Below are 53,825 nucleotides of genomic sequence, written 5' to 3' on the forward strand. Positions count from 1 at the left end.
TGGCGATGAGGGTTTTTCGGCGGTCGTCTTCGGAACGGCCAATGCCGATGCCGATCATACGCGCTATGTCGAAGCCGGTCTTTCGGCCGGCGAAATGCTGAGCTTCTCGCGCGCCTTTACCGACGCAAACGGCAAAAGCGACATGGCTTCCTTCAAGCTGGCATTCGTATCCGACAAGGAGGCCGACGAGGCCTTCCTCTTCGCCTGCCAGCGCATCAACGCGCCCAAGATCGATCGCACGGCGCTGCAGGCCCACGCCAATGGCGTGACGGGTATTCTCGAAATTATAGCGGTCAGCGACAGGCCTGCCGGCCAGATCGGATTGATCGCGACCGCCGCCGAAGCTGGTGTGAGCGACGGCGATGCCGTGCGGCTGCCGAATGCGGTCCTTAGCGTTTTCTCGTCCGAAGATTATGGCTCGCGCTTCGGCCTGACGGTCGCGCCATCGCCGAACCTGCGCTTCACGGCCATCGTTTTCTCGGTTGGCGACACGGCCGCCGCCAGGCGGCTGCTTGCGGAAAACGCAGTCCGACACAACATGAGCGGCAATGATATCGTCGTTCCGCCGGCGCCCGGGCAGGGCGCCGCCTTCATCTTCCGGGAGACCCCATGAGCAAACCCCTGGCGCCCAATTCATCGGTAACCGTCGGCAAGGTCGTCTTCGCCAACAATGCGCCGCTGTCGCTGATCGCCGGCCCGTGCCAGCTTGAATCGCGCCAGCACGCCTTCGACATGGCCGGTGCGCTGAAGGAACTGACGGACCGGCTGGGCATCAGCCTCGTCTACAAGACCAGCTACGACAAGGCCAACCGCACCTCGCTTTCGGCGACGCGCGGTGCCGGCCTCGACGCGGCGATGCCGATTTTCGACGATCTGCGCAAGGAGTTTGGACTCCCGGTGCTGACCGACGTCCACACCGAGGAACAATGCGCGATCGTGGCGCCGCATGTCGATGTCCTGCAGATCCCGGCCTTCCTGTCGCGCCAAACCGACATGCTGGTCGCCGCGGCAAAGACCGGCAAGGTCATCAATGTGAAGAAGGGCCAGTTCCTCGCGCCCTTGGACATGAAGAACGTCGTCGCCAAGATCACCGGTTCCGGCAATGCGAACGTGCTCACCACCGAGCGCGGCGTCTCCTTCGGCTACAACACGCTGGTCTCGGACATGCGCGCGTTGCCGATCATGGCCGAGATCGGCGCCCCGGTGATCTTCGACGCCACCCATTCCGTGCAGCAGCCGGGCGGGCAGGGCGGTTCGTCGGGCGGTGAACGGCGCTTCGTCGCGACGCTGGCGCGCGCGGCCGTTGCCGTCGGCGTCGCCGGCGTCTTCATCGAGACCCACCAGGACCCGGACAACTCGACATCCTCCGACGGCCCCAACATGGTGCCGCTCAAGGACATGCCGGCGCTGCTGGAAAAGCTCATGGCCTTCGACCGCATCGCCAAGGGGCACTAAAGCGCGTCGCGCTGAACCGGATTCAGGCGACGCGCTTTAAGTCTTTGTTTTGATGCATTGTCGTTCTCCCAGAACCGCTGCACACTTCTGGGCGACGTGCATTAAGTCTCGGGCAGCTCATTGGCCGTGGCTCGGGCCGCCCATCTCAATTGCGAAGACAGCGTAGTAGTTCAGTCCCCGCATCGGAGCGCTGACGGTCAGTATCCATCGAACATTGCCGTGGACCCGTTCGTAGATCGGTGGGCCTCTCGAGGGTAGCGCGTCCGGTGGAATCTGGAAGGCGAAGGGAATACCGGCGCTCGAGCGGACCGATGTACTCGGCACGACGATCGTTTCGCGCCATTTGAGCTCGTCCTTGTAGGTCGATTTTTGCGTTCCGCTGGTATTCACGACCGGTCCACCGACCCGATAAGTGCGGATGCATTTCAATTGCACGGTGTAGTCGCCGTTGGGAGTCAGATCGCGGCTCGAACGCACCGCGCCTTCGAAGCGCCCGCCGGGCACTGCGGTTCCAGCTATCAGTGTCGTCGTACCGAACTTGCGAACCCGCAAGGTGTCGCGGATCGCCTTCAGCAACGCGTAGAACGCGATGACGAGAAAGACGACGGGGATGAAGATGAGCGGATTGAATTCGCGATCCGTGACGTCGAAGTTGAGCGGGAACTCGAAATACCAGGGGATCAATATGCCGATCAGGCCCATGCCGCCGGCAAGGAAGTATCCGCTGGACGCATTGGCGGCATTGGCGTCGACCACCGGTGCCGGCGCCTGCATGGTTGTCCGCCGATTGCGCGTGCGGCCCATCGCCACTCCCTCGCGTGACAATGCCATGCAGTGCGCCTCTGTGACAATGGCGAGGCCGCACCCGCCAAGCTTGTCGTGAAAGGGGGCCGGTTATACGCTTGGCCCCGTAACTGAGCGTCTTGGCAGGAGGAAGCCATGTCCGTTGCCCGCGTCACCGAAATCACGTCGTCGTCCAAGGTGAGCTTTCAGGATGCCATTGAGAAGGGCATCGCGCGCGCCGCAAAGACCCTGAAGAACGTCGAAGGCGCCTGGATCCAGGACCAGAAGATCGTCGTCGAGAACGGCAAGATCGCTGCCTACCGGGTCAACATGAAAGTTACCTTCATCCTCACCGACAGCTGAGCAAGGTTGTCGGGAACCTTAGCGCGCTCCTCTCATTGTCAATGCAGGCATTCAATCGAGAGGAGCACCACCATGACCACCCCGTCCGGGCACACCGAAGCCATTGCCGCCTCGCGCGTCATCGGCACGTCTGTCTACAACACCGAAGGCAAGAGCATCGGCAGCATCGAGGACGTGATGCTCGACAAGATGTCGAACGGCATCATGTTCGCCGTGATCGGCTTCGGCGGCTTCCTCGGCATGGGCGAAAAGTACCACGCCATTCCGTGGGCGACGCTCGACTATGACGAGGACAAAGGCGGCTACGTCGTGCCGTTCACCAAGGAGCAACTGCAGGCCGCGCCCGCATACTCGATCGACGAACTGACCGGCGCCGACGGCGAAGCCGCCCGCGATGCCTCGTTCCAGTATTACCACGTGAAGCCCTATTGGCATTGACCGCCTGATAGGCACCTAAAAACCAAAGGCCCCCGGGCAAAACTCGAGGGCCTTTGGCGTTTTGAACTACTGCGCCGGTTGGAGCGTCGATAATTCCACCGAGCTCTGCTGCGGCTTCTGATCGTCGCATGACGTCAGGAACGCCGCCGCGATCAGGAACAAACTCACGATACCGCTCAACTGGGACATGGCGAAACTCCTCCTGTTTCGCCCCGCGCGAACGCGACCATAGATGAGAAGGCCGCGCGACGCGCATGACTTATGATGACAGAAATTTGCGCTTCGTGAATCCGGCCCGCGGCAATAATTGCGGCGCCGCCGATTGCCTTTTGCGCCGCTTTGGCTAAGAGGGGCGCGACGCTTCAATCGATCAATCGGGGACATCGCAAATGACCGCCATCATCGACATTGTCGGGCGTGAAATCCTGGACAGCCGTGGCAATCCGACCGTCGAGGTCGACGTGGTGCTGGAGGACGGCTCGATGGGCCGCGCCGCGGTGCCGTCCGGCGCATCGACCGGCGCGCATGAGGCTGTCGAACTGCGTGACGGCGGGCCGCGTTATCTCGGCAAGGGCGTCCAGCGCGCTGTCGAGGCCGTGAACGGCGAGCTGTTCGAGGCGATCGGCGGCATGGAAGCCGAGAACCAGATCCATATCGACCAGACGATGATCGAGCTCGACGGCACGCCGAACAAGAGCCGCCTCGGCGCCAACGCCATCCTCGGCGTGTCGCTTGCAGTCGCCAAGGCCGCAGCCGAGGCCGCCGGCCTGCCGCTCTACCGCTATGTCGGCGGCGCCAAGGCGCATATCCTGCCGGTGCCGATGATGAACATCATCAATGGCGGCGCCCATGCCGACAACCCGATCGACTTCCAGGAGTTCATGATCCTGCCGGTCGGCGCGCCGACGCTGCGCGACGGCGTGCGCTGGGGCTCTGAGATTTTCCACACGCTGCGCAAGAAGCTGAAGGATGCCGGCCACAACACCAATGTCGGCGACGAGGGCGGCTTCGCCCCCAACCTGAAGAGCGCGCCGTCGGCTCTCGATTTCATCATGGAATCGATCGAGAAGGCCGGCTTCAAGCCGGGCGAGGACGTGGCGCTCGGCCTCGACTGCGCGGCGACCGAGTTCTTCAAGGACGGCAACTACGTCTATGAGGGCGAGAAGAAGACGCGCGATCCGAAGGCGCAGGCCAAGTACCTTGCCAAGCTTGCTGCCGACTATCCGATCATCACCATCGAGGACGGCCTCGCCGAGGACGACTGGGAAGGCTGGAAGATCCTGACCGACCTGATCGGCAAGAAGACCCAGCTTGTCGGCGATGACCTCTTCGTCACCAACACGGCGCGGCTGCGCGACGGCATCCGCATGGGCGTCGCCAATTCGATCCTGGTCAAGGTCAACCAGATCGGCTCGCTGACCGAAACGCTCGACGCGGTCGAGACCGCGCACAAGGCCGGCTACACCGCCGTCATGTCGCACCGCTCGGGCGAGACCGAGGATTCGACCATTGCCGACCTCGCGGTCGCCACCAATTGCGGACAGATCAAGACCGGCTCGCTGTCGCGTTCGGACCGCATGGCCAAATACAATCAGCTCATCCGCATCGAGGAAGAGCTGGGCAAGCAGGCGCGTTACGCCGGCAAGTCGGTGGTCAAGGGCTGATCCAGCCTGTTTGGAACAGTTCGAAAAGGGCGGGGCATCCCGCCCTTTTTCATTTCCGGGTACTCCGGACGAGGTCGCCCGTAACCGTCCATTAAGCACAATCGGGCGAAATACGACTCATGGCCGCTTGCGTTCGCGGCCGCGAGGGTTCGGGTTATGTGGACACGTCAGCACAAGCAGAGAAACACCGGCAGGCTGATCATCCCTTCGCTTTGCGTGCTCTTCCTGGCCTATTTCGGCTTCCATGCCTATCACGGCGAGTTCGGCATTTATTCCAAGTATCGGCTCGAGGCCCGGGCGGTCGAACTGCAGGCCCAGCTTGATGCCGTGAAGGCGCGCCGGATCGACTTCGAGCGCCGCGTCCAGCTGATGCATGAAGGCACGCTGGAGAAGGATATGCTTGACGAGCAGGCCCGAAAGGCGCTCAATCTATCCCAACCCGACGAAATCACCATCATGTTGCCCGCCGCGACGAAATAACCGAATTCCGGTTAATCGCTCTTATTTGCAATGATTCTAATCGCTTAGATGCATGCCAGCCATGCATTTTTCAGCATGGCGCAATGCATCCTTGCATGTTAGCTTCTCACAAATCGGTGGGGAGGCGATCGATCTCCCTGAATGTCCGCAAAGAGACGCCAACAGGGAGTGACGCATGGCCACCGCCGCCAAAAAAGCGCCCGCCAAATCCAGATCCGACAAACAGCATAATCTGTCAGCGCCCAAGCCGGCCGATTTCACCAAGGAAGACGAGCTCTCCGCCTATAGGCACATGCTCTTGATCCGCCGCTTCGAGGAGAAGGCCGGCCAGCTTTACGGCATGGGCTTCATCGGCGGCTTCTGCCACCTCTATATCGGCCAGGAGGCCGTCGTCACCGGCATGAAGATGGCGCTGGTCGAAGGCGACCAGATGATCACCGCCTATCGCGACCATGGCCATATGCTGGCGATGGAGCTGTCGCCACGTGGCGTCATGGCCGAGCTCACCGGGCGCCGCGGCGGCCTGTCGAAGGGCAAGGGCGGCTCCATGCACATGTTCTCCAAGGAGAAGCATTTCTATGGCGGCCACGGCATCGTCGGCGCCCAGGTGTCGCTCGGCACCGGTCTCGCCTTCGCCAACCGCTACCGCGACAACAAGAACGTCTCGCTGACCTATTTCGGCGACGGCGCCGCCAACCAGGGCCAGGTCTATGAAAGCTTCAACATGGCCTCGCTGTGGAAGCTGCCGGTGATCTACATCATCGAAAACAACCGCTACGCCATGGGCACGTCCGTGTCGCGCTCGTCGGCTGAGACCGACTTCTCGCATCGCGGCGCCTCCTTCAGGATCCCGGGCATCCAGGTCGATGGCATGGACGTCCGCGCCGTGAAGTCGGCGGCCGATCTCGCCACCGAATGGTGCCGCGCCGGCAACGGCCCGCTCATCCTCGAGATGCAGACCTACCGCTACCGCGGCCATTCGATGTCCGACCCGGCAAAGTACCGCTCCAAGGAGGAGGTGCAGAAGATGCGCTCCGAGCACGACCCGATCGAGCAGGTCCGGGCGCGATTGCTCGACAAGAAGTGGGCCAGCGAGGACGAGCTCAAGGCCATCGACAAGGAGGTCCGCGACATCGTCGCCGACGCCGCCGAATTTGCCCAGCACGACGCCGAGCCGGATCCGTCCGAGCTCTGGACCGACATCGTACTCTAAGGGGAGGGCAAGGACATGCCGATCGAAATTCTCATGCCCGCGCTCTCGCCGACGATGGAAGAGGGCAATCTTTCCAAATGGTTGAAGAACGAAGGAGACAAGGTCGTCGCCGGTGACGTCATCGCCGAGATCGAGACCGACAAGGCGACGATGGAGGTCGAAGCCGTCGACGAAGGCACGCTGGCCAAGATCGTCGTTCCGGCCGGCACCGAAGGCGTCAAGGTCAATGCGGTGATCGCCGTGCTCGCGGTCGACGGCGAAGACGTCGACAAGGCCGGCGAAGGCATCGGCGAGGAAGAGCCCAAGTCTGAAGCGGCAGCACCGGCGCCGGCCCCCGCCGCGGCTAAGAGCGAGGCTTCGGCCCCTGTCGCCGCCGCGCCGAAGACGGAAGTCGCGGCCGACCCGGACATTCCCGCCGGCACCGAAATGGTCTCGACCACCGTGCGCGAGGCGCTCCGCGATGCCATGGCCGAGGAAATGCACCGCGACGGCGACGTCTTCGTCATGGGCGAGGAAGTCGCGGAGTACCAAGGCGCCTACAAGATCACGCAAGGCCTGCTGCAGGAATTCGGCCCGCGCCGCGTCGTCGATACCCCGATCACCGAGCACGGCTTTGCCGGCGTTGGCGTGGGTGCCGCGATGGCCGGGCTGAAGCCGATCGTCGAGTTCATGACCTTCAATTTCGCCATGCAGGCGATCGACCAGATCATCAACTCGGCCGCCAAGACGCTCTATATGTCCGGCGGCCAGATGGGCGCGCCGATCGTGTTCCGTGGCCCGAACGGCGCGGCGGCCCGCGTCGCCGCGCAGCACTCGCAGTGCTACGCCGCCTGGTACAGCCATATCCCTGGTCTCAAGGTGGTGATGCCTTACACGGCCGCCGACGCCAAGGGTCTGCTCAAGGCGGCAATCCGGGACCCGAACCCGGTGATCTTCCTCGAGAACGAGATCCTCTACGGCCATTCCTTCGAGGTGCCGAAGCTCGACGATTTCGTGCTGCCGATCGGCAAGGCTCGCATCCACAAGCAGGGCAAGGACGTCACCATCGTCTCCTTCGGCATCGGCATGACCTATGCGGTCAAGGCCGAGGCAGAACTGCGTGGCATGGGCATTGACGCCGAGATCATCGATTTGAGGACGGTCCGGCCGCTCGATTTCGATACGATCATCGCCTCGGTGAAGAAGACCAACCGTCTCGTGGTGGTGGAAGAAGGTTTCCCGCAGAGCTCGGTCGGCGACCACATCGCCAACCAGGTCTCGCAGCGCGCCTTCGACTTCCTCGATGCGCCGGTGATCACCATCGCCGGCAAGGATGTGCCGATGCCTTACGCGGCGAACCTCGAAAAGCTGGCCCTGCCCAACATCGGCGAGGTCGTCGAGGCGGTCAAAGCCGTGACGTACCGGGGTTAATGAGATGTCGCGCGAACTCGAAGTTCCCGCGATGGTCGTCGAGAGTAGCGAATTCGAAGAAATACTCCGCGTCTGGATTGGTTCGGACGCGGTCGTCACGATGCAAGACCTCTTCGGGCCAAACGCTCACAACTGGGGCATGGTGCTGGCCGATGTCGGCATGCACATAGCCAGGATGAGATTGGAACAGGACGGCATCCCTGAAATCGAGACGCTTCAGGCCTTGGAAGACGGATATCGCGGCAGAATGTCGGAGCAGTTCAATATCCAGCACCGTTCGCTGACCGGGCGGAACTGAGGAGGAAAAATGCCAATCAACATCACCATGCCGGCGCTCTCGCCCACGATGGAAGAGGGCAATCTTTCCAAGTGGCTGGTCAAGGAAGGCGATAAGGTCTCGCCCGGTGACGTGATCGCCGAGATCGAGACCGACAAGGCGACGATGGAAGTCGAAGCCGTCGATGAAGGCACGGTCGCCAAGCTGGTGGTTCCGGCCGGCACCGAAGGCGTCAAGGTCAACGCGCTGATCGCCATTCTGGCCGGCGAAGGCGAGGATGCCGGCGCTGCGGCCAAGGCTGGCGGCGATGCCGCGCCAAAGCCCGAAGCGCCGAAAGCGGATGCTCCGAAGGCCGGAGCCCCCAAGGAAGCAGCCAAGCCGGCAGCAGCAGCGGCGCCCGCGCCGGCGAAGGCCGAGCCTGCTCCCGTCGCCAACGGCCACGCCGCCGGCGATCGCGTCTTCGCATCGCCGCTGGCCCGCCGCATCGCCAAGGATGCCGGCGTCGACGTGACGGCGCTGGCGGGTTCCGGTCCGCATGGCCGCGTGGTGAAGGTCGACGTCGAGGCGGCGATCGCTTCCGGCGGCGCGAAAGCTGCTCCGGCTGGGAAGGCGCCCGCCGGCGCTCCCGGCGCGACTCCGGCACCCGCGCCGAAGCCGATGTCGGACGACCAGGTGCTGAAGCTGTTCGCCGAGGGCTCTTACGAGCTGGTGCCGCATGACAACATGCGCAAGACCATCGCGCGCCGCCTGGTCGAGGCGAAATCCACCATCCCGCATTTCTATCTGACGCTCGACTGCGAGCTCGACGCGCTGCTGGCGCTGCGCACGCAGCTCAATGCCGCGGCCCCGATGAGGAAGACCGAGAAGGGCGAGGTTCCCGCCTACAAGCTCTCGGTCAACGACATGGTGATCAAGGCGATGGCGATGGCACTGATGGCGGTACCGGATGCCAACGCCTCCTGGACCGAGAATGCCATGGTCAAGCACAAGCATGCCGATGTCGGCGTCGCGGTGTCGATCCCCGGCGGTCTGATCACGCCGATCATCCGGCATGCGGATGAAAAGACGCTGTCGGTGATCTCCAACGAGATGAAGGACCTGGCCAGCCGCGCCAGGAGCCGCAAGCTGAAGCCGGAAGAGTATCAGGGCGGCACGACGGCGGTGTCCAACCTCGGCATGTTCGGCATCAAGGACTTCGCCGCCGTCATCAACCCGCCGCATGCGACGATCCTGGCGGTCGGCGCCGGCGAGGAGCGGGCGGTGGTGAAGAAGGGCGAGATCAAGATAGCCACCGTGATGTCGGTGACCTTGTCCACCGATCATCGTGCCGTCGACGGCGCGCTCGGCGCCGAATTGCTGGGCGCCTTCAAGCGCATGATCGAAAATCCGATGGGCATGCTGGTATAGGACGGGAAAAGGCCGTGCGGAAATTCTTCACCGGCCTTTTCGCCTTGTTCTTTCCGTCGGGCGGATCGCGCGCTGGCGGCCTGGTCGACCGGTGACGGCAGGGGTGTGGCAAAAGCATGAAGACGATTCTCTGCTACGGCGACTCTCTCACCTGGGGCTACGACGCCGCCAGCCTCGGCCGCCATGCGCTGGAAGACCGCTGGCCGAGCGTGCTCGGGGCTGAGCTTGGCGGCGACGTCGCGGTCATCGCCGAAGGATTGAACGGGCGCACCACGGCCTTCGACGATCATCTGGCCGGCGCCGACCGCAACGGCGCCCGCATCCTGCCGACGATCCTGACAAGCCACGCGCCGCTTGATCTCGTCATCATCATGCTCGGCGCCAACGACATGAAGCCGTGGATCCACGGCAATCCGGTCGCTGCCAAGCAGGGCATGCAGCGTCTGATCGATATCGTGCGTGGCCACGACTATCCGTTCGACTGGGACGCGCCGCAGATCCTCATCGTCGCGCCACCTGTCGTGACGCGGACCGACAATGCCGAGTTCAAGGAAATGTTCGCCGGCGGCGACGACGCTTCGAAGCGGCTGGCACCGCAATATTCGCTGCTTGCTGACGAGGCCGGCTGCGGCTTCTTCGACGCCGGCACGGTGGCCGTCACCACGCCGCTCGACGGCGTCCATCTCGATGCCGAGAACACACGGCGCATCGGCCAGGCCCTGGCGCCGCTGGTACGCGTCATGCTCTCACTCTAACCTTCAGAAAGATCAGGGAGAAAAACCCGTGGCTGAATCCTACGACGTCATCATCATCGGCTCAGGCCCCGGCGGCTATGTCACGGCGGTGCGCTCCGCCCAGCTCGGCTTCAAGACGGCGATCGTCGAGCGCGAGCATCTTGGCGGCATCTGCCTGAACTGGGGCTGCATACCGACCAAGGCGCTGCTGCGCTCGGCCGAGATCATGCATTATTCGGATCACCTCAAGGACTACGGCCTGAAGCTCGAAGGCGGCAAGGTCAGTCCCGACACGGCGGCCGTCGTCGACCGTTCGCGAAAAGTGTCGCTGCGGCTCAACAACGGCGTCGGCTTCCTGATGAAGAAGAACAAGGTCGACGTCATCTGGGGCGAAGCGAAGCTGTCGAAGCCCGGTGAGGTCGTCATTTCGAAGACCGCGAAGAAGCCGATGGAGCCGCAGCCGCCGGTGCCGAAAGGCGTCAAGGGCGAGGGCACCTACACCGCCAAGCACATTATTCTCGCGACCGGCGCCCGGCCGCGCGCGCTGCCCGGCATCGAGCCGGACGGCAAGCTGATCTGGACCTATTTCGAGGCTATGGTGCCGAAGGAAATGCCGAAATCGCTGCTGGTGATGGGTTCCGGCGCCATCGGCATCGAGTTCGCTTCCTTCTACCGCACCATGGGCGCGGACGTGACGGTGGTCGAGCTGCTGCCGGCGGTGATGCCGGTAGAGGACGCCGAGGTCTCGAAATTCGCGCAGAAACAGTTCGAGAAGCAGGGAATGAAGATCATCCTCGAGGCCAAGGTGACCAAGGTCGAAAAGGGCGCCAATTCGGTCACCGCGCATGTCGAGATGAAGGACGGCAAGGTCGAGAAGATCACCGCCGACCGCATGATCTCGGCCGTCGGCGTGCAGGGCAATATCGAGAATCTTGGCCTCGAAGCGCTCGGCGTGAAGACGGACCGCGGCTGCATTGTCGTCGACGGCTACGGCAAGACCAATGTGCCGGGCGTCTACGCCATCGGCGACGTTGCCGGCCCGCCGATGCTGGCCCACAAGGCCGAGCATGAGGGCGTCGTCTGCATCGAAAAAATCGCCAATTTCCCGGGCGTGCATGCCATCGACAAATTGAAGATCCCCGGCTGCACCTATTGCAGCCCGCAGGTCGCATCCGTCGGCCTTACCGAAGCCAGGGCCAAGGCGGAGGGCAAGGACATTCGCGTCGGGCGCTTCCCCTTCAGCGCCAACGGCAAGGCCATCGCGCTCGGCGAGGACCAGGGCTTCGTCAAGACCATCTTCGACAAGAAGACCGGGCAGCTGCTCGGCGCGCATATGGTGGGCGCCGAGGTGACCGAGCTCATCCAGGGTTTTGTCGTGGCGATGAACCTGGAGACCACCGAGGAAGAGCTGATGCACACGATCTTCCCGCACCCGACGCTTTCGGAGATGATGAAAGAGAGCGTGCTCGACGCCTATGGCCGCGCTTTGAACGCATGACAGGTCATCAACCGATGAAAGGTCACCAATCGGTGATAGGCCGCCAATCGGTGATAGATGGCCAATCCGTGCTAAATTGGTCGGGTGAGACTCACACGCGGCAGCCGGAGAAAGCTGACGGCAAGGCAGTTCGTATCCGGATGCATTTTCACCTGATCGAGGAGGAATTGGCACATGCATATGAATGGCGTCGGCTGGATCACGGCCATCATCGTCGGCGGTCTGGCGGGCTGGTTCGCCGAAATGGTCATGAAGAGCAACACCGGCATCTTCATGAACATCATCATGGGCATCGTCGGCGCCGTGGTGCTGAACGCGATCCTGCAGGCTCTCAACATTCAGTCGTTCGGCGTCGGCTGGGTGGCCTATCTGATCACCGGCTTCATCGGCGCCTGCCTGCTGATCTTCGTGGGGCGGCTTGTTCGCCGCTGAACGGAAGCCGCTATGCGAAAACGGCCGTGGCGGCATGCGCCGGCGCGGCCTTTTTCTTTGCGTTGAAAAGTCCTAGATGACGAAGATTGGCGGCTGAAAGCCGCGAAGGGTTTGAGATGGTCACAGTCGTAGACACGATCGCCAACCGGCCGCGCCCGCGGCATCCCGAGAAGGCGCATCGGCCCGACCAGGAGGTGCTGCGCAAGCCCAACTGGATCCGCGTCAAGGCGCCGGTTTCCAAGGGCTATGCCGAAACGCGCGAGATCGTGAAGTCGCACAAGCTTGTGACGGTGTGCGAGGAGGCCGGCTGCCCGAACATCGGCGAGTGCTGGGACAAGAAGCACGCCACGTTCATGATCATGGGCGAGATCTGCACGCGCGCCTGTGCCTTCTGCAATGTCGCGACCGGCATCCCGACCGCGCTCGATCCGGACGAGCCCGCACGCGTGGCGCATGCCGTCAAGCAGATGGGGCTGAGCCACGTCGTCATCACGTCGGTCGACCGTGACGACCTTGCAGATGGCGGCGCGCAGCATTTCGCCGACGTCATCCGCGCCATCCGCGCGGCGACGCCCTCGACGACAATCGAGATCCTGACGCCCGACTTCCTGCGCAAGGACGGCGCGCTGGAAATTGTCGTCGCGGCCAAGCCCGACGTCTTCAACCACAATCTCGAAACCGTGCCGTCGAACTACCTGACGGTCCGGCCCGGCGCTCGCTATTTCCATTCGATCCGGCTCTTGCAGCGCGTGAAGGAACTCGATCCGTCGATCTTCACCAAATCCGGCATCATGGTCGGCCTCGGCGAGGAGCGGAACGAAGTGCTGCAATTGATGGACGATCTGCGTTCGGCCAATGTCGACTTCATGACCATCGGCCAGTACTTGCAGCCGTCGAAGAAGCACCATCCGGTGATCCGCTTCATCCCGCCGGACGAGTTCAAGTCCTACGAGACCATCGGCAAGACCAAGGGTTTCCTGCTCATGGCATCGAGCCCGCTGACGCGCTCCTCGCACCACGCCGGCGAGGATTTCGCCAGGCTGCGCGCGGCGCGCGAGGCGCAGCTCGCGAAGGCCAGCTGACCTTCAATGCCGAAATTCGAGGCGACACGCCGCGTCGCGCATACACCGCAAGAGATGTTCGCGCTGGTGGCCGACATCGAGGCCTACCCGCAATTCCTGCCGCTCTGTGAATCGCTCACCGTGCGCTCGCGCAAGGAGCGCGACGGCCGCACCATCCTGGTCGCCGACATGAGCATCGGCTACAAGGCGATCCGCGAGACATTCACGACGCAGGTGCTGCTGAAGCCCGACGAGAATGCCATCGACGTCAAATACATCGACGGCCCGTTCAAATATCTCAGCAACATCTGGCGCTTCGATCCCGCCGAAGGCGGCTGCGAGGTGCATTTCTTCATCGACTACGAATTCAAGAGCCGCATTCTCGGCGCGCTGATGGGCACGATGTTCGACCGCGCCTTCCGCATGTTCTCGGAAGCCTTCGAGAAGCGCGCCGACGTCATCTATGCGGCAAAGTCGACCTAACGCTCTCCAAGCGCCCGTAGCCCAAGTTGCAGCGCGTGCCGCACCGTCTCATGCCGGATGAATTCGCGGCCCTTTTGACCGAACAATTGCTGTTCGGCGACGACTGGCTGCCCGGCCAATGCAATCCCGAACCAGACAAGGCCGACCGGCTTGTCCGCCGAGCCGCCGCTCGGACCGGCGATGCCGGTGACGGCGAGCGACAGGCTTGCTTGCGAATGCGCAAGCGCGCCCGCGGCCATCTCCAGCACCGTTTCGCGCGAGACCGCGCCATGCGCGTCGAGCGTGGCCGCGGAGACGCCGAGCATCTCCATCTTGGCTTCGTTGGAATAGGTGATGAAGCCGCGATCGACCACGGCGGAAGAGCCGGCAATGTCGGTCAGCGCGGCAATGATCAGGCCGCCGGTGCAGCTTTCGGCGGTCGCCAGCATGATGCCGCGCTGCTGGCAGGCCTGGAGCAGGGCGTTTGCAAGCTCAGCGTTGCTCATGCCGGCACTTCTCCCGGATAGACGACGCTGGCGGTGGCGATCGCGGCAATGCCTTCGCCGCGCCCGACAAAGCCGAGCTTCTCATTGGTCGTCGCCTTGATCGAAATACGCTCGGGCGCGATGCCGAGCATGGCCGAAAGCGCCTCGGTCATCGCCGCGCGATGTGGCCCGACGCGCGGCGCCTCGCAGATCAGCGTGATGTCGGCATTGGCGATGCGGCCGCCGCGCTCGCGCACCAGCTTGGCCGCGTGCTCGACGAAGATTTTTGAGGCCGCACCCTCCCATTGCGGGTCCGACGGCGGGAAATGCGTGCCGATGTCGCCGGCGCCGCAGGTGGCAAGCAGCGCGTCGGTCAGCGCGTGAAGCCCGACATCGGCGTCCGAATGCCCGGAGAGTTTTCGCTCATAGGGAATGGCGACGCCACACAAGGTGACGTGGTCGCCAGGCTCGAACGCATGCACGTCGTAGCCATTGCCGGTGCGAATATCCGGGAAGCGCTGCTGCGCGCTGGAGAGCCGCTGGTCGGCCAATGCGATGTCCCTTGCCCAGGTGAGTTTGACGTTGTCCGGCGATCCCGGAACGATCTTGACCGGTATCTGTGCCCATTCGGCAATCGCCGCGTCGTCGGTGAATTCCGCCTTGCCCAGATGATACGCCTTCTCATGCGCGGCAAGCAGCGGCCAGTACGGAAAACCCTGCGGCGTCTGCGCGGCATGAAGGCCTGACCTCGACACCGTCTCGTCGATCATGCCGGTCGCTGATTCCCGCTTCAGCGTGTCGGCGACGGGCAGCGCCGGCAGCGCACCCTGGCGTTCGCCGATGGCTTCGATGGTGCGGTCGATCAGCCCGGCGTCGACGAACGGGCGTACGGCATCATGCACAAGCACTTTCGCGGGTGCCTGATCCCGCAACGCCAGGAGGCCGAGCCGGACGGAGGCCTGGCGCGATGAACCGCCGATAACGGTAATGAGGCGCTCGGCGTGCGCTCCCGCCGAGCGCTGCAGAAGCTCGGCATCGTCGGCGTGGATGGCGACAACAACCGGGCCGATCAACGGATGGGAGAGAAAGATATCCAGAGTATGGGCGATAACGGCACGGCCGCCGATGCGCTGATATTGCTTCGGACCTTCGGCCTGACCGGCGCGCGCGCCTCGGCCGGCGGCAACGATTACCACCCCGATCCCGCCGCCTGGGGACGCCGCTTGCTTTTCGCTTGCCTCACTCATTCCGATCGGTCCTAGTCGGGGTGATGGCCGAAGGCCAGCATTTTCCAAAATGCGCCTTAATGTGACGTCATTGCGCGTTGCACAACGCCGCACTTCTGGCTAGAGAATGTGCAACGATCGAACATGCTTGGTTTTTGTGCATGGCTGGACTGACCATATTGGCATCGCCACTCGATATCGGCGGCGTGAAAATCCGCAATCGCGTTTTCCTCGCGCCGATGTCGGGCATCACCGACGAGCCGTTCCGGCACCGCGCCCACGCGCATGGCGCGGGGCCGGTCGTGTCGGAAATGGTGGCGAGCGGCGAACTGGCCAAGGGCAGGGCCGGCTGCGACCTGCGCATCCGCCATTCCGGCCTGCCGGTGCATATGGTGCAGCTTGCCGGCCGCGAGGCTGTGCACATGGCCGAAGGCGCGCGAATCGCGGCGGGCGAGGGCGCCGATATCATCGACATCAACATGGGCTGCCCGGCAAAGAAGGTGACCGGCGGCTATGCCGGTTCGGCGCTGATGCGCGACCTCGACCACGCGCTGTCGCTGATCGACGCGGTGGTCGGCGCCGTGTCGGTGCCGGTGACGGTCAAGATGCGGCTCGGCTGGGACGAAAGCGCGCTCAATGCGCCGATGCTGGCGCGTCGCGCGGAGCAGGCCGGCGTCAGGATGGTGACCGTTCATGGCCGCACGCGCTGCCAGTTCTATCAAGGCAAGGCCGACTGGCGCGCCATCGCGCGCGTCAAGCAAGCCGTCTCGATCCCGGTGGTGGCCAATGGCGATGTCGGCTCGCCTGAGGAAGCAGCGGCGATCCTCGAACTTTCCGGCGCCGACGCGGTGATGGTCGGCCGCGCGCATTATGGCGCGCCATGGGTCGCGGGCAGCATTGCGACGGCCGCGGCCGGTGCAAACACACTGGGTATTCCATTCACGCCTCAAGAGTTAACCGATTACGTCGCCTCGCATTACGAGGACATGCTTTCGCTCTACGGCATCGAAAGCGGGCTGCGCCAGGCGCGCAAGCATCTCGGCTGGTATCTCGACCGCCACGGTCCCGATGTTTCTGCCGAACTACGCAAACGCATTCTCACATCCTTCGAGCCGGGCGAAGTCGTTGCCGAATTGCGCCGCGCGTTTATCGACGGCGCGCAGTCGACCGGCCTGCGGAGCGCGGCATGAAGGCGGATGTCCCACAGCCGACTGGCATGGCGGACGCCGCCAACATCGTGCTCAACACCATCCGCCGCCCGGTGATCATGGTCGATCCCGACGGCTTCATCACTTTCGCCAACGCGGATGCCGAGGACTTCTTCCGCTCCAGCGCGACCATGCTCGCCCGCAACACGCTCTCCAAGCTGGTGCCGTTCGGCAGCCCGCTGCTGACGCTCGTCGACCAGGTGCGCGAGCGCCGCGCGCCGGTTAACGAATACCGCGTCGACGTGTCGTCGCCGCGCCTCGGCATCGAGAAGATGGTCGATCTCTATGTCGCGCCGGTGCCCGAGTTTCCGGGTTCCGTCGTCGTCATGTTCCAGGAACGGTCGATGGCCGACAAGATCGACCGCCAGATGACGCATCGGGGTGCTGCGCGCTCCGTCACCGGCCTGGCCGCCATGCTGGCGCATGAGATCAAGAACCCGCTCTCGGGCATCAGGGGCGCGGCGCAGTTGCTCGAACTGTCGGCCTCGGACGAGGATCGGGCGCTCACCCGCCTGATCACCGACGAAACCGACCGCATCGTCTCGCTGGTCGACCGCATGGAGGTGTTTTCCGACGAGCGGCCGATCGAGCGTTTTCCAGTCAACATCCATGTCGTGCTCGATCATGTGAAGGCGATTGCCAAGAACGGTTTTGCTAGACGGATCAAGATCTTGGAGGAATATGATCCATCATTGCCTCCGGTCTTCGCCAACCGTGACCAACTGATCCAGGTCTTCCTCAACCTGGTCAAGAATGCCGCCGAGGCGATCGGATCGGATCCGCAGGGTGAGATCGTGCTGTCGACGGCCTTTCGTCCCGGCATCCGCGTTTCCGTACCTGGAACGCAGGACCGTGTCTCGCTGCCGCTGGAATTCTGCGTGCATGACAATGGCCCCGGCGTATCGGAAGACATCCTGCCGATCCTGTTCGATCCGTTCATCACCACCAAGCCGAATGGTTCCGGCCTCGGGCTGGCGCTGGTCGCCAAGATCGTCGGCGAGCATGGCGGCATCATCGAATGCGATTCGACTGCCCGCGGCACCACTTTCCGCGTCCTGATGCCGGCCTGGAAGGAGACTTCGCCCGGCTTAGGCGATGAAGCTGAAGGAGACCGCAAATGAGCGTTCGCGGCAATATTCTGGTCGCCGACGACGATGCGGCCATCCGCACCGTGCTCAACCAGGCGCTGTCGCGCGTCGGCCACGAGGTGCGTGTCACCTCGAACGCCTCGACCCTGTGGCGCTGGGTCGCGGCGGGGGAAGGCGATCTCGTCATTACCGATGTGGTGATGCCGGACGAAAACGCATTCGACATGCTGCCGCGCATCAAGAAGGCGCGGCCCGAGCTGCCGGTCATCGTCATGAGCGCCCAGAACACGTTCATGACCGCCATCCGCGCGTCCGAGACCGGCGCCTACGAATATCTGCCGAAGCCGTTCGACCTCACCGAACTGCTCAACATCGTCAACCGGGCGCTGTCCGAGCCGAAGCGGCCGAAGCTCGACGCCCGCGCCGAAGACCAGCCGGAAACGATGCCGCTGGTCGGCCGCTCCGCCGCCATGCAGGACATTTACCGCATGCTGGCGCGCATGATGCAGACCGATCTCACGGTCATGATCAGCGGCGAGTCCGGCACCGGCAAGGAGTTGGTGGCACGCGCGCTGCACGAATATGGCCGACGCCGCGGCGGCCCATTCGTGGCCATCAACATGGCGGCGATCCCGCGCGATCTCATCGAATCGGAACTGTTCGGCCACGAGAAGGGCGCCTTTACCGGCGCGCAGAACCGTTCGAGCGGCCGCTTCGAACAGGCGGAGGGCGGCACGCTGTTCCTCGACGAGATCGGCGACATGCCCATGGAAGCGCAGACCCGGCTGCTGCGCGTCCTGCAGCAGGGTGAATACACGACGGTCGGCGGCCGCACACCGATCAAGACCGACGTGCGCATCGTCGCGGCCACCAACAAGGACCTGCGCACGCTGATCAATCAGGGCCTGTTTCGCGAAGACCTGTTCTACCGCCTCAATGTCGTGCCGCTCAGGCTGCCGGCGCTGCGCGAGCGTTCGGAGGACATTCCCGACCTGGTGCGGCACTTCTTCAAGCTGGGCGCCAGCGAGGGCCTGCAGACCAAGCGCATTTCGTCCGGCGGCATCGAGCTCATGAAGCGCTATCCCTGGCCGGGCAATGTGCGCGAGCTGGAAAACCTGGTGCGCCGGCTGGCCGCCCTCTACTCGCAGGACGAGATTTCGTCGGAGATCATCGAGTCCGAGCTCAAGACCGGCGAGAGGCCGGTCGTGCCGGACGGCGGCGCGCTCATTCCCGATGATCTGTCGATCGGCCAGGCGGTCGAGCATTTCCTGCAGCGCTATTTCGCCTCCTTCGCCGGCGAATTGCCCCCGTCGGGGCTTTACCAGCGTATTCTCGCCGAGGTCGAATATCCGCTGGTGCTGGCCTCGATGACGGCGACGCGCGGCAACCAGATCAAGGCTGCGGAGCTTTTGGGGCTCAACCGCAACACGCTGCGCAAGAAGATCCGCGAGCTTGGCGTCAATGTCTACAAGTCGTCCAGGCAGCCATAGCGCCGCCTCGTGCTTGCGATAATTGGCGAATTGACGGGGGAAAGATTTCCTCCTCGGCCACACTTGTTGCATAATCGCCACAATGCGTTGCATACATCCGACGCAATGACCGACTCTGTACCGCGACATGGCAGCTGAGGCTCCGACCCTGAACCAACCGCTTTTCAGTCAGGCCGGCACGCGTGACGGCCGCCGACTGCTGGCGCTGCCCGGCGTGGTCGCCATCGTCGGCGCCGTGATCACGGCGGCGATCTCGTTTGCCATCCTGGTCGGTGCGACGCCGATCGCGCCGACCGCCGACACGACCTGGGCCCTCGTCGCGGCCAACGCCGTCTTTGTTCTGTTCCTGATCGCGCTGATCGCCCGCGAGGTGCGCCGCATCGTCCTGGCGCGGCGCCACGGCAGGGCCGCCTCGCGGCTGCATGTGCGCATCGTCGCGATGTTCGCGCTCGTTGCCGCAATCCCGGCCATCATGGTGGCGATCATCGCCTCGATCACGCTCGACATCGGCCTCGACCGCTGGTTCGAGATCCGCACCAAGACGATCGTCAACTCATCGCTCTCGATCGCCGACGCCTATGTGCAGGAGAACGCGCGCAATCTGCAGGGCACGACATTGTCGATGGCATACGATCTCGATGCCTCGCGCACGCTCTACGGCCTCGACCGTAGTGGTTTCCTCGATCTGTTGAACAAGGAAGCCGTTGGCCGCGGACTGGCGCACGCCGCCCTGATCAAGCCTGACGGCTCGTTCGTCATGAAAGCCAAGACCGACGCCGACTTCGCCATGCCTGAGCCGCCGGCGGGCGCCGTCGACACCGCGGCCGCCGGCAAGCCGGTGCTGATCGAGCCGCGCACCCGCAACATCATGGGCGCCATCATCAAGCTGCGCGAGATCGAAGGGCTCTACCTCTACACGATCCGGCTGGTCGATCCTGACGTCATCAAGGCGCGCCAGATCGTCAGCTCCAACACCAACGAATACCGCAACCTCGAGGATAACCGCCGCACCTCGCAGGTCGCCTTTGCATTGCCTTACCTGTCGCTCACGCTGATCATTATCCTGTCGGCGATCTGGACCGGCATCGCCGTTGCCGACCGGATCGTGCGGCCGATCCGTCAGCTGATCGGCGCCGCCGACGAGGTGGCCACCGGCAATCTCGACGTCGCCGTGCCCGTGCGCCAGTCCGACGGCGATGTCGCCTCGCTCGGCGATACCTTCAACAACATGATCCTCGAGCTCAAATCGCAGCGCAACGAGCTCCTTTCGGCCAAGGATCTGATCGACGAGCGCCGGCGTTTCTCCGAGGCGGTGCTCGCCGGCGTCACCGCCGGCGTCATCGGCGTCGATCCCTACGGCATCATCACCATCGTCAATCGCTCGGCCGAAACCATGCTGGCCATTTCGGCAAGTGCGACGCTCGGCCAGAACCTTTCGGCGGTCCTGCCCCTTGTCGGCCGCGTCTTCGAGATCGGACGCCAGTCGGGCAAGCCGGTCTATCGCGAGCAGGTGACCTTCTTCCGCACCGGTCTGGAGCGCACGTTCAACGTCCAGGTCACCGTCGAGTCTGGCGACGACGGCGAGGAGGAGAAATCCTACGTGGTCACGGTCGACGACATCACCGATCTCGTCCAGGCGCAGCGTTCTTCGGCCTGGGCGGATGTGGCGCGGCGCATCGCGCATGAGATCAAGAACCCGTTGACGCCGATCCAGCTCTCGGCCGAGCGCATCAGGCGCCGCTACGGCAAGGTCATCACCGAGGATCGCGAGGTCTTCGACCAGTGCACCGATACCATCATCCGCCAGGTCGAGGACATCGGTCGCATGGTCGACGAATTCTCGGCCTTCGCCCGCATGCCGAAGCCGGAAATGAAGGCGATCGACCTGCGTGAGTCGCTGCGCGAGGCCTCTTTCCTGGTCGAGGTCAGCCGCCCCGACATCGCTTTCCAGCGCGATTTCGGCAGCGAGCCGTTGAAGGGCACCTTCGACAGCCGCCTGATGGCGCAGGCCTTCGGCAACGTCATCAAGAACGCCGCCGAGGCGATCGACGGACTTGATCCGGAGGATCGCTCGGACGGCACAATCCGGATTCAAGCGGGGCGCCAAGATGGTGCCATACGAATCGACGTTATCGACAACGGCAAGGGGCTGCCGCGCGAGAATCGCCAAAGGCTTCTCGAGCCCTATATGACGACGCGCGAGAAGGGCACCGGACTTGGCCTCGCTATCGTCAAGAAGATCGTGGAAGACCATGGCGGCCGTCTCGAATTGCACGACGCGCCAGTGGATTTCCATGGTGGCCGGGGCGCGATGATCTCGATCATCCTGCCGCCGGCGACGGTCGTAGCCGCGCCGCCACGCGGTGAAGGTCGAAACGAACACGAACGAGAAACTGAAAAGGTCGGTAATGGCGTCTGACATTCTCATCGTCGATGACGAGGAAGACATCCGTGAACTTGTCGCCGGTATCCTGAGCGACGAGGGTCACGAAACCCGCACGGCACATGATGCCGACAGCGCGCTTGCGGCAATCGCCGATCGCGCGCCGCGGCTGATTTTCCTCGACATCTGGCTGCAGGGCTCGCGCCTCGACGGCCTGGCGCTGCTCGACGAGATCAAGACCATGCATCCGAACATGCCGGTGGTGATGATCTCCGGACACGGCAACATCGAAACGGCGGTCTCGGCCATCCGGCGCGGCGCCTATGACTTCATCGAGAAACCGTTCAAGGCCGATCGCCTGATCCTGATCGCCGAGCGAGCGCTCGAAACGTCCAAGTTGCGGCGCGAGGTTTCCGACCTCAAGCAGCGCAGCGGCGAGACCTTCGACCTGATCGGCATGTCGTCGGCCATGAGCCAGCTGCGCCAGACCATCGAGCGCGTCGCGCCCACCAACAGCCGCGTCATGATCGTCGGCCCGTCCGGCTCCGGCAAGGAACTGACGGCGCGCGCCATCCACGCGCTGTCGTCGCGCAAGGCTGGCCCGTTCGTGACGCTGAGCGCCGCCACCATCACGCCCGAGCGCATGGAGATCGAGCTGTTCGGCACCGAATCGAACGGCACCGAGCGCAAGGTCGGCGCGCTGGAGGAGGCGCATCGCGGCATCCTCTACATCGACGAAGTTGCCGACATGCCGCGCGAGACGCAAAACAAGATCCTGCGCGTGCTGGTCGAACAGCAGTTCGAGCGGGTAGGCGGCACCAAGCGCGTCAAGGTCGATGTCCGCATCATCTCGTCCACCTCGCAAAACCTCGAGGCTATGATCGCCGACGGCCGCTTCCGCGAGGACCTCTACCACCGCCTGGCCGTGGTTCCGGTCATGGTGCCGGGGCTCGCCGAGCGGCGCGAGGACATTCCCTATCTCGTCGACAATTTCATGAAGCAGATCGCGCGCCAGGCCGGCATCAAGCCGCGCCGCATAGGCGACGATGCGCTGGCCGTGCTGCAGGCCCACAACTGGCCCGGCAATGTTCGCCAGCTGCGCAACAATGTCGAACGCCTGATGATCCTGGCGCGAGGGGAAAACCCCGACGCCCCGATCACCGCCGACCTTTTGCCCTCCGAGATCGGCGACGTGATGCCACGCACGCCCAATCAGTCGGACCAGCACATCATGGCGCTGCCGCTGCGCGAGGCACGCGAGCAGTTCGAGAAGGACTATCTGATCGCCCAGATCAACCGCTTCGGCGGCAACATCTCGAAGACGGCCGAATTCATCGGCATGGAGCGATCCGCGTTGCACCGCAAGCTGAAGTCGCTGGGTGTGTAGGACCGGCGTGGCTTAGCCGATTGTCTGGTACGGCAACGGCGGAATCGCCTAAGAAAGCCGGACGTTTTTTCCCTGAGGATGCCCATGCCGCGCATTGCCTATGTCAACGGGCGCTATGTCGTCCATGCCCAAGCCAGCGTCCACATCGAGGACCGCGGCTATCAGTTCGCCGACGGCGTCTATGAGGTCTGCGAGGTGGCGCGCGGCCATATCGTCGACGTGCCGCGCCACCTGGCCCGGCTTAAGCGCTCGCTGAAGGAACTGTCGATCGCCTGGCCGGTATCGGAAGGCGTGTTGCCGATGCTGCTGCGCGAGGTGGTCAATCGCAACGGCGTGGTGAACGGCCTTGTCTATGTGCAGGTGACACGCGGCGTCGCCAGCCGCGAGTTCGTTTTTCCGCCGGCGGGGACGAAATCTTCCCTGGTCATAACCGCCAGAAAGGCCGATCCGGCCGCGGCGGCGAAACGGGTGGAGACCGGCATCAAGGTCATCACCGTGCCTGAGAATCGCTGGGACCGCGTCGACATCAAGAGCACGGGCCTGTTGCCCAATGTGCTCGCCAAGCAGAAGGCCAAGGAAGCCGGCGCCCAGGAAGCCTGGTTCGTCGACGCCGATGGCAACGTCAAGGAAGGCGGCTCGTCGAACGCCTGGATCGTAACCCGGGACGGCGTCCTGGTGACCCGGCCGGCCGAGCACGGCATCCTGCGCGGCATCACCCGCACAACGCTTTTCGATGTCGCCGCCAAGCTCGGCCTCAAGATCGAGGAGCGCGGTTTTTCGATCACTGAGGCCAAGGCAGCCAGGGAAGCGTTCATCAGTTCGGCGACCACAATCGCCATGCCGGTGATCGAAATCGACGGCGCGCCGATCGCAAATGGCCATCCCGGCTCTATGACACTTTCGTTGCGGCAGGCCTTTTTTGACGTTGCGGAAAAAAGTCCAGCCTGATACCGCACAACTGGAATGAACCTCAACTATCTCGTTCTGCTTGCCTTTGTATCGGCAAGAGGGGGTTTGTGCGCTTGACAGGTGCCGCGTAATTTGGCGCACTGGCCGCAAACCGAAGGGGATCGGCGAAAGACAAGAAAAATGGCGGAACGATCGCAAAACCTTCAGGACCTGTTCCTGAATTCAGTTCGCAAGAGCAAAAATCCACTTACCATCTTCCTCATCAACGGCGTGAAGCTGACCGGCGTCGTCACTTCGTTCGACAATTTTTGTGTGTTGTTGCGGCGTGACGGGCACTCCCAGCTCGTCTACAAGCACGCCATTTCCACGATCATGCCGAGCCAGCCGGTTCAGATGTTCGATGGCGAGGAAAGCCAGGGCGCCTGATTGGCACGTGATAAGGACGCGGACCGCAGCGTTCGCGGAAAACAAGGACATCAACTCGGGCCGGAAGCCAAGGATCCGACCCGGGCTGTCGTCATTGTGCCGGTGCTTACCCGCCAGCCACGCGGCGACGAGGAAACCAGCCGTCCGCGTCTGACCCGCTCGGCGGATGCCCGCCATGACGAGGCGGTCGGGCTTGCCAGCGCCATCGACCTCGATCCGGTCTACACCGCGGTGGTGACGGTCGCCGACCCGCGGCCGGCAACGCTGCTCGGCAGCGGCAAGGTGGCCGAGTTCGCCGACATCGTGAAAGAACGCAAGGCGGAGCTGGTCATTGTCGACCATCCGCTGACGCCGGTTCAGCAGCGCAATCTCGAAAAGGAACTGAACGCCAAGGTGCTCGACCGCACCGGGCTCATTCTCGAAATCTTCGGCGAGCGGGCGCGCACCAAGGAAGGCACGCTGCAGGTCGAGCTTGCGCATCTCAACTACCAGAAGGGCCGGCTGGTGCGCAGTTGGACCCACCTCGAGCGGCAGCGCGGCGGCGCCGGCTTCCTCGGCGGCCCCGGCGAAACCCAGATCGAATCCGACCGCCGCATCCTGCAGGACAAGATCACCAAGCTGAAGCACGAGCTGGAAACGGTGCGGCGCACGCGCGACCTGCACCGCGCCAAGCGCAAGAAGGTGCCTTTTCCGGTGGTGGCGATCGTCGGCTACACCAATGCCGGCAAGTCAACGCTGTTCAACCGACTGACCGGGGCAGGGGTGCTGGCCGAGGACATGCTGTTCGCGACGCTCGACCCGACGCTGCGGCGCGTGCGGCTACCGCACGGCACGCCGATCATCCTGTCGGATACGGTCGGCTTCATCTCCGACCTGCCGACTCATCTGGTGGCCGCTTTTCGGGCGACACTGGAAGAGGTCGTCGAAGCCGATCTGGTGCTGCATCTGCGCGACATCTCCGATCCGGACACGGCGGCCCAGGCTGAGGATGTCGAACGCATCCTTGCCGATCTCGGCGTCGACGCCGCCGACACGAACCGCGTGATCGAGGTCTGGAACAAGATCGATCTGCTCGACGAGGGCAATCGCGAGCGGCTGCTTGCGGAGGGCGCGAGCGGCAAGTCGCCGCCGATCGCCATTTCGGCGGTGACCGGCGAGGGACTGGACACGCTGAAAGCGCTCATGGAGACACGGGTGTCGGGCGAGCTGGAAACGATGACGGTGACGTTGAGCCCGGCCCAGCTCGGCCAGGTCGACTGGCTCTACCGCAACGGCGATGTCGTTTCGCGCACCGACAATGAAGATGGCAGCGTCACTCTCTCGCTTACGGCCACGCACAGCGCCCGGCAGGAGATCGAGAGCCGCCTGCATCGCAAGAACGGCAGCTAACCGGCTGATTACTTGGCGCTTTTGGCCTGCTGCCAGAGCGCTTCCATCTCGTCGAGCGTGGCCTTCTCCAGGGAACCGCCCGAAGCCGCCAGGGCTTGCTCGACATAGTGGAAGCGCGAACGGAACTTTTCATTGGTGCCGCTGAGCGCCGCTTCCGAATCGAGCTTGAGGTGGCGGCCGAGATTGACGACGGCAAACAGCATGTCGCCGAACTCGTCCTTGATCGGAGCGGCGTCGCCGGTGGCAAGCGCTTCGCGTAATTCGCCGATTTCCTCCTCGATCTTGTCCAGGATGGGGGCTGCCTCGCTCCAGTCGAAGCCGACGCGCGCTGCTTTCTCCTGCAGCTTGAGCGCGCGTGTCAGGGCAGGGAGCGCCACCGGCACGCTGTCGAGAAAACCCTTGCCGTGATCTTCCGGATCGAGCCCGCGCGCGATGCGGGCGTCGCGCTTCTCGGCTTTTTCGGCGGCCTTGATCTTCTCCCACATGCCCTTGGCCATTCCGGCGCTGCGCGCCTTCTCGTCGCCGAAGACATGAGGGTGGCGGCGGATCATCTTGGTGGTGATGGCCTCGACGACATCGCCGAAAGCGAACTCGCCGATCTCCTCGGCCATCTGCGCGTGATAGACGACCTGTAGCAAGAGGTCGCCCAGTTCCTCGCGAAGATCGTCGAAGTCGCCGCGCGCGATCGCATCGGCCACCTCATAGGCCTCTTCGATCGTATAGGGCGCGATGGTCGAGAAATTCTGCTCGATATCCCAGGGGCAGCCCGTCTTCGGCGCCCTGAGCGCGGCCATGATCTCGATAAGCCGGGAAATGTCTTTGGATGGCTTCATACGGATAAGCCTACCTTGCGAGCCGCGAGCCGACCAATTCGGACCGCGCGCCGGCGCGACTTGTCCACAGTTGCGCTGGCCTTCAGTCGAGCACCGAGACGATCGCCTTGGCGAGATCGTCCATGCCGTCTTCCGGCAGGCCGGCGACGTTGATGCGGCTGTCGCCGACCATATAGACGGCGTGCTCGGTGCGCAGGCGTTCGACCTGTGCCTCGGTCAGCCCAAGCCTGGAAAACATGCCGCGATGGCTGGCGACGAAATCGAAGCGGTCGGAGTTGGACTGCCGGCGCAGCGCCTCTGCGAAGGCGACGCGGAGTCTCAGCATGCGCAGCCGCATCTCCTCGAGCTCCGTCTCCCAGTCTTTCCTCAGACCGGCGTCTTCAAGCACCATGCGCACGGCCGCTGCGCCATGATCCGGCGGCATCGAATAGAGCGCCCGCGCGGCCGCCAGCATCTGGCTCATCGCCACATCGGCCTGGGCGCCGTCTTTGGCCAGGATCATCGCAGCACCTACGCGATCGCGATAAACGGCGAAGTTCTTCGAGCAGCTCGAGGCGACCACCATTTCCGGCACCCGCTCGGCCAGCAGCCGCAAGCCGGCGGCATCGGCGTCCAGGCCCTCGCCGAAGCCTTGATAAGCGATATCGACGAAAGGCAGCAGGCCGCGCTCCAGGAGAACGTCGGCGACCTTGGCCCACTGATCGAGATCGAGATTGGCGCCGGTGGGGTTGTGGCAGCAGCCATGCAGGAGCACGACGTCGCCGCTGTTGCCCGTCTTGAGCGCCGCCAGCATCTCGTCGAAGCGGACGGCACCGGAAGCGGCATCGAAATAGGGATAGTCGCGAACCTGCAGACCGGCGGCGCGCATCACGGGCGGATGGTTCGGCCATGTCGGATCGGAAAGCCAGACCGTCGCGCCGGTGCGCGTGCGCTGCAGAAGCTCTGCCACCAGCCTGAGCGCGCCGGAGCCGCCCGGCGCCTGTGCCGCGCGGATGCGCGAATGGTCGGCCTTGTCGCCGAAGGCGAGCTTGATCATGGCGGCGTTGAAGCCGGTGTCGCCGGCAAGGCCGAGATAGGTCTTGGTGTCCTGGCTCGCCAGCAGCCGCTTCTCGGCCTCGCGCACGGCGCGCATCACCGGCGTCTTGCCGTCGATGTCCTTGTAGACACCGACACCGAGGTCGACTTTGCCCGGACGTGGATCGTTGCGATAGAGGCCGATCAGGGCAAGGATCTTGTCGGCGGGCGCGGGCTGCAGGGTCTCGAACATCGAAAAGGACTCCAATGGCGGCGGAGTGATACGCAAATCGCCCCCGCCGCGCCAGCGGTTTCCTCACAGACGGCGACACGAAAAGAAACGCCGGGCAGGGGATTAAATTCCCTACATGCTCCGTAAACAGGGCATGAAACGGTCGATGGCACGCTTCGATATTGTCGGACAGTTGGGGTCGCTGCGGCGCTACGCGCGCTCGCTGACGCGCGACGGCGCCGATGCCGAGGATCTCGTCCATGACGCGCTGGTGCGCGCCTATGAGCGGCGTGCGACCTTTCGCTCGGGCGGCAATCTGCGCGCCTGGCTCTTGGCGATCGTGCACAACATCTTCATCGACCGCATGCGCTCGCGACGCTCCGAGGCGGCGCGCATCGAACAGGCCGGTCTCGTCGCCGACCGAAGCGTGCCGGCGTCGCAGGACCATTCGGTGCGCCTGTCGCAGGTCAGGGAGGCGTTTCTTTCGCTCCCCGGGGAACAGCGCTCCGCGCTGCATCTCGTCGCCATCGAAGGGCTTTCCTATCAGCAGGCGGCCGAGGTCATCGGCGTGCCGCTCGGAACGCTGATGTCGCGCATCGGCCGCGCGCGTGCCGCGCTGCGCGAGATGGAGGAGAGCGGGCCACAGAAAGCCAGGCCGCATCTCAGGATCGTGGGAGACGATCAATGACCGCCATTGTCGACCCCGTAACCGATGCCGATCTCGACGCCTATGTAGACGACCAGCTGGATGTCGCCCGCCGCATCGAAGTCGAGGCGCATCTCGCCGCGCGCCCGGAAGCGGCGGCGCGCGTGATGTCGGACCTGAGGACGCGCGACGAACTTCGCGTCGCGCTTGCCGGACCCGTCGGCATGGCACGTCCGGCCACGACAGAAGCGGCGCGACGGCTGGAGCGGGCGCTAGCGAGGGGGCGTGTGCTTGCCGTGCTGCAGCGCGCCGCGGCCGCGGCCGTGCTGGTCGCGGCGGGCTGGCTGGCCAACGGCATTTTCGGACCGATCGCGGTGACTAAGGTGGTCGCCTCGACGCAGCCGCCGGCCTACGTCGAGGATGCGGTGAGAGCGCATCGGACGACCTTGATGCGCGAGACGATGCCGTCGCAGAAAGAGGCGCCGGGTTACGATGCCGACGAGATCCGCGCCGCCACCGCAATCGTCATGCCGTCGCTGCCCGAGGACTGGAAGATCCGCGACGTCCAGGTCTACCCCTCGCAATTCGGGCCGAGCGTCGAGGTGGCGGTCGAGACCAGGGACCTGGGCCTCGTCTCGCTGTTCGCCATCAGACCCGGCACGTTCGACGTGGTGAAGCCGACGGTCGCGCCCGCCGACGACATCTCGACCGCCTATTTCCAGATCGGTGAGGTTGCCTATGCGGTGGTCGGGCGCGGCGACGCTGGCAGCCTCGACCGTGCCGCCGAGAAACTCGCCAGAACTCTCTACTGAAAACCGACGCTTTGCAGAGAACCAAGGAGAACCAAATGAACAGCCCCAATCTGGGATACCGAATGGGCACCGGCGTCCAGGCCGGAGCCGTCTATGACGAGGGCCTGCGCAAGCACATGCTGCGCGTCTACAACTATATGGGCCTCGGTCTCGTCGTCACCGGCCTCGTCGCCTTCTTCGTGGCCTCGACGCCGGCGCTCTACGTGCCGATCTTCTCCAGCCCGCTGAAATGGGTGGTGATGCTGGCGCCGCTCGCCTTCGTCATGATCTTCTCGTTCAAGATGCAGACCATGTCGGCGGCGAGCGCACAGGCGATGTTCTGGGCCTTCTGCGCCGTCATGGGCCTGTCGCTCGCCTCGGTGTTCCTGGTCTTCACCTCGACCAGCATCGCGCGCACCTTCTTCATCGCCGCCACAATGTTCGGCGCCACCAGCCTCTACGGCTACACGACCAGGCGCGACCTGACGCAGTTCTCGTCCTTCCTGATCATGGGCCTGATCGGTGTGGTGATCGCGAGCCTGGTCAACCTGTTCCTCGGCTCGACCGCGCTGCAATTCGCCATTTCGGTGATCGGTATTGCCGTCTTCGTCGGCCTCACTGCCTGGGACACGCAGACGATCAAGGAGCAGTATGCAGAGAATTTCGACGCGGAATCGCTGCAGAAGCTCGCCGTCTTCGGCGCCTTCTCGCTCTATCTGAACTTCATCAACATCTTCCAGCTGCTGCTAAATTTCACCGGCGAGCGCGAATAGCTGGACCGTAGCAGGCAGCATTGCTGACCTCGGCTGGCCGGAGGGAAACCTCCGGCCATTTTTTGTCCTATCGCCGTGCACCGCCGTGTGAGGTGCCGCATGCCTGCCGCGCTTGAGTTCACGCGCGGCCTTTTGCTAGCCTGCCGGCCAGATCAGCCAGCCGCGAGGATGCAATGGAACAGGTGACGCTTCACGCTGACGGGATCTCGGCGACCATCGTCCGGCAGGGGGCTGAACTGGTCTCGCTACGCGATGGCGACGGCACCGAGCTTCTGTGGCAGGCGGGGCCGGCCTGGCGCCGCCATTCGCCGGTCCTGTTCCCGATCGTCGGCCGACTCAAGGGCGATCAGCTGCGCCATCGCGGCCAAACCTATCCGATGACGCAGCATGGCTTTGCGCGCGACCGGCGCTTTGCCTGGGCGGAGCAGGGGCCTACCTCCTGCACATTGGTCCTATCGGATGACGCCGAGACCAGGGCGCGCTACCCCTTTGCCTTTCGCCTGGCCATTGGCTACGACCTGAAACCCCGGCAGCTCGGCGTGACCTTCGAGATCACCAATACCGGCGACGAGCCGCTGCCGGCCTCGATCGGTGCGCATCCGGCGTTCAATTGGCCGCTGCTGCCGGAACTGCCCAAGGAAGCCTATCGGCTGACCTTCGCCGACGATGAACCTGCGCCGGTCCGCCGCCTGAAGGACGGTCTGCTGCTGCCGGACCCCCAAACGACGCCCATTGAGGGAAAGACGCTGCCCCTTTCCGAAAAATTGTTCGTCGACGACGCCGTCATCCTCGACAGGCCGGCCAGCACCAGCGTGCGCTACACCGCCGGCCGCGGCCCGGCGATCGAGATGTCGTGGCAGGGATTCAACGAGCTCGGCATCTGGTCCAAGCCCGGCGGCGCGCCTTTCCTGTGCATCGAGCCCTGGCACGGCATCGCCAGTCCCATCGATTTCGACGGCGAGTTCGCCGACAAGCCTGGTGCCATGCTGATCGAGCCGGGCGGCCGGCGCGTTCTGAGCTACCGGGTCGGCCTCAGCCGGGAACCGTAGAGCATGGCATACGTCATCAAGGCCGAGATCGAGGACCCGCGGGCGGAGACATTCGTCTTCGCCGCCCAGAAAACCATGTATGGCGGCAAGCGCATTGCCCAAGGCGATGCCGTCTTCCTGTTCGCCAGTGAGAACGAAGGCGGGCAGGGGCTTGTCGCACGCGGCGTCGTGACTTCCTCGGAGGCCGTCCCCAGACATCCCGATCTCGAACGGCAGACGCCGCGCGTCAGCGTTTCCATTCGCCGCACCGCCTTGGCGAAGAGGCGGTTGGGCCGCGATGAGCTCAAGCGCTTCAAGGATTGGAACGACGGCCGGCCCGAGAGCGAGCTCAATTTCAAATTCTACCGCCAGGCGACGAACAAGATCGTCGGCATCTCGGACGTGGCGGCCGCATTTCTCGACGGGTTTTTCCAGCACCCGTGACCGCTGAAGGGACCGCAAAAAGGAAAGCCCGGCGCGGGGCCGGGCCAATCCAATTCGGGACTATCGATCGGTCAGTTGCCGAACTTGTAGCTCAACCTCGCCATGACGACGTCGGCCCTGGCCTTGACCTTGTACGTCTCCGGATTGTTTCCGAGGGAACCGTTGTCGAACACGTTGGGTCCGGTGCTGGTCTTGGAGCCGAGATCGATGTGCGTGTAGTCGACGCCGAGGCTCAGCTTGTCGGTGAGGGCATAGTCGATGCCTGCGCCGATGGCGTAGCCGTTGTGCCAGTCGTTCTGCTCGTAAGTGACGAGAGCGTCATTGTCGCGCGCCTTGAAGCCGACCTCGCCGCCGGCATAGCCGCCCTTGGCGTAGATCAGGACGCGGTCGAAGGCATAGCCGATCCGGCCGATCACTGTTGCATAATGCTGGATTCGACCGGTCTCGGTATCGCTGTCCGGGAAATAGGGACTGACGATCGTCTTCCTTATTCCCGTCGCAGTCCACGAGGCTTCGCCGCCCAGCACGAATTGGTTCCACTGATACTGGGCGCCGACATGCACGCCGCCGGCGATATTCGTATCGCGGAAATGGAACCCCTCGGTTCCGGCGGGAACCGCATCGGTAAAGAAACCGCCATTCGGTTGCGTGACGTCGGTGGCCGTTATGTCACCGTTGGCGACGCCGATCTGCGCGCCGGCATAGAAGCCGCTCCAGTCATAGGCCGAGCCGGCAATCGGGCCAGCCAGATCCGCGGCCGAAGCAGCGGTCGCGCTGAGCCCAGCCAGCGCGGCAATTGCAATAAGTCTCTTCACTGAATTCCTCCGATCCACCCAAATCCCATCGGCGCCTGAACATAGACGAATATTTGAAAATAAAGTGTGATGAATTAGCCGCACTAGCTATAAATCAGCATGATGCATTGGAGGCGGCTCACAAACAGTAATCGCTAATATAAGTGGCGCGAGCGAAGCTCCTGATGACCGGAAAATAGACGGTTGCCGAGCTTCTACATTTGCCGGACTACGGCGCCTATCGCGTTGACAACAAGCCGTGCGGCGGTGAGTGCCGACAGGCCGTCAATGTCCGCAGGAGGATAAAGCTCGACAAGGTCGAACCCGACAATCCGTGCCCGTCTGCCAAGGCCGGCAATGAGGTCAATCGCCTGGGTGTAGGACAGGCCGCCGGGCGTGCGCGCCGCCACGCCCGGCATGATGCCAGGATCGAGGCCGTCGCAGTCGAGGGTGACGACGACCTGCGCGCCTTCGGGAATATGCCGCAGAGCGACCTCCACGCCTTGAGCGTGAACCTCGCGCGCCGTCACGAAGCGGCTGCCATAGCGCCGCGCCGCTTCGATTTCGGCGTGGCGTGCGCTGCCGACGCTGCGCAGGCCGACTTGCACCATCCCTGCCACATGCGGCATCTCGCTAGCCCGCCGCATTGGGCTCGAATAACCATGGCGCTCGCCATGAACTTCGTCGCGCCAGTCGATGTGGGCGTCGATCTGCAGGATCCAGATGGGTCCACGGTCGGCAAAGCCGGCAAGGAACGGAATGACGACGGAATCGTCACCGCCAAGCATGATCGGCACGGCCGGCAGGGACAGGACTTCGCGCGTCTTTGCCTCGATCCGGGCCCGGTTGCCGGCATTGTCGTGCATGATGGTCAAGATGTCGCCGGCGTCGGTGCAGCAGCCCGGCCCGTCATTGAACAATGGGCCACCGAGATCGAAATCCCAGTGCTCGACCAGCGGGGCATCGTCCCGGCTGGCGATGCGGATGGCGTTGGCGGCCTCGGCATGGCCGCTGCTGTCCTGGCCACGATAGGTGCTTCCATGACCCGCTCCGAAGATCACGGCTCGCGGCACGTGCCCGTCGGAGAAGCGATCGGGAAAGCCGAGAAAGGAAGGCGTGGCGATCATTGTCCGGATGCTTTCATTGTTGCGCCGCGGCGCGACGGCAGCTTGGGGCAGGGTAGTTGCTTCAGCCCGGAGTTTTGCGACAATTCGCATCTCGCGCAACACAATGGGGCTACAGCGATGAAAAGCGTTCTGATACTGGCGGTTTGTGCTTTGCTCCTTGCCGCCTTGTCGCCGGCAACGGCCGGGGAGAAATTACGCGCCTCGGACAAGGCAGCACTTGCCGAATGCCTGAAATATGTCGGCGATTTCCCAGGCAACGTCCCTGGCGTGAACGATACGCCGACGCCGGCTATCCATATCGACAATGCCATCAAGCTCGCCGGACACGAACCTGCCTCGTGCATCAACTACGTGACCGAACTGTGCTCTTTTGAGAGCGACGACGGCCAGTCGCAACTGGGACTGATCGATTGCGCGAACCGCGAGGTCAACGTGTGGGAGGATCGTCTCAACACGACCTATGCGGCGCTGATGGCCAAGGCCGCGCCCAAGACGCGGGAAGGCTACCGCAAGATGCAGCGCGCCTGGATCGCATACCGGGATGCGCGGTGCGCGGCGGAAGGCTCCGCCGAAACCGTCAACACCGATCGCCAGAGCAATATCATGGTCAGTTGCGCACTCGACGCGACGGCCCGGCAGGCGCTGATCCTCGATGATGAGCTGTCGGATCTGCAGTGACGGCGATGACACTGCCGAAGTTCTCGTCGCGGGCGGGGTTCCTCGGCGGCCTCTCGGGATGAAGTCGCCGGATCGGCTGGTCGGCCAACGTTAGTGGTTTAGCACGCGAATGTAGATGAGTGGCCGTGTGTCTCGAACAAGGGCGACGCCTTCATGGCCTATTCAGGCGATTAGTTCCGGAGCGGCTATCGGCTGTCATATCCGTAAGTCGCATAAGATAGATTATGGAACTTAGGTGTTAGGCGCCGACCTAGAATTGCCGCGGCTTTCGCCATTGGCGACAAACTCTGTGGACTGGCTGCGTGTGCCACTTTGCGAATTCGGGCTACCAGCCAAACGGACGAATGACCGGCTGCGACACCAACTGAGCAGTTGCCGCTATCGCTCTGACTCGTAAGGGATTTCGATCACCATGCCGTCATAGGCCGGCGCCACGTGCTCCGGCGTCTCAGCCATGACCACGGCGTAGTCCAGCGGCACGTGCATATGTGTCAGCACGGCTTTCGTTGGTGCCAGTTTCTCGATCCAGCCCAATGCTTGGCCGAGCGACAAGTGGCTAGGATGCGTGTTGTATTGCAGCGCGTCGATCACCAGCATGTAGAGGCCGCGCAGGCGCTCGGCGGTGGCGTCCGGAAAGCCGCTGATATCAGGGCAGTAGGCAAGCCCGCCGATACGGAAGCCGAGCGAGATGATGTCGCCATGAAACTGCGGCAGCGGCTCAAGGGTGAGGGCGCCCCCCTCGCCTTCGATCATCACCGGACTGGCATGGTCGATGATGTGGGGCTTGACGATCGGCGGATAAGAGCTGCCGGGTGGCGTCTCGAAGCAGTAGCCGAACGCCTCGCGCATCCGGCGCATCGTCGGCTCGTCGGCATGGATGTCGATCCTGTGGCGCTGGTCGTGCACGTAGCCGCGTAGATCGTCGATGCCGTGGATGTGGTCGGCATGCGGATGGGTATAGACGACGGCATCGATGCGCCGGACCGAAGCCATCAGCATCTGCTCGCGGAAATCCGGCCCGGTGTCGATGACGACCGTGGTGCGCGCGCCGTTGGTGGCAATGCGCTCGACCAGGGCTGCCGTGCGCATGCGCCGGTTCTTCGGATTCGCGGGGTCGCAATTGCCCCAATCGCCGGTGATGCGCGGCGTGCCTGGCGACGACCCGCAGCCAAGGATGGTGAGGCGCAGCCGGTCGCTCATGTCGGCGCCACGTCCGGACGCGGCATCTTGGTGAACAGCCTGAAGAAGTTGCTGGTGGTGATATCGGCGATTTCAGCCTCGCTGACGCCGATGGTCTCGGCTAGCACCTTCGCCGTGTTCGCCACATAGGCCGGTTCGTTGCGTTTTCCACGATGCGGGATCGGCGCAAGGTAGGGCGCGTCGGTCTCGACCAGCAGCCGGTCGCGCGGAACATCGGCCGCGATGGCGCGCAACTCGGGGGAATTCTTGAAGGTCAGGATGCCGGAGAAAGAAACGTAGCCGCCCAGCGCCACGCCGACTTCGGCCAGCCTGCGCCCGGACGAAAAACAATGCAGGATGAAAGGGAAGGCGCCCTTCCCTGTCTCGTCCTCGAGGATCGACGCCATGTCGTCGTCGGCATTTCGCGCATGGATGACCAACGGCAGGCCGGTCCTGCGTGCCGCGGCGATATGGGTGCGAAAACCTTGCGCCTGCGCATCGCGCGGCGCCTTGTCATAGTAGTAATCCAGCCCGGCTTCGCCGATCGCCACCACCTTTGGATGCTCGGCGAGCCGCACCAGCTCGTCGGCGGTCACATCAAGTTCTTCCGCCGCTTGATGCGGATGGGTGCCGACCGAGCAATAGACCTCGTCGAAACTTTCAGCGATTTCAAGGATCTGCTGAAAGCGCTTCACGCGCGTCGAGATCGTGACCATACGGCCTACTCCGGCGGCGAGCGCGCGGGCGACGATAGCCGCCCGCTCCTCGGCGAAGTCCGGAAAGTCGAGATGGCAATGGCTGTCGACCAGCATCAGGCGCCCTGCTCGACATAACGCGGGAACACGCCCTCCGGCGCCGGCAATGCGGTGCCGGGCACCAGCGAGTGGTCGGCATGGACGTGCTCGAAAGCACGCCTGTCCACAGGTACCGCCAGCAGGTCGAGCAGCTTGGCCGCCGATCCCGGAATGAAGGGCTGGCAAAGGAGCGCCACGCGTCGCACCAGTTCGGCCGTTGTCCACAAGACCGTTTCCATCCGCTCCGGATTGGTCTTCTTCAGCGCCCATGGCTCCTGGGAGGCGAAATAGCGGTCCGCTTCCGCTACCACGCCGAAGATCGCCGCCAGCGCCAGATGGATGCCCTGCTCCGCCATCGCCCGGCGCGAAACGGCCAGCGCTTCGATCGCCTGGTCGAGGATCGCCGTATCGGCCTCCGCCAGCTCGTCGCGCCTCGGCACCGCGCCGCCGCAATTCTTGGCGATCATCGACAGCGACCGCTGCGCCAGATTGCCGAGCCCGTTGGCGAGGTCGGCGTTGGTGCGGTTGACGATCGCCTCATGGCTGTAGTTGCCGTCCTGGCCGAACGGCACCTCGCGCAGGAAGAAATAGCGCACCTGGTCGACGCCGTAGTGGTCCACCATCGTAAAGGGATCGATGACGTTGCCGACCGACTTCGACATCTTCTCGCCACGGTTGAACAGAAAGCCGTGTGCGAAGACGCGCTTCGGCAGCGGGATTCCCGCCGACATCAGGAAGGCCGGCCAATACACGGTATGGAAGCGGACGATGTCCTTGCCGATGATGTGAGCGTCAGCTGGCCAAAACCGCCATTTCTCATCCTTTTCATTGGGATAGCCTATGCCGGTGATGTAGTTGGTCAAGGCGTCGATCCACACATACATCACATGCTTCTCGTCGCCCGGCACCGGCACGCCCCAGTCGAAGGTGGTGCGCGAGATCGACAGGTCCTTCAGCCCCGATTTGACGAAGCTCATCACCTCGTTGCGACGCTCGGCCGGACCGATGAAATCGGGCTGGCTCTCGTAAAGCGCGAGGAGCTTGTCCTGATAGGTCGAAAGGCGGAAGAAATAGCTCTCCTCCTCGACCCATTCGACAGGCGTTCCCTGCGGTCCGTAGCGCACATTGTCGGCGCGGAGCTCGGTCTCCTCCTCGCCGTAATAGGCTTCGTCGCGCACCGAATACCAGCCGGCATAGCCGCCCTTGTAGATGTCGCCATTGGCGGCCATCGCCTTCCAGATCGCCTGGGAGGACACATAATGCCGCTCCTCGGTGGTGCGGATGAAATCATTGTTGGAAGCGTTGAGCGCGGTCGCCATGCGCCGGAACTCGGCCGAGTTGCGGTCGGCGAGCTCGCGCGCCGCGATGCCTTCCTTGCGCGCCGTCTGCAGCATCTTGATGCCGTGCTCGTCGGTGCCGGTCAGGAAGAACACGTCCTTGCCGTCGAGCCGCTGGAAGCGGGCAAGCGCGTCGGTGGCGATCAGTTCGTAGGCATGGCCGATATGCGGCTTGCCGTTCGGGTAGGAGATCGCGGTCGTGATGTAGAATGTGTCGCGTGACATGAATGAACCGTCATGAATATCTGAATGTGAGTTGTGGCGGTGGATATCGCATCGGAACGTCGATTGCCATCCCGAGGCCAATGCATGCCGCCCGAAAGTGGGCCAACGGCATGCATCGAACGGGCGTCACATTCGCATCGCAGAATTCAGGCGGTCGATCATGGTCAGGGCGTGCTGCTTCTTGTCGAGATTGTAGGTCTCGGCCTCAGATATCGTGTTCAGCGCATCCTGCCAAGTCTCGGACAGCGTTTTGGCCCTGGCAAGGTCGCCGGACAGCGCCGCTTCGCTGGCGGCGTCCGAAAGCAGATCGAGCGCGCGGCGGTTGAAGATGTCGAACTGGATCGCCTGGTCGCGTCCCGCCACGGCCTCGGCAAGGCGGTGCGCGCCGGCAATGTCGGGCTTTCCGGCCGCCACCAGCGTGTCCAGCGCGCCGGCGATCTCCAGCCCGCCATATTGGGTGAGCAGGATGGCGTTACGGGCGCTGCCCCCTGCCCGTTCGGCAAGTGCCGCGCGCGCGGCCGGATCGTCCGGCGGCGGTGGCTCGACGTTTTCCAGTACCGCCATCAGCTCGTCGGCGGCCAAGGGCGCCAGCCGCACCATCTGGCAACGCGAGCGGATCGTCGGCAACAGGCTGCCCGGCGCGTGCACGATCAGGATGAACAAGGTTCGCGCCGGCGGCTCCTCGAGATTCTTGAGCAAGGCGTTGGCGGCGTTGGTGTTCATGTCGTCGGCTGGATCGACGATGACGACGCGGTAGCTGCCGTCATGCGAGGTCATCGTCAGGAAGCGGCTGACCCTGCGGATTTCGTCCACGGTCAGCACCGTCTTGAAGCTCTTGGTCTTGTCGTTGGCCGGGCGCGTCAGATGCAGCACGCCCGGATGCGCCCCGGTGGCGATCTGGCGAAACAGCGAGGAAGCCGGATCGGGAACGGCAAGCGTGCCGGGCGCCGTCCTGAAATCCGGGTTTTTTAGAAGATGGTGCGCCATGTGGAACGCAAGCGTCGCCTTGCCGATGCCGAGCGGTCCGGAAAAAATCAGCGCATGCGGCAGCTTGCCCGCGCGGTAGGCGCCAGCGAGCATCCCCGCCGCCGTCGCGTGGCCGATCAGCCGCGGCGTTTCGGCCGGCTCGGGCACGCCGTCCAGCGTGTCATGCTGCTCTGGGGCGATGCGTTCGAAGATCATGCCGGCGCCGTCTCGATCCTTTGCGCCGGCATCCGCGCTTCCAGCGCCGCGAAGACAGCGGCGGTGACGACATTCTCCACCGTGTCGGGATCGGCGGAAGCGTCGATGACGACACAGCGCTCCGGCTCCGCCTCGGCGATGGCCAGGAAAGCCTCGCGCCGACGCCGGTGGATGGCCAAGGTCTCCTTCTCGAAGCGGTCGGCGGCGTCGCCCGCGCCGCGGCGTGCCGTCGCCCGCTTCAAGCCCTCAACGGGATCGATGTCGAAGATCAGCGTCATGTCCGGCATCATGCCGTTGATGGCGACCGCCTCCAGCGCCTTCATGAAATCGGCGTCGATGCCGCCCGTGACGCCCTGGTAGACGCGCGAGGAATCGATGAAACGGTCGCACAGCACGATCGAGCCGCGCTCGACCGCCGGCCGAATGACCTGCTCGACATGGTCGGACCGGGCAGCGGCGAACAGGATTGCCTCCATCTTCGGGCCGAACGGCTCGGCCGCGCCGGACAGAAGCACGTGCCTTACCGCCTCGGCGCCAGGCGATCCACCCGGCTCGCGGGTGACCAGAACCTCGTATTTCTTGGCGCGCATGCGCCGCGCCAGCCGCTCGATCTGCGTCGACTTGCCTGCTCCTTCGCCGCCCTCGAAGGTGATGAAAAATCCGCTCGCCAATCGAGACTGCCTTTGCCCGTGCTGGCCGCTGTCATAGCTCCCGTCCGATAAAAGGTCCACGAACTTGCCCGATCACAAATGTTTCTGACGCAGCCAGCCGACAGCGAGTTCCTTGACGGCATCCAGCGCACGCTGCGGCAGCGTGCCCACCTTCACCGACTCGGCGGCATAGAGCGGTGTCTGCTGGCTGAGCGTATCGCCTATCCAAACGCGCAGCTCACCGACCGGTTGCCCTTCCTCGACCGGCGCCGACACTGGACCTTGATAGACGATCCTGGCGGTCAGCTTGTCGCGGTTGGCTATAGGCAGAAAGATGTCCACGGGGCCTTTGGCTTTCAAGGCCAGGCCGGATTTGACGCCGCCAAAGACCTGCGCTTCGCCGACCACTTCGTCCTTGGCGAAGATCTCGGTCTTCTGGAAGGACCGCGAGCCCCAGTCGAGCAGCTTGCGCGCCTCCTCGGAGCGTTCGCGGTCGTTCGCCAGTCCAGTGAGCGCGGCGATCACGCGAATGCCGTTGTGACTGACGGTGCCGACTAGGCCGAAGCCCGCCTGCTCGCTGGCGCCGGCGACAAAGCCGTCGGCCTCGATGCCCATGGCGATCAGCGGATTGCGGTTCCTCTGCGCGATCTTATTCCAGGTGAAATCCGGCTGGCCGTAATAGTGGAAGAACTCGGGATAGTCGCGCCACAGATGCAGCGCCAGCATCGTCAGCTCGCGCACCGTCGTCTGCTGGCCGTCGGCCGGCAGGCCGGTCGAATTGACGAAGGTCGATTTCGACAGGCCGAGCTGGCGGGCGCGATCGGTCATCTGCGCCGCGAAATTCGCTTCCGAGCCGGCCATACCCTCGGCAAGCACGATGCAGCCATCATTGGCGGCCTGCACGGTGACGCCCTGGATAAGGTCCTCGACGCGGACCGCGGATTTGAGCTTGGCGAACATGGTCGAGGTCCCGGACGGCGCGCCGCCGGTGCGCCAGGCGTTTTCGCTGACGACGAAGGTGTCGTCGAGCGTGATCCGCTTCGACTTGATGGCGTTGAAGACCACCTCCATCGTCATCAGCTTGGCCATCGAGGCCGGCGGGATCGGCTTGTCGGGGTCCTTGGCGAAGAGCACCGTGCCGGTGTCGGCATCGATCATGAACGCCTGCGTCGCCTTGGTCTCGAACAATTGCGCGCTCGCCGGGGCGGCGCAAAGCAGCACCAGCACCAATCCCAGAAGCCTGGCGAAAAGCGAAAGAGTGCGCAACTGCATGAAATGTCGACCCAATCTGAGCAAAACCGGAGAGTCGCCCGGAATTGCGCAAAGACTACCCCGCGGCCAAGCTAGCAGGGTTTTTTCGGCCGGATCAACGTGCGGTGCGAATTTGATCAGTTACGCACAACCAGCGCGTCCGGCGCGCCATGCGACCAGGCTGCCTGGAGCAGGTCGTCGATGCTGCCATGCCCATCCGGATAGACATTGACCGCGTACCAGTCATTGCCGTCGAGCTCCGTGCGCTGGATCTCGGTCCGGCCGAACGGCTCGAGCGCCGCGGCCACACGCTTGGCCTCGGCGGCTTCGTCGAAGGAACCGGCGGCGACGTAGTCGTACCCAGGCGTCTGTTCCTGGCGGTTCGATTTCTTCCACGATTGCAGGATATCGGCCGGCGACATGCCGCCGGCATCGAGCGCGGCAAAGACATCGGCGCGCTTCAGCCGCTCATCCGCATAGGACAACGAAGCCATGGCGAAGGGCGAGTTCGGCGGAAGGCCGAGATCCGGACGTTCCGGCACGATCGGCCCGAAATCGGGCAGCACGACATCGCTGCCGCCCTGCGTAGAGAACGCTGCCGGCTGAACGGTGGCTTCATCCGACAAGCCCGGTTGCGCGGCAAAGGCCTGCCCTGAATTGGTCAACTGTCCAGGGAACGGCACCGCGGCCGGCGGCGCGCCGACCGACAAGCTCGGCGACGGGCCATTCATGGCCACCATCACGCCAGTCGGCAAACCGTCCGACGGATCCGGTCGGTTGTTGCCGGGCCGGTAGGACGCCACCAGATACTGATCGTCATTACCGTCGAGCGGCGCCCTGCCGACATATTCGACTTTGACCCTGGCGGTGCCGACCTTGTCATAGTCGAGCATCTGCGCCGCGCGTTCGGAGACGTCGATGATGCGGCCTTCATGATAGGGACCGCGGTCGTTGACGCGAACGATCACGGAACTGCCGGTATCCAGATTGGTGACGCGGGCGTAGCTCGGCAGCGGCATCGTCGGATGCGCCGCGGTCAGTTGCGCCGTGTCATAGACTTCGCCATTGGCGGTCAACCGCCCATGAAAGGCATCGCCATACCAGGAGGCCAGGCCGACCTTGGTGAAGCCCTTCTTATCTTCCTTCGGATAATACCACTTGCCGCGAACCTGATAGGGCTTGCCGAGCTGGTCGCGGCCGCCGCCACGGCGCATGAACTGGACGCGCGGGCTTGCCTTCACGCCATATTCGGATTCGGCGAAATATTCCTTGGGATGGGCTCTCTTGTAGACCATCCCCTTCGGCTCGGGTTGTGAGGCGCAGGCAGCCAGAAGCAGGCCCGAAAGGGCGCTCAGGGCGAAAGCAGAAGCGCGACGAAGACGCGGGCGCGCCGGAGTCTGCATGTTTTCGATTGTCCCCTACCGTGCTGCCACCCGACGGAGCCAAGCGTCCGCCGATGCCAGCAACACCTTGATCCCCAATCCCTTTGTGCACAGTAATTGCTTATCACGATGTTAACCGATTATGGCAGCAACAGGGCGACATTGCGGCAAAGGTACAGAGCATGCGTGCTTCAGGCTAGCCGCGCCGGGTTACAACGCCTTTTTTCCGGCGACATCAAGCACCGCCAGAAGGATAATCGGCCCTACCGGACTCAGGTAAGAAGCGGCTGGAAGTCCCTATGCCGGAGGCGGTGGGGGCGGTGTTACCGACGAAACCTGCTGGGCCGTTGCGCGCGACAGGATCTCACGCTTCGTCAGAATCGGCTTCTCGTAGCTCTTCTTCACGATTTCCCCCTGCTTGAAATATTAGCGAAGCGAAATTGGCCGACCTTTCACCGAATTGTCAATCCAACTCCCGGTCGATGGATAGGAGCGCGGTCCCCGGCGGCGCGATTCACGGCTTCCACGCGCCTGATTGAGCCCTGGCGATTGACAGGTCTTTGCGCGAGGCACTAGAGCATGGCTCGCAGTCCTACCGACATGGCCCTCGCGGCCAACGAGACGGCGCCTCGTGGAAAATCACGATGGAGGGATGGCCGAGCGGTTTAAGGCACCGGTCTTGAAAACCGGCGTGGGCGCAAGTTCACCGTGGGTTCGAATCCCACTCCCTCCGCCACAATGTCAATAAAATCAATGCTTTAGGTGGAATATTCGGGCCGTGCCATAACCTCTGCCCTACCCCGACAAAAAAGCCCGGCCGCTGAGCAGCCGGGCCATATTCCAACTCGGTTGGATTTTCAGAGGCCGCTGTAGCTATCGTCCTCTCGCTCGTCCTCGTCGTCGGGGTCTTCCTCGCCATCCATGACGTGCCAATCGTTTTCCGTCTCGATCATGCTCAAGCGCTGATCGATGTGGTTTGTCCAGCCGAGGGACGGCTCGTCTTCTTCCGCGCTGCCGAAACAGGCCAGATCGCCCGTTAGCGACCCAGCCTCCCGCCAGCCCAGGTTATGCTCATGGTCCCCGCCGTCTTCGGCATCCTCTGACCAGTGGGCACCCTTGCCGCCCCCGACGGCCCAAGAGGTGTCCTTCTCGTCACCGTTTGGCTCATAGTCACTGTCATCGGCTTCGCGGTCATCATAGGCGCTGCCGCGGCCGTCGAGGAACATGTTGCTGCTTGCCTGTGGACCGCGCGCCGTCCAGCCCAGACTTGGCTCATCGTCGGCGCCGTCCTCAAGGTCGGGGTCCGGCGACAGATCGTCGAGCATGTCAATCAGCGCCTCGATCGAACCGGCGAGCGATCGGCGGCTTGTGCGGTCTACCTGCAGGGTGAGCATGGCGTCACTGCGGATTTCCGCAGTGGTGGCCTCACTGGAAGATATTCCAGTGAAATCCTCACTGTGTTCGGACACAGTGACACCGGCGATGTAGCGCTCGGCTTTCTTGGTGAGATGAAGGTCATCCATTGAGGTCGGCCTCCAGATTGTCGATTGCGCGGGCGCCAGCGGCGTGCAGGGCGTTGGAGGCCTTTAGGAGCCACAAGGCGAGGGTTGCGCGTCCGAGGCGCGTACGAAGGCCCGCTGCGGCAAGCAGCAGCCCTATTGCGATGTAGGTCATGGTTTTCGTCTCTGGATTTACCGGCTTGTCACGGCCGGGCTGCCAGCGGGCAGCACTGGCGCCGGGAGGGTGACAACATGGCCAGAGACCATGCGCGACGGCCTTTCCCTTGCGGGTATTGTATAGCCGCCGCTCTCCCGGCATAGTGTGCCGGTCGCGCCGACGGCTAATCGGCACGGTCACTTTTCGTAGGCGGTTTGATCCGGCAAGGGTCGCCCTGCCTACGCTCTGGGTGCCAATGGCCCGGCAAGGCCAATCAGCGGGAGTTGTCACGCTCCGCCTGGCACACTGTTCCTGTTCGCTGAAATCGTCAAGCACTCCCCTTGGGAGCCGGCTTGCGTGCGCTCGACAGGTGCGCAAGTATTCGGCCGGGGCATGACTTGGGAGGTGGGATCGTGACCAGGATCGACGTAGGCTCTGGCCATCATTGGCAGCATGCCTGATCTACTGCTCGACGGTTCATTGTCAACACCGACGTGCCTGCAATTGGCGTTCATCGCCTACCTCAAGGTCTTTGGCTTCATCGCCGTTTTTGTCGCCATTTGGATTGCGATCGTCTGCATCAACGGACTGATGGCACCCGACGGCTTCCGATGGGATTTGAAGGCCATTAGAGCTGATCCGACCGTCAAACCAATTTTGATCGTCTGTGGGATAGCGGCGCTTGCGACCATCGCGACGATCTCTTTGACCGGTCCGTTGTCGCGCCTGCGTATAAAAATGATTGCCACCGATAGTGCCTTCGTCGAGACCGGTTGCTACATCGGCGCACAATATGTCGAATCACTTGACCGTAAACAGACGACGATTTCGTATGTGTTGCACGGTGGCAAAATGCTTCGTTTCGAGCAGCAGGGGCAGCGCCCGCTTTACGTGCCAATCGAGTCAAATCCAAATTTCGGGAATTTGGTCAGGATCGCTCCGACGGCCATGAGCGAATACATGCAGCTTCTGCGGTGATAGCGTTGGTTCTGCTGGTCCTGCCGACCGTTCGCTGAAAACCGCGAAGAATGCCCCTTGCCGTATCTAGCCCCACAGCGCGCCTTCCTCGCAGCCGCTCTCCTAAACCGGAAATTCGTCCGGCGTGCTCTGGCGCTTCCCGCTGGCCTGAATTTGGGCCAGCATCCGCGCCTGGGCGGCAATGCGCACCCGATCGAGCGCTTCCTGCTGCTCGCGCTCACGTTCGCGCTTGTACACCTCGGGCAGCGGTGGGTGATTGGCCGGCGGCTTTTTCATGGTCCACTTTTCGCCGCGGTAGCCCCAATGCTCCAGGCCGACCAACGTGCTGCCGTCCCAATAGGTCGTGGTGTTCAGCTTGGGATGGTGCAGGCGAATAGCCATCCACCAAACGCGGTCGATCTCGAACTCGCCAGGTCCATCTTTCCAAGGTGTCCAGCCGCGGCCGGGCCGCTCGATAAGCTCGTGGTCCTTCATTCCGCCATCAGCCATTCAACGCTGCGCGACTTCCATCTGGTGATCTTGATTTGGGCATGGCCGATGATGCGGGATGGATCGATGCCTGTGTCATCGCCGAGAAGTGCCGCTACTTCGTCCTCTGGATAATGAGCGAAGGTCATCAGCGCCGTGGTGTAGGCGAGAACCTGCTTGATCCCGTCCGGCGCTGACCAGTCGAACTTCTGCAGATGAGGGCAAAGAGGAATGGCCTCTGCCGCGCATCGGCGGTGCAGCATCGGCTCGCAGGATAGCAATTGCGGCGCCAGGCTGACCTTGGTGGAGGCCGTCAGCGACTTGCCGCACAGTTGGCACAGGCCTCTGGTGATCGCCTGCCTCTGACGTTGCCAATGAACGGCTCCGAACCTCGGCCGGCCGGCGCCAGGCGCATCGCCTTGGCACATTTCGCGCCTGCCATCCTTCCCGGGATCCGAGAACGATTTTCGCCCCTCGCCAGTCCACGCAACAATGAAAGGGACGGGAGTTTCGCCGAACATCAACGTCATGGATTTTCAGCTCCTGGGGAAAGCGGCGCTCGGCGCCGTGAAGCCGCCGTCCGACGCGTAGCGCGCCACGCCCTTGGTAATGCGCACCTCGTCCAACCAACCGTTCATAAGCGTGCCGATGGCGCCGGTGCGGCCGATTTCAAGTTGGTATGACGCATTGAAGAAAACGGAGTTGGCAGGCGTCGCGCTCGTGTTCATCGCGCCGTTGATGTAGATGCGGATTTTGCCAGACGAGTCCTTGTCGATGGCAACATGGCTGAACACCGATTGAGACAGTGCGGTCGATCCACCGGCCACGCTAACGATACTGCCGCCAGGGCCGCCGTCGACGGAAAACTGCAGCCTCGGCTTCAGGTCAGACAGCTCCACCCACCAGCCCAGATGGAAGAAATCGGCACCGCCCTTACCCAGCACGCCGAACGTGCCTGTCGGGCTGCCCTGCGGCCTGATGAAGAACTCGATGGTGAATTGGTCGCTATTCGCGGTCGAGAGGTTCCAATCGGAACTGGTGCCGGCGCTCCAATAGTCGCCCGTACCATCAAACAGTGACGATGACGCTCCGAATTTGAACTGCGCCGTGTCGATCTGCGCGTCGCCATTGGCGGTCATCGTATGCGCCGACGGGCTCTCGTCTGTGGTCGACGTGGCGCCATCGGTTCCTTCGAAGCCCAGCAAGAGGACGACGTTGGCGAAATAGGGGTCCGTTGTAGGCGCGGCTACAACGTTGGGCGAGATCGGGAACGGAAAGGTCATTGCATCGCCACGACGTTCAGAAGTGAGCCGGCATTCCCGACAGTCATAAAGCACCGGAACTTGTGACCATTGGTGATGTCGAAAGCGTCGCCGGTGACCTTGGTAAAGCCTGAGGTCGTGATAGCGCCGGCCGAGCCGTTGTTGGTGTAATCCAGGACGACCGAAACGGCATCGCCGCTACCTGTCGAAGGCGGCGCAAGCGTGTGAGCGCCGCCATTGGTGGCATGCTGAAAGCCGCCGTTCGCCGGATCGGGCGTGAACGTGCCGCTCGACTTTGTGCCTGCCGAATAGCTTGACGCGGTATAGCCGACAGAAAGATTGCTGGACTCATCTGCGACGAGGAAATCTGCCCCCCATTTGCGACGACAGTAATCGGGCATCCTTGGGAGGATCGAGGGGATGTTTGTCATTGTTCATCCTTCGATGTGGCGGGAAATGCGCTGGTGAGGTTGAGATAAGCCGCGAGACTGCCCCGACGAAACTCCTTCCGGCCGATATGGCCGAACTCGAGACTTGCATCGGCATAGACCTCGCCGCCGAGATCGCCCCAGCGAAGGCAAAAGCTATAGTCTTCGCTGAACAGGCGCCTGGTGCCGTCCGGCATGTCACGGGCTTCTTGCGTGAACAGGCCGACGGCCACTCGCAACAAACCGGTGTCGGGGTCAGGCAAACTGTCGTCCAGGCGGCCATAGGCGAAGCCGCCGGCGTCACTTCTAAACGGATAGATTCCTCCGACGAGATCGACATCGTGCGCCAATAGCCGCTGCAATGCGTCAGGCGGGAAGGTGAGATCGTCATCGATCATGATCATGTCGCTGGCGTCGGTTTCGAGGAAGCCGGCGACAAGAGTGTCGCGCACGGTGCCGATCGTTGCGGTGTCTGTGAGCACCTGTGTCTGGACGTGCCAGCCATCCTTGATAAGCACGTCGCGCGCCGCCTGGATCGATAGGAACGTGTCGACGTGAATCCGGGCGGTGTAGCAAGGAAGGCTGATGCAAACCGCCTTCATGTCCGGTCATCCTCCAGCGGCACCGGCCTTGGCACCGGGCCAGCTTCGCCAGGCGCGCGGCCAGGGTCGAGCAAGCTGCCGAAGTGCCACGGGCTTCGCCAATAGCGGCTGTTCAGTCCCGCGGTGCAGGCGTCGACGTAGCTGATATCGAAGCGTGGCCTTGACTTCCTGTCCTCGGCCGCAAGTTGGTGCGTTGCTTTCAGCTTGGCCGCGGCCAACAACCTCGATTCCGGTGACCAACGGACGTTGCTGCACACCTCAACGAGTTGGTCTAGGTCATCCAGCGCGAACACCTTGTCGATCTCACCCCGAACCACCGCAAGCCGCGCCTCGCTTTGGCAATCGTGCAGACCAACGCCGCGATAGGTCTCAACGATCGGAATGGCACAGTCCTCACGGCGGTTCATTTGCGGCCGCCTTGAAGAATTCGCAGAGCACGCTGGGAAACGGCGTCGAGTTCGGTCTGGTCGCCTTCCTCTTCATCCCTGCCGCCATGTGCCAAAAGCGTGCGGGCTGCCTGCAGTCGAGCATTGGCCGGAGCGCTGGTGTCGGCGGCGATCGAGCGCAACACCTCAAGAGGATCGATAGCAGCGAGATCGACGCCTTTCAAAGCCCGCTTCGATGCCACGGCCCGGCTTGGTCTGCCTCGCTTCGCCATCAGTGGTTTACCTCACAAAACCGGATTTCTGGAGTTTTCTCGGCGCGCGCGTGCAAACTGCGAATGAGCCCCAGGCGGTTGCGCCCCACGGCGTTCATTTTCGATTTTTGACCCACGCCCCCTGGTTGTGGTTGGCGACGGCTGCAACGAGAGCGGAGGGAACTCGCGCAGCCGTCGCCGATGATCCAGATGCGGCGCGTCATCGTGGACCAATCCCTAGTTCAGCAGCCCGTCGGGCGGCGCGACTTGATGCGGCTCGGCGAAGTGCCGGAATATCGCTGCATGCATCAAGTCGACCTCGCGTTCTTTCGGCTCGCGGCCAAGGGCAAGCGCCAACCGCGGCAGGAAGCGCCGCATGTTTGCCTGTGTCAGCCGTTCGATGTCCTCGACGAGATCAGCCGGAATGCAGAGGTCATCCTTGTCCATTGCCGTCCTCCTTGTGGTCGCGCTTTCGGCGCTTGTCGGCCTCGCGGTCGAGATTGGCCCGGTGCTTTGACCAACGGGCGGCACCGAACAACTTCGCTCCGATCGCGTCGACGTCGGCCCGGTCGCGCGGCGCTCGGCTCATAGGTGTCTTTCGCGGCTTGGTCTCGGTCATTCTTCAACGACCTGTTTTCGCATCTCGAGGACTCTGCCCGCGCTGTCGTGCTTCGTGACCGTTGTGATTTCGATCTTTTGCTTCGCCCTGGGTTCACCCGACGCAATGCGCTTGCCGGCTGTGTCCCTTTGGCTGAGTGGTGCCTCGCTGCTCTTGGCGCAAAGTTGCCAAACGGACGGGTTCTTGCCAGGTTCGATACCGGCCGGCGCATACGAATTTGCGTGCCACATGCCGCCGTCGCAGGTGACCAAATCCCCAGCGTTGTAGGCTTGGACGCGCTGGTAAACTCCGCGATATTGGTTGCCCACCACGATCCCGGCCTCGAGTTCAGCGACACGCTGTTGAAGCTGGTCCAGCCGAACCTGGCTTGCCTTTGTCCCCTCGAGAGCCAAACCGAGCGCCAGATCGAGCGCACCTAAAATCCCGTCGTGAACACCCTGCGTGTACTGAACTGGCTTGGGGTTCTCTTTTTGCTCCTCGTTAAAAATCGCCCTGATCTGCTCGCGAGCAAGAGCGTGAAGGCGTTCAATCTGTTCAGGATGAAGCGCTCCCATGAGGCCCTTACTACTATACTCTGGTATCTCTGCCGGCTTCGTGGCTTTTTCCACCACTTTGTCGACGCCTGGCGCCGGCACGAATTCATAGCCATCGATCCGAGCATCGCCGTTGGCCGGCACTTCGCAAAGGCTGATCTCGAAGATCTTCCATTCGTTCCAAATCATCTTGCCATCGATGCGATCGAAGTCGATCGGCTTCGATGAGACCGAGACCCCACGTAGGCAGCCCGCTTGCATGTCGGCCCAGGCGTCGGCCGAGTCGATGCGAGCCTTGAACCTCAAACCGGCCTTAGTTGCCTTCAGTTCGACGACATGGCCGAGGGGCTGATCCCGGTTGTGCTCGCGAAGCAGTTCAAGAGGAAGCGCATCCCACTTTGCGCCCTCTGGGTGAAGCACATGGCCGTGAGCGTCGAGGCTGGCCGTCGAGGCGATACCGGTGACGTAATGCTCGGCACCGCCCAGGAATTTGAGCTTTGATTTGAGGACGGCGCGGAAGTTGCGATTGTCGGTCATGAATCACCAATAGCGCGTCGCAAAAGCGCGCGACGTGACGCCGTCACTAATTCGTAGGCAGCCGCACTGGTCGCGTCCGCTATCCACCGTTCAGTTGCTTTTCGGAGCGCTGCTCGATCTTCGGTTTGGCAGTTGAGATAGCCAACACGGGCCAGGAACTCAGTCAGCTCGACCTCAGGCACGTCGACCACAAGCGGCATCCGGCCTTGGCGAAGTCGCTGCCTGTGCCTGCGCATCCGTTCGGCGCCGCTCATGGCAACAGCCCCATGATGCCGGCCAGGACGATTCCGACGCTCGCCGCGAAAATCAGAATTCTTACGCTTTTGCGCAGGCCGATTGCCCAGCGGGTTCCGCCCGGAAGCGAGCCCGGAAAGGCAATGCCCCGCCCCGGTAGGCGAAGCCAGATTGACCGTCTCAGAACATCAATGTGGTTTCGCGCGTTTTTTTGAGCCCAGCGGTCCTGGCCCTGGTGCCGGGTGGATTGTGAACCTCCCCCCGCCATGTCCTCGCGCGCGTGCGCGGAGGAAGCGCTAAGAACGCCCGGAAGGAAAGTCTTCATCTGGGTCTGTCGTCTGCGCTCTTCCTTTGACGTCTGCTTTTTCTTTTTCTTTTGCGCTCTGCCTTCTACGTCTGCATCTTCATCTGCATCTTCGTATTGGCATACGGTTTCGATACGGTATGCGGACGCTTTCGATAGGGTTTCAAAACGGGCTGCGGTTTTCATCTTCGCCATCCGCAGTCTGAGGATTTTCGGCCACCATTTTCTTGGCTTTCGTCGCCCATCGTCCCTTGTTGGCCTCTGTGAATTCGGCCTCCAGGATCTCGCCGATGGCGTCGCTCTCGATCTCGGCGATGCGCGAGATGATGCCGGCGGCATGGTTCGAGTTTTGAGGCGGGCAATGCACATACCAGCCGCGGACAAACACCTCTTCGGTGTCGTCGTCGTAGGCGATCAGATCGGCCGCCTGGAGGGCTTTCCGTTCGGTGCGGTATTCCTCCAGTGACCAACCCAGATCGGCCACCGCATACCCTTCCGGCAAGTGGTAGCAGCCTGCAGAGTTCTGATGCCTGCAGGTCAGGTAGTACAGGTGCAAGAGCTTGGCGCGGTCACTCGAAAGCCCAATGAAACGCTTCGACCGCCACAGGCTCGGCGAGACCTTCGAAAACAGTTCCTTTCGTGTCTTGATCCTCATGGCCGGCGCTCCGCAATCGCGCGGAAGAACTCGGCCGATCGGCGCCACGATGCTCCGTCGGCGATTTCTCGCTCGACCCTGGTCCTCAAGACGCGGATCACCTCGTCCTTGCCGCGGATGACTTCCTGGAAGCCGCCGCGGCGCCATTCCTCGAACATGTCGCCGAGCTTCTTGGCGCGCGCCTTCAGGCCAGCGTTTTCGGCGACGAGCTGATCGCGGCGCGCTTCAAGCTCGGCAAGCCGCGCCTGTTGATGAAATGCAGCAACTGCGGTATTTTGATACCGGTCAACCTGGTCCCCGCTAGTTGGCTCTCCTAAAGAGCCCGTCGCCTGGTCCGCGGCGGGTTCTTCCATTTCAGGTGCCGACATTGGCGCCTCCCTGCCGAGAGAGCCTGATCGCCTCACAAGCCTGGATGGCACTGATGCCGAAGCGGGTTTTCAGGTCGGGCACGATTGCGCGATCGCGCGGGTCGTTGCGGTGCTTGCGCAGCCATTCGGCCGCGAGCGTCACCGCCTCGTCGGGTTCGAGGTCGATCTGCTCCATCTATGCGGCCTCCCGCTGGCGGGATGCAGAGATGCGATCCGATATCCACTGCAGAACCTCGGCGCGGACAAACGCGATGCGTTTCGGCCCGAGCGCGATGGCAGCGGGAAACTCGCCGGCCGCTCGGCGGGAATTGATGGCGGTGCGGCTGAGGCTGGTAAGCGCGCACGCCTCATTCAGGGATATCAGTGCTGGGGTGTCCATGTGCCGTTCCTTTCTCGTGCGGAACGGCTAACCTTGCCGTCCCTGTTGAACGGCTTCTCATTTGCACCAGGCCTCAGATTAAAACGACAGGCCTATTTAAGATATTTGCCGGCGAGCTCTGAGCATCGAAGTATCTCGCCATCAAACTCCGTCTCTGTCATCCCTTCGATCTCGCGCAGGCAGAGCTTGTATCCAGCGACAGTATCCTCGGCGAGGACTTCGCTTACGACATTTTTGCGGAAGCTCTTTAGCTCCCGTCGGTCGACATTTGCAGCGCGCGAGATCTGCGACAAGGCATCGTCAATGCTCATTTGCTTGCGGCTGTGTAAGGCTGTCACAGATGCTGCAAGCCACGCCATCGGAGCGAAGCTTTCTGCCGGTTTTGATGCATTCGACTTCCGGCCTGCTGCCTTCATTTTCTCGTCGTAGAGACGATGCACGAGCCGCATGATTGGCATGATGCTTTCATGGCTCGGCACGGTTTCGCTGAGGTATCGACGGATAGCGCGCAGGGCCGCCAATTCGTCGCCTTGGCTGGCGGCAAGCTCGGTCACCAATTGTTTATGTCGGTTCCAAAGGATAAGGGCGTCGGCCACTTCGTGTGCCAGGGCGATAGGCTGTTCATCCATTGCAGTAAGCCTCCCAAGCCGTCATCAACTCCCGCCGCTTCTCCAGCGCTGATTCCCGCCGGTATGCCGCCTTGGTCTTGTCGCGGATGGTGTGAGCCAGGGCGGCTTCCGCGACATCCTCTTCAAAATTGGTCTTGTCCCCTGCCCAGTCGCGGAAAGAGCTTCGAAGGCCATGCAGCGTCGCGGCCTTGTCGGGCGAGGCAAGCCGCAGAGCCTTCGTCATTGCTGTGTCGGATATCGGCCGGTCTTCCACATCGCCGGCGAAGATCAGGTCGGACGTTGCGCGTTGCCGCATCACTTCCACGATGGCAAGCGCGCGATCGGCGAGCGGCACGACATGAGCCTTGCCGGCCTTCATGCGTTCGGCGGGAACGGTCCACGTCTTTGCCTTCACGTCGATTTCAGAAATTTTTTGCGCCTCGAGCCTCGCCGGATCGGGCAGCAGTGAGCGTCACGAACTCGACCGCTCTCGCCGCGGTCCCGGTCGACTCGCGCAGCTTCGCCATCATCGCCGGCGTCTTGTCGTAGGCGAGCGCCGCATGATGGCCGCGCGATAGTTTTTGACGCTCAGGCATCACCTTGTCGAGCAACCCGCGCCAGCGGGCCGGATTGCCTGCTGTGCGCCATTCATGGGCAATCCCGTAGTCGATCACCGCTTGGATACGCGAACGCAGCCTGTCGGCCGTCTCTGGCCGCTCTTGCCAGTGTGGCAGGAGGCATTCCTTGACGTCGCCGAGGGTGATATCGGCCACAGGAAGGGCATGGAGCGGCTTGGCGTACTCCTTCAGGGTCATTTCCCATTGCGCCTTGTGCTTGGCGTTTTTCCAGTTCCCTGCCTTCGCCTTCAGCAATTCGTCCATGCAGTGTTCGAAGGTGATGACGCGCGGTGTGGGTTTGGCTTCGACCCGCAGCTCTTCGCCACGAGCAAGGCGCTGGCGTAGCACTTCGGCCTTCTCCCGCGCCAGAACGAGCGAGACCGGCGCCGTGCCCTGTCCATAGCCTCCCAGGCCGAGCTCAGATCGCTTGCCGTCACGCTTGTAGATGAAGAACCATTGGCGACTGCCGCCCTTCCTGATGCGCAGGAAAAGCCCGTCGCCGTCGCTGTAGACACCGGCCTTGTCGATGCGCTTCAAGCCGGCTTCAGAAAGCTTGTGTCGAGCCATTTTCCGAGTCCCGTTGCCATAACCGCAAACGTGACTTTATTAACTTTATCGGCAATTACAATGGGTTATTGGCAATAAAGACGGTAGAAACGGCGGAACGGCGGGCACTCCCTCCGCCAGATGCTATCATCGGCTTTCAAGTGAATCTCGGCGCCGTCCTCCCCAGGCTAGCTTGAAACCGACATCAGCGCCATAGCTCTGCAAGCCGGCGCCGAACTTGCCGTCGAAGGCGGCGGACATGGAGGTTTTCGAACCCAATTTGGACCGAAGCGGCCCCGAACGCCGAGGCATGACGGTCAACCGTTGGTGAAGCAGCGTTTATTTGATTTCTCGGACAAAACATGC

66 protein-coding genes and 1 tRNA gene (2 of these 67 only partly in view) are annotated in these 53,825 nt (G+C 63.1%); 32 read left to right on the top strand and 35 right to left on the bottom strand.

Translation table 11 applies throughout. From position 1 onward, the window contains the following. Both EN862_RS22230 and kdsA read left to right on the top strand, forming a co-directional pair. A protein-coding gene (locus tag EN862_RS22230) for a VOC family protein (protein ID WP_127867994.1) crosses the window boundary here: on the top strand, positions 1–613 show its 3' portion. Its footprint begins 263 nt before the window's first position; only the last 613 of its 876 coding nucleotides appear in the window; its start codon lies beyond the left edge, outside the window; it ends in the stop codon at positions 611–613. After that, positions 610–1,455: a 3-deoxy-8-phosphooctulonate synthase gene (kdsA, locus tag EN862_RS22235; protein WP_127867995.1), complete on the top strand. Its 846-nt coding sequence runs from the start codon at positions 610–612 to the stop codon at positions 1,453–1,455. Before EN862_RS22230 ends, kdsA begins: the two co-directional genes overlap by 4 nt. A 117-nt stretch (positions 1,456–1,572) precedes the next feature. On the opposite strand, the gene EN862_RS22240 is transcribed toward kdsA, so the two are convergent. Next, positions 1,573–2,286, bottom strand: a complete 714-nt coding sequence (locus EN862_RS22240; RefSeq protein ID WP_127867996.1) for a hypothetical protein — start codon at positions 2,284–2,286, stop codon at positions 1,573–1,575. Between the two features lie 108 nt (positions 2,287–2,394). Here EN862_RS22240 and EN862_RS22245 point away from each other — a divergent pair, with 108 nt between their 5' ends. Together EN862_RS22245 and EN862_RS22250 are read left to right on the top strand one after the other, a co-directional pair. Continuing rightward, the gene (locus tag EN862_RS22245) at positions 2,395–2,601 is read left to right on the top strand and encodes a dodecin family protein (protein ID WP_127867997.1); all 207 of its coding nucleotides are present in this window, start codon (positions 2,395–2,397) and stop codon (positions 2,599–2,601) included. A 72-nt stretch (positions 2,602–2,673) separates the two neighbouring features. Beyond that, positions 2,674–3,039, top strand: coding sequence for a PRC-barrel domain-containing protein (locus EN862_RS22250; RefSeq protein ID WP_127867998.1), 366 nt, complete (start codon positions 2,674–2,676; stop codon positions 3,037–3,039). Between the two features lie 66 nt (positions 3,040–3,105). Here the strand turns inward: EN862_RS22250 and EN862_RS37430 are convergent, their stop codons facing one another. Further along, positions 3,106–3,228, bottom strand: a complete 123-nt coding sequence (locus tag EN862_RS37430; protein ID WP_281035859.1) for a hypothetical protein — start codon at positions 3,226–3,228, stop codon at positions 3,106–3,108. A 200-nt stretch (positions 3,229–3,428) separates the two neighbouring features. Here EN862_RS37430 and eno point away from each other — a divergent pair, with 200 nt between their 5' ends. The 11 genes from eno (at position 3,429) to EN862_RS22305 (ending at position 13,698) form a co-directional block, all read left to right on the top strand. Then, complete coding sequence (gene eno / locus EN862_RS22255; RefSeq protein WP_127867999.1) at positions 3,429–4,703, top strand: phosphopyruvate hydratase; 1,275 nt, start codon at positions 3,429–3,431, stop codon at positions 4,701–4,703. Positions 4,704–4,859: 156 nt separating this feature from the next. Beyond that, a complete protein-coding gene (locus tag EN862_RS22260) occupies positions 4,860–5,183 on the top strand; it encodes a septum formation initiator family protein (RefSeq protein ID WP_127868000.1) in 324 nt (107 codons plus the stop codon). A 175-nt stretch (positions 5,184–5,358) separates the two neighbouring features. Further along, positions 5,359–6,396, top strand: a complete 1,038-nt coding sequence (gene pdhA, locus EN862_RS22265) for a pyruvate dehydrogenase (acetyl-transferring) E1 component subunit alpha (RefSeq protein ID WP_127868001.1) — start codon at positions 5,359–5,361, stop codon at positions 6,394–6,396. 15 nt (positions 6,397–6,411) lie between these two features. After that, on the top strand, positions 6,412–7,806 hold the full coding sequence (locus EN862_RS22270; protein ID WP_127868002.1) for a pyruvate dehydrogenase complex E1 component subunit beta: 1,395 nt from the start codon (positions 6,412–6,414) through the stop codon (positions 7,804–7,806). A gap of 4 nt (positions 7,807–7,810) precedes the next feature. Beyond that, on the top strand, positions 7,811–8,104 hold the full coding sequence (locus tag EN862_RS22275; protein ID WP_127868003.1) for a DUF5076 domain-containing protein: 294 nt from the start codon (positions 7,811–7,813) through the stop codon (positions 8,102–8,104). A gap of 9 nt (positions 8,105–8,113) precedes the next feature. Then, a complete protein-coding gene (locus tag EN862_RS22280) occupies positions 8,114–9,490 on the top strand; it encodes a pyruvate dehydrogenase complex dihydrolipoamide acetyltransferase (RefSeq protein ID WP_127868004.1) in 1,377 nt (458 codons plus the stop codon). A gap of 116 nt (positions 9,491–9,606) precedes the next feature. Further along, positions 9,607–10,245 (top strand): SGNH/GDSL hydrolase family protein, encoded by a 639-nt coding sequence (locus tag EN862_RS22285; protein WP_127868005.1) that lies wholly within the window; start codon positions 9,607–9,609, stop codon positions 10,243–10,245. A gap of 28 nt (positions 10,246–10,273) precedes the next feature. Then, positions 10,274–11,722, top strand: a complete 1,449-nt coding sequence (lpdA, locus tag EN862_RS22290) for a dihydrolipoyl dehydrogenase (RefSeq protein WP_127868006.1) — start codon at positions 10,274–10,276, stop codon at positions 11,720–11,722. Between the two features lie 174 nt (positions 11,723–11,896). Further along, the gene (locus tag EN862_RS22295) at positions 11,897–12,154 is read left to right on the top strand and encodes a GlsB/YeaQ/YmgE family stress response membrane protein (protein ID WP_040982931.1); all 258 of its coding nucleotides are present in this window, start codon (positions 11,897–11,899) and stop codon (positions 12,152–12,154) included. A gap of 116 nt (positions 12,155–12,270) precedes the next feature. Next, on the top strand, positions 12,271–13,236 hold the full coding sequence (gene lipA / locus EN862_RS22300; protein WP_127868007.1) for a lipoyl synthase: 966 nt from the start codon (positions 12,271–12,273) through the stop codon (positions 13,234–13,236). Positions 13,237–13,242: 6 nt separating this feature from the next. After that, positions 13,243–13,698, top strand: a complete 456-nt coding sequence (locus EN862_RS22305) for a type II toxin-antitoxin system RatA family toxin (protein WP_127868008.1) — start codon at positions 13,243–13,245, stop codon at positions 13,696–13,698. Here the strand turns inward: EN862_RS22305 and EN862_RS22310 are convergent. Together EN862_RS22310 and EN862_RS22315 are read right to left on the bottom strand one after the other, a co-directional pair. Continuing rightward, entirely contained in the window at positions 13,695–14,183 is a 489-nt protein-coding gene (locus EN862_RS22310) for a CinA family protein (RefSeq protein WP_127868009.1), read from the bottom strand. The two genes, EN862_RS22305 and EN862_RS22310, sit on opposite strands and share 4 nt — an antisense overlap. Beyond that, positions 14,180–15,409 carry a bifunctional 2-C-methyl-D-erythritol 4-phosphate cytidylyltransferase/2-C-methyl-D-erythritol 2,4-cyclodiphosphate synthase gene (locus EN862_RS22315; RefSeq protein WP_127868010.1) on the bottom strand — a complete coding sequence of 410 codons (1,230 nt, stop codon included), beginning with the start codon at positions 15,407–15,409 and terminating at the stop codon, positions 14,180–14,182. The genes EN862_RS22310 and EN862_RS22315 overlap by 4 nt, the downstream gene beginning before the upstream one ends. A gap of 140 nt (positions 15,410–15,549) precedes the next feature. Here EN862_RS22315 and dusB point away from each other — a divergent pair, with 140 nt between their 5' ends. From dusB to hflX, 8 genes are all read left to right on the top strand, one after another. Continuing rightward, positions 15,550–16,578 carry a tRNA dihydrouridine synthase DusB gene (dusB, locus tag EN862_RS22320; RefSeq protein ID WP_127868011.1) on the top strand — a complete coding sequence of 343 codons (1,029 nt, stop codon included), beginning with the start codon at positions 15,550–15,552 and terminating at the stop codon, positions 16,576–16,578. Next, on the top strand, positions 16,575–17,717 hold the full coding sequence (locus EN862_RS22325; RefSeq protein ID WP_127868012.1) for a nitrogen regulation protein NR(II): 1,143 nt from the start codon (positions 16,575–16,577) through the stop codon (positions 17,715–17,717). The genes dusB and EN862_RS22325 overlap by 4 nt, the downstream gene beginning before the upstream one ends. Then, the gene (ntrC, locus tag EN862_RS22330; RefSeq protein ID WP_127868013.1) at positions 17,714–19,174 is read left to right on the top strand and encodes a nitrogen regulation protein NR(I); all 1,461 of its coding nucleotides are present in this window, start codon (positions 17,714–17,716) and stop codon (positions 19,172–19,174) included. The genes EN862_RS22325 and ntrC overlap by 4 nt, the downstream gene beginning before the upstream one ends. A gap of 127 nt (positions 19,175–19,301) precedes the next feature. Then, on the top strand, positions 19,302–21,593 hold the full coding sequence (locus tag EN862_RS22335) for a PAS domain-containing sensor histidine kinase (RefSeq protein WP_127868014.1): 2,292 nt from the start codon (positions 19,302–19,304) through the stop codon (positions 21,591–21,593). Beyond that, positions 21,583–22,944 (top strand): sigma-54 dependent transcriptional regulator, encoded by a 1,362-nt coding sequence (locus EN862_RS22340; protein WP_042642304.1) that lies wholly within the window; start codon positions 21,583–21,585, stop codon positions 22,942–22,944. Before EN862_RS22335 ends, EN862_RS22340 begins: the two co-directional genes overlap by 11 nt. An 84-nt stretch (positions 22,945–23,028) precedes the next feature. Further along, complete coding sequence (locus EN862_RS22345) at positions 23,029–23,892, top strand: D-amino-acid transaminase (RefSeq protein ID WP_127868015.1); 864 nt, start codon at positions 23,029–23,031, stop codon at positions 23,890–23,892. A 141-nt stretch (positions 23,893–24,033) separates the two neighbouring features. Then, a complete protein-coding gene (gene hfq, locus EN862_RS22350; protein WP_006202172.1) occupies positions 24,034–24,279 on the top strand; it encodes an RNA chaperone Hfq in 246 nt (81 codons plus the stop codon). Next, entirely contained in the window at positions 24,280–25,668 is a 1,389-nt protein-coding gene (gene hflX, locus EN862_RS22355; RefSeq protein WP_127868016.1) for a GTPase HflX, read from the top strand. An 8-nt stretch (positions 25,669–25,676) separates the two neighbouring features. Here hflX and mazG read toward each other — a convergent pair whose 3' ends face one another. Both mazG and EN862_RS22365 read right to left on the bottom strand, forming a co-directional pair. Further along, positions 25,677–26,501: a nucleoside triphosphate pyrophosphohydrolase gene (gene mazG / locus EN862_RS22360; RefSeq protein WP_127868017.1), complete on the bottom strand. Its 825-nt coding sequence runs from the start codon at positions 26,499–26,501 to the stop codon at positions 25,677–25,679. An 82-nt stretch (positions 26,502–26,583) separates the two neighbouring features. Next, on the bottom strand, positions 26,584–27,768 hold the full coding sequence (locus EN862_RS22365) for an amino acid aminotransferase (protein ID WP_127868018.1): 1,185 nt from the start codon (positions 27,766–27,768) through the stop codon (positions 26,584–26,586). 145 nt (positions 27,769–27,913) lie between these two features. Here EN862_RS22365 and EN862_RS22370 point away from each other — a divergent pair, with 145 nt between their 5' ends. The 5 genes from EN862_RS22370 to EN862_RS22390 all read left to right on the top strand — a co-directional run bounded on the left by EN862_RS22370 (position 27,914) and on the right by EN862_RS22390 (position 31,429). Continuing rightward, entirely contained in the window at positions 27,914–28,435 is a 522-nt protein-coding gene (locus tag EN862_RS22370) for a sigma-70 family RNA polymerase sigma factor (RefSeq protein ID WP_245519667.1), read from the top strand. Then, positions 28,432–29,205, top strand: coding sequence for an anti-sigma factor (locus EN862_RS22375; RefSeq protein ID WP_127868020.1), 774 nt, complete (start codon positions 28,432–28,434; stop codon positions 29,203–29,205). The genes EN862_RS22370 and EN862_RS22375 overlap by 4 nt, the downstream gene beginning before the upstream one ends. Before the next feature lie 35 nt (positions 29,206–29,240). Continuing rightward, on the top strand, positions 29,241–29,957 hold the full coding sequence (locus EN862_RS22380; RefSeq protein ID WP_127868021.1) for a Bax inhibitor-1/YccA family protein: 717 nt from the start codon (positions 29,241–29,243) through the stop codon (positions 29,955–29,957). 173 nt (positions 29,958–30,130) lie between these two features. Further along, a complete protein-coding gene (locus EN862_RS22385) occupies positions 30,131–31,006 on the top strand; it encodes an aldose 1-epimerase family protein (protein WP_127868022.1) in 876 nt (291 codons plus the stop codon). A 3-nt stretch (positions 31,007–31,009) separates the two neighbouring features. Further along, entirely contained in the window at positions 31,010–31,429 is a 420-nt protein-coding gene (locus EN862_RS22390; RefSeq protein WP_127868023.1) for a hypothetical protein, read from the top strand. Positions 31,430–31,500: 71 nt separating this feature from the next. Here the strand turns inward: EN862_RS22390 and EN862_RS22395 are convergent, their stop codons facing one another. Then, positions 31,501–32,244: an outer membrane beta-barrel protein gene (locus EN862_RS22395; RefSeq protein ID WP_127868024.1), complete on the bottom strand. Its 744-nt coding sequence runs from the start codon at positions 32,242–32,244 to the stop codon at positions 31,501–31,503. 194 nt (positions 32,245–32,438) lie between these two features. After that, a complete protein-coding gene (locus EN862_RS22400) occupies positions 32,439–33,350 on the bottom strand; it encodes an agmatinase (RefSeq protein ID WP_127868025.1) in 912 nt (303 codons plus the stop codon). 117 nt (positions 33,351–33,467) lie between these two features. Between EN862_RS22400 and EN862_RS22405 the strand changes: the two genes are divergently transcribed. Beyond that, entirely contained in the window at positions 33,468–34,028 is a 561-nt protein-coding gene (locus EN862_RS22405; RefSeq protein WP_189401290.1) for a lysozyme inhibitor LprI family protein, read from the top strand. Positions 34,029–34,406: 378 nt separating this feature from the next. Here the strand turns inward: EN862_RS22405 and EN862_RS22410 are convergent, their stop codons facing one another. From EN862_RS22410 to EN862_RS22440, 7 genes are all read right to left on the bottom strand, one after another. After that, positions 34,407–35,228 (bottom strand): MBL fold metallo-hydrolase, encoded by an 822-nt coding sequence (locus EN862_RS22410; RefSeq protein WP_127868027.1) that lies wholly within the window; start codon positions 35,226–35,228, stop codon positions 34,407–34,409. Beyond that, complete coding sequence (locus EN862_RS22415) at positions 35,225–36,019, bottom strand: TatD family hydrolase (RefSeq protein ID WP_127868028.1); 795 nt, start codon at positions 36,017–36,019, stop codon at positions 35,225–35,227. Before EN862_RS22415 ends, EN862_RS22410 begins: the two co-directional genes overlap by 4 nt. Next, a complete protein-coding gene (gene metG / locus EN862_RS22420; RefSeq protein WP_127868029.1) occupies positions 36,019–37,563 on the bottom strand; it encodes a methionine--tRNA ligase in 1,545 nt (514 codons plus the stop codon). The genes EN862_RS22415 and metG overlap by 1 nt, the downstream gene beginning before the upstream one ends. 126 nt (positions 37,564–37,689) lie before the next feature. Beyond that, positions 37,690–38,745, bottom strand: coding sequence for a DNA polymerase III subunit delta' (locus tag EN862_RS22425; protein WP_127868030.1), 1,056 nt, complete (start codon positions 38,743–38,745; stop codon positions 37,690–37,692). Then, on the bottom strand, positions 38,742–39,416 hold the full coding sequence (gene tmk, locus EN862_RS22430) for a dTMP kinase (RefSeq protein ID WP_127868031.1): 675 nt from the start codon (positions 39,414–39,416) through the stop codon (positions 38,742–38,744). The genes EN862_RS22425 and tmk overlap by 4 nt, the downstream gene beginning before the upstream one ends. Positions 39,417–39,488: 72 nt before the next feature. Next, positions 39,489–40,667, bottom strand: a complete 1,179-nt coding sequence (locus EN862_RS22435; RefSeq protein ID WP_127868032.1) for a D-alanyl-D-alanine carboxypeptidase family protein — start codon at positions 40,665–40,667, stop codon at positions 39,489–39,491. Between the two features lie 116 nt (positions 40,668–40,783). After that, positions 40,784–42,049, bottom strand: a complete 1,266-nt coding sequence (locus EN862_RS22440; protein ID WP_127868033.1) for a septal ring lytic transglycosylase RlpA family protein — start codon at positions 42,047–42,049, stop codon at positions 40,784–40,786. 625 nt (positions 42,050–42,674) lie between these two features. On the opposite strand from EN862_RS22440, the gene EN862_RS22445 reads away from it, so the two are divergent. Further along, a tRNA-Ser gene (locus EN862_RS22445) sits at positions 42,675–42,764 on the top strand. Positions 42,765–42,885: 121 nt separating this feature from the next. Here the strand turns inward: EN862_RS22445 and EN862_RS22450 are convergent. Together EN862_RS22450 and EN862_RS36290 are read right to left on the bottom strand one after the other, a co-directional pair. Beyond that, positions 42,886–43,551 carry a hypothetical protein gene (locus EN862_RS22450; RefSeq protein ID WP_127868034.1) on the bottom strand — a complete coding sequence of 222 codons (666 nt, stop codon included), beginning with the start codon at positions 43,549–43,551 and terminating at the stop codon, positions 42,886–42,888. Next, positions 43,544–43,702, bottom strand: coding sequence for a hypothetical protein (locus EN862_RS36290; protein WP_189401293.1), 159 nt, complete (start codon positions 43,700–43,702; stop codon positions 43,544–43,546). Before EN862_RS36290 ends, EN862_RS22450 begins: the two co-directional genes overlap by 8 nt. A 435-nt stretch (positions 43,703–44,137) precedes the next feature. Here EN862_RS36290 and EN862_RS22455 point away from each other — a divergent pair, with 435 nt between their 5' ends. Next, a complete protein-coding gene (locus tag EN862_RS22455) occupies positions 44,138–44,662 on the top strand; it encodes a hypothetical protein (RefSeq protein WP_127868035.1) in 525 nt (174 codons plus the stop codon). A gap of 102 nt (positions 44,663–44,764) precedes the next feature. On the opposite strand, the gene EN862_RS22460 is transcribed toward EN862_RS22455, so the two are convergent. The 18 genes from EN862_RS22460 to EN862_RS22540 all read right to left on the bottom strand — a co-directional run bounded on the left by EN862_RS22460 (position 44,765) and on the right by EN862_RS22540 (position 53,480). Beyond that, complete coding sequence (locus tag EN862_RS22460; RefSeq protein WP_127868036.1) at positions 44,765–45,136, bottom strand: hypothetical protein; 372 nt, start codon at positions 45,134–45,136, stop codon at positions 44,765–44,767. Then, the gene (locus EN862_RS22465; protein WP_127868037.1) at positions 45,133–45,660 is read right to left on the bottom strand and encodes a hypothetical protein; all 528 of its coding nucleotides are present in this window, start codon (positions 45,658–45,660) and stop codon (positions 45,133–45,135) included. The genes EN862_RS22460 and EN862_RS22465 overlap by 4 nt, the downstream gene beginning before the upstream one ends. A gap of 6 nt (positions 45,661–45,666) precedes the next feature. Continuing rightward, complete coding sequence (locus EN862_RS22470) at positions 45,667–46,413, bottom strand: LamG domain-containing protein (RefSeq protein ID WP_127868038.1); 747 nt, start codon at positions 46,411–46,413, stop codon at positions 45,667–45,669. Then, on the bottom strand, positions 46,410–46,823 hold the full coding sequence (locus EN862_RS22475) for a hypothetical protein (RefSeq protein WP_127868039.1): 414 nt from the start codon (positions 46,821–46,823) through the stop codon (positions 46,410–46,412). The genes EN862_RS22470 and EN862_RS22475 overlap by 4 nt, the downstream gene beginning before the upstream one ends. Next, positions 46,820–47,422: a hypothetical protein gene (locus EN862_RS22480; protein WP_127868040.1), complete on the bottom strand. Its 603-nt coding sequence runs from the start codon at positions 47,420–47,422 to the stop codon at positions 46,820–46,822. Before EN862_RS22480 ends, EN862_RS22475 begins: the two co-directional genes overlap by 4 nt. Beyond that, positions 47,419–47,829: a hypothetical protein gene (locus tag EN862_RS22485; protein ID WP_127868041.1), complete on the bottom strand. Its 411-nt coding sequence runs from the start codon at positions 47,827–47,829 to the stop codon at positions 47,419–47,421. The genes EN862_RS22480 and EN862_RS22485 overlap by 4 nt, the downstream gene beginning before the upstream one ends. Further along, a complete protein-coding gene (locus EN862_RS22490) occupies positions 47,826–48,032 on the bottom strand; it encodes a hypothetical protein (protein ID WP_127868042.1) in 207 nt (68 codons plus the stop codon). The genes EN862_RS22485 and EN862_RS22490 overlap by 4 nt, the downstream gene beginning before the upstream one ends. Positions 48,033–48,296: 264 nt before the next feature. Further along, positions 48,297–48,506, bottom strand: coding sequence for a hypothetical protein (locus tag EN862_RS22495; RefSeq protein ID WP_127868043.1), 210 nt, complete (start codon positions 48,504–48,506; stop codon positions 48,297–48,299). Further along, entirely contained in the window at positions 48,493–48,678 is a 186-nt protein-coding gene (locus EN862_RS36295) for a hypothetical protein (RefSeq protein ID WP_127868044.1), read from the bottom strand. The genes EN862_RS22495 and EN862_RS36295 overlap by 14 nt, the downstream gene beginning before the upstream one ends. Further along, positions 48,675–49,748 (bottom strand): HK97 family phage prohead protease, encoded by a 1,074-nt coding sequence (locus tag EN862_RS22505; RefSeq protein WP_127868045.1) that lies wholly within the window; start codon positions 49,746–49,748, stop codon positions 48,675–48,677. The genes EN862_RS36295 and EN862_RS22505 overlap by 4 nt, the downstream gene beginning before the upstream one ends. A gap of 250 nt (positions 49,749–49,998) precedes the next feature. Then, positions 49,999–50,472, bottom strand: a complete 474-nt coding sequence (locus EN862_RS22510) for a hypothetical protein (protein ID WP_127868046.1) — start codon at positions 50,470–50,472, stop codon at positions 49,999–50,001. Then, a complete protein-coding gene (locus EN862_RS22515) occupies positions 50,450–50,941 on the bottom strand; it encodes a hypothetical protein (protein ID WP_127868047.1) in 492 nt (163 codons plus the stop codon). The genes EN862_RS22510 and EN862_RS22515 overlap by 23 nt, the downstream gene beginning before the upstream one ends. Continuing rightward, on the bottom strand, positions 50,938–51,309 hold the full coding sequence (locus EN862_RS22520) for a hypothetical protein (protein ID WP_127868048.1): 372 nt from the start codon (positions 51,307–51,309) through the stop codon (positions 50,938–50,940). Before EN862_RS22520 ends, EN862_RS22515 begins: the two co-directional genes overlap by 4 nt. Further along, positions 51,296–51,484: a hypothetical protein gene (locus EN862_RS22525; RefSeq protein WP_127868049.1), complete on the bottom strand. Its 189-nt coding sequence runs from the start codon at positions 51,482–51,484 to the stop codon at positions 51,296–51,298. The genes EN862_RS22520 and EN862_RS22525 overlap by 14 nt, the downstream gene beginning before the upstream one ends. Then, a complete protein-coding gene (locus tag EN862_RS22530) occupies positions 51,485–51,688 on the bottom strand; it encodes an AlpA family phage regulatory protein (RefSeq protein WP_127868050.1) in 204 nt (67 codons plus the stop codon). A gap of 92 nt (positions 51,689–51,780) precedes the next feature. After that, positions 51,781–52,317, bottom strand: coding sequence for a hypothetical protein (locus EN862_RS22535; protein ID WP_127868051.1), 537 nt, complete (start codon positions 52,315–52,317; stop codon positions 51,781–51,783). Beyond that, positions 52,310–52,711: a tyrosine-type recombinase/integrase gene (locus EN862_RS36960; protein ID WP_245519668.1), complete on the bottom strand. Its 402-nt coding sequence runs from the start codon at positions 52,709–52,711 to the stop codon at positions 52,310–52,312. Before EN862_RS36960 ends, EN862_RS22535 begins: the two co-directional genes overlap by 8 nt. Before the next feature lie 7 nt (positions 52,712–52,718). Further along, complete coding sequence (locus tag EN862_RS22540) at positions 52,719–53,480, bottom strand: integrase arm-type DNA-binding domain-containing protein (RefSeq protein WP_245519669.1); 762 nt, start codon at positions 53,478–53,480, stop codon at positions 52,719–52,721. A 341-nt stretch (positions 53,481–53,821) separates the two neighbouring features. Here EN862_RS22540 and EN862_RS22545 point away from each other — a divergent pair, with 341 nt between their 5' ends. Continuing rightward, positions 53,822–53,825, top strand: partial view of a DUF930 domain-containing protein gene (locus EN862_RS22545; RefSeq protein ID WP_127868052.1) — the beginning only. The gene runs 404 nt beyond the window's last position; 4 of the gene's 408 nt are visible here — the first part of the coding sequence; the start codon lies at positions 53,822–53,824; the stop codon falls past the right edge of the window.

The organism is Mesorhizobium sp. M2E.F.Ca.ET.219.01.1.1 (assembly GCF_004016445.2).
Lineage (GTDB): Bacteria > Pseudomonadota > Alphaproteobacteria > Rhizobiales > Rhizobiaceae > Mesorhizobium.

Coding starts and splice junctions, on each gene's coding strand:
- kdsA (WP_127867995.1), top strand. CDS start 610: ATGAGCAAACCCCTGGCGCCCAATTCATCGGTAACCGTCGGCAAGGTC.
- EN862_RS22240 (WP_127867996.1), bottom strand. CDS start 2,286: ATGGCATTGTCACGCGAGGGAGTGGCGATGGGCCGCACGCGCAATCGG.
- EN862_RS22245 (WP_127867997.1), top strand. CDS start 2,395: ATGTCCGTTGCCCGCGTCACCGAAATCACGTCGTCGTCCAAGGTGAGC.
- EN862_RS22250 (WP_127867998.1), top strand. CDS start 2,674: ATGACCACCCCGTCCGGGCACACCGAAGCCATTGCCGCCTCGCGCGTC.
- EN862_RS37430 (WP_281035859.1), bottom strand. CDS start 3,228: ATGTCCCAGTTGAGCGGTATCGTGAGTTTGTTCCTGATCGCGGCGGCG.
- eno (WP_127867999.1), top strand. CDS start 3,429: ATGACCGCCATCATCGACATTGTCGGGCGTGAAATCCTGGACAGCCGT.
- EN862_RS22260 (WP_127868000.1), top strand. CDS start 4,860: ATGTGGACACGTCAGCACAAGCAGAGAAACACCGGCAGGCTGATCATC.
- pdhA (WP_127868001.1), top strand. CDS start 5,359: ATGGCCACCGCCGCCAAAAAAGCGCCCGCCAAATCCAGATCCGACAAA.
- EN862_RS22270 (WP_127868002.1), top strand. CDS start 6,412: ATGCCGATCGAAATTCTCATGCCCGCGCTCTCGCCGACGATGGAAGAG.
- EN862_RS22275 (WP_127868003.1), top strand. CDS start 7,811: ATGTCGCGCGAACTCGAAGTTCCCGCGATGGTCGTCGAGAGTAGCGAA.
- EN862_RS22280 (WP_127868004.1), top strand. CDS start 8,114: ATGCCAATCAACATCACCATGCCGGCGCTCTCGCCCACGATGGAAGAG.
- EN862_RS22285 (WP_127868005.1), top strand. CDS start 9,607: ATGAAGACGATTCTCTGCTACGGCGACTCTCTCACCTGGGGCTACGAC.
- EN862_RS22295 (WP_040982931.1), top strand. CDS start 11,897: ATGCATATGAATGGCGTCGGCTGGATCACGGCCATCATCGTCGGCGGT.
- lipA (WP_127868007.1), top strand. CDS start 12,271: ATGGTCACAGTCGTAGACACGATCGCCAACCGGCCGCGCCCGCGGCAT.
- EN862_RS22305 (WP_127868008.1), top strand. CDS start 13,243: ATGCCGAAATTCGAGGCGACACGCCGCGTCGCGCATACACCGCAAGAG.
- EN862_RS22310 (WP_127868009.1), bottom strand. CDS start 14,183: ATGAGCAACGCTGAGCTTGCAAACGCCCTGCTCCAGGCCTGCCAGCAG.
- EN862_RS22315 (WP_127868010.1), bottom strand. CDS start 15,409: ATGAGTGAGGCAAGCGAAAAGCAAGCGGCGTCCCCAGGCGGCGGGATC.
- dusB (WP_127868011.1), top strand. CDS start 15,550: ATGGCTGGACTGACCATATTGGCATCGCCACTCGATATCGGCGGCGTG.
- EN862_RS22325 (WP_127868012.1), top strand. CDS start 16,575: ATGAAGGCGGATGTCCCACAGCCGACTGGCATGGCGGACGCCGCCAAC.
- ntrC (WP_127868013.1), top strand. CDS start 17,714: ATGAGCGTTCGCGGCAATATTCTGGTCGCCGACGACGATGCGGCCATC.
- EN862_RS22335 (WP_127868014.1), top strand. CDS start 19,302: ATGGCAGCTGAGGCTCCGACCCTGAACCAACCGCTTTTCAGTCAGGCC.
- EN862_RS22340 (WP_042642304.1), top strand. CDS start 21,583: ATGGCGTCTGACATTCTCATCGTCGATGACGAGGAAGACATCCGTGAA.
- EN862_RS22345 (WP_127868015.1), top strand. CDS start 23,029: ATGCCGCGCATTGCCTATGTCAACGGGCGCTATGTCGTCCATGCCCAA.
- hfq (WP_006202172.1), top strand. CDS start 24,034: ATGGCGGAACGATCGCAAAACCTTCAGGACCTGTTCCTGAATTCAGTT.
- mazG (WP_127868017.1), bottom strand. CDS start 26,501: ATGAAGCCATCCAAAGACATTTCCCGGCTTATCGAGATCATGGCCGCG.
- EN862_RS22365 (WP_127868018.1), bottom strand. CDS start 27,768: ATGTTCGAGACCCTGCAGCCCGCGCCCGCCGACAAGATCCTTGCCCTG.
- EN862_RS22370 (WP_245519667.1), top strand. CDS start 27,914: ATGGCACGCTTCGATATTGTCGGACAGTTGGGGTCGCTGCGGCGCTAC.
- EN862_RS22375 (WP_127868020.1), top strand. CDS start 28,432: ATGACCGCCATTGTCGACCCCGTAACCGATGCCGATCTCGACGCCTAT.
- EN862_RS22380 (WP_127868021.1), top strand. CDS start 29,241: ATGAACAGCCCCAATCTGGGATACCGAATGGGCACCGGCGTCCAGGCC.
- EN862_RS22385 (WP_127868022.1), top strand. CDS start 30,131: ATGGAACAGGTGACGCTTCACGCTGACGGGATCTCGGCGACCATCGTC.
- EN862_RS22390 (WP_127868023.1), top strand. CDS start 31,010: ATGGCATACGTCATCAAGGCCGAGATCGAGGACCCGCGGGCGGAGACA.
- EN862_RS22400 (WP_127868025.1), bottom strand. CDS start 33,350: ATGATCGCCACGCCTTCCTTTCTCGGCTTTCCCGATCGCTTCTCCGAC.
- EN862_RS22405 (WP_189401290.1), top strand. CDS start 33,468: ATGAAAAGCGTTCTGATACTGGCGGTTTGTGCTTTGCTCCTTGCCGCC.
- EN862_RS22410 (WP_127868027.1), bottom strand. CDS start 35,228: ATGAGCGACCGGCTGCGCCTCACCATCCTTGGCTGCGGGTCGTCGCCA.
- EN862_RS22415 (WP_127868028.1), bottom strand. CDS start 36,019: ATGCTGGTCGACAGCCATTGCCATCTCGACTTTCCGGACTTCGCCGAG.
- metG (WP_127868029.1), bottom strand. CDS start 37,563: ATGTCACGCGACACATTCTACATCACGACCGCGATCTCCTACCCGAAC.
- EN862_RS22425 (WP_127868030.1), bottom strand. CDS start 38,745: ATGATCTTCGAACGCATCGCCCCAGAGCAGCATGACACGCTGGACGGC.
- EN862_RS22435 (WP_127868032.1), bottom strand. CDS start 40,667: ATGCAGTTGCGCACTCTTTCGCTTTTCGCCAGGCTTCTGGGATTGGTG.
- EN862_RS22440 (WP_127868033.1), bottom strand. CDS start 42,049: ATGCAGACTCCGGCGCGCCCGCGTCTTCGTCGCGCTTCTGCTTTCGCC.
- EN862_RS22450 (WP_127868034.1), bottom strand. CDS start 43,551: ATGGATGACCTTCATCTCACCAAGAAAGCCGAGCGCTACATCGCCGGT.
- EN862_RS36290 (WP_189401293.1), bottom strand. CDS start 43,702: ATGACCTACATCGCAATAGGGCTGCTGCTTGCCGCAGCGGGCCTTCGT.
- EN862_RS22455 (WP_127868035.1), top strand. CDS start 44,138: ATGCCTGATCTACTGCTCGACGGTTCATTGTCAACACCGACGTGCCTG.
- EN862_RS22460 (WP_127868036.1), bottom strand. CDS start 45,136: ATGAAGGACCACGAGCTTATCGAGCGGCCCGGCCGCGGCTGGACACCT.
- EN862_RS22465 (WP_127868037.1), bottom strand. CDS start 45,660: ATGACGTTGATGTTCGGCGAAACTCCCGTCCCTTTCATTGTTGCGTGG.
- EN862_RS22470 (WP_127868038.1), bottom strand. CDS start 46,413: ATGACCTTTCCGTTCCCGATCTCGCCCAACGTTGTAGCCGCGCCTACA.
- EN862_RS22475 (WP_127868039.1), bottom strand. CDS start 46,823: ATGACAAACATCCCCTCGATCCTCCCAAGGATGCCCGATTACTGTCGT.
- EN862_RS22480 (WP_127868040.1), bottom strand. CDS start 47,422: ATGAAGGCGGTTTGCATCAGCCTTCCTTGCTACACCGCCCGGATTCAC.
- EN862_RS22485 (WP_127868041.1), bottom strand. CDS start 47,829: ATGAACCGCCGTGAGGACTGTGCCATTCCGATCGTTGAGACCTATCGC.
- EN862_RS22495 (WP_127868043.1), bottom strand. CDS start 48,506: ATGGACAAGGATGACCTCTGCATTCCGGCTGATCTCGTCGAGGACATC.
- EN862_RS36295 (WP_127868044.1), bottom strand. CDS start 48,678: ATGACCGAGACCAAGCCGCGAAAGACACCTATGAGCCGAGCGCCGCGC.
- EN862_RS22505 (WP_127868045.1), bottom strand. CDS start 49,748: ATGACCGACAATCGCAACTTCCGCGCCGTCCTCAAATCAAAGCTCAAA.
- EN862_RS22510 (WP_127868046.1), bottom strand. CDS start 50,472: ATGAAAACCGCAGCCCGTTTTGAAACCCTATCGAAAGCGTCCGCATAC.
- EN862_RS22515 (WP_127868047.1), bottom strand. CDS start 50,941: ATGAGGATCAAGACACGAAAGGAACTGTTTTCGAAGGTCTCGCCGAGC.
- EN862_RS22520 (WP_127868048.1), bottom strand. CDS start 51,309: ATGTCGGCACCTGAAATGGAAGAACCCGCCGCGGACCAGGCGACGGGC.
- EN862_RS22525 (WP_127868049.1), bottom strand. CDS start 51,484: ATGGAGCAGATCGACCTCGAACCCGACGAGGCGGTGACGCTCGCGGCC.
- EN862_RS22530 (WP_127868050.1), bottom strand. CDS start 51,688: ATGGACACCCCAGCACTGATATCCCTGAATGAGGCGTGCGCGCTTACC.
- EN862_RS22535 (WP_127868051.1), bottom strand. CDS start 52,317: ATGGATGAACAGCCTATCGCCCTGGCACACGAAGTGGCCGACGCCCTT.
- EN862_RS22540 (WP_245519669.1), bottom strand. CDS start 53,480: ATGGCTCGACACAAGCTTTCTGAAGCCGGCTTGAAGCGCATCGACAAG.